This is a genomic window from Pseudaminobacter soli (ex Li et al. 2025), from assembly GCF_003012705.1.
GTDB classification, from domain to species: domain Bacteria; phylum Pseudomonadota; class Alphaproteobacteria; order Rhizobiales; family Rhizobiaceae; genus Pseudaminobacter; species Pseudaminobacter soli.
This window is the reverse complement of sequence record NZ_PXYL01000015.1, coordinates 1-57,671: the sequence shown is the minus strand read 5'-3', so window position 1 is coordinate 57,671 and position 57,671 is coordinate 1. Positions and strand designations below refer to the sequence as shown.

Annotated in this window: 46 protein-coding genes and 6 pseudogenes; 24 read left to right on the top strand and 28 right to left on the bottom strand. The window is 62.2% G+C overall.

Annotated elements, in window-relative coordinates:
- Nucleotides 1–75: 75 nt before the first annotated feature.
- Nucleotides 76–180: pseudogene (locus C7I85_RS23005) on the top strand (SDR family oxidoreductase); the annotation flags it as partial.
- Nucleotides 181–191: 11 nt separating this feature from the next.
- Nucleotides 192–1,031: a fumarylacetoacetate hydrolase family protein gene (locus C7I85_RS23000; RefSeq protein ID WP_106726360.1), complete on the top strand. Its 840-nt coding sequence runs from the start codon at nucleotides 192–194 to the stop codon at nucleotides 1,029–1,031.
- Nucleotides 1,032–1,254: 223 nt separating this feature from the next.
- On the opposite strand, the pseudogene C7I85_RS22995 reads toward C7I85_RS23000, so the two are convergent.
- The 4 genes and pseudogenes from C7I85_RS22995 to C7I85_RS22980 form a co-directional block, all read right to left on the bottom strand.
- A pseudogene (locus tag C7I85_RS22995) lies at nucleotides 1,255–1,733 on the bottom strand (IS6 family transposase); the annotation flags it as partial.
- 258 nt (nucleotides 1,734–1,991) lie between these two features.
- Nucleotides 1,992–3,701 carry a flotillin family protein gene (locus C7I85_RS22990; protein WP_106726359.1) on the bottom strand — a complete coding sequence of 570 codons (1,710 nt, stop codon included), beginning with the start codon at nucleotides 3,699–3,701 and terminating at the stop codon, nucleotides 1,992–1,994.
- A gap of 54 nt (nucleotides 3,702–3,755) precedes the next feature.
- On the bottom strand, nucleotides 3,756–4,370 hold the full coding sequence (locus C7I85_RS22985; protein WP_106726358.1) for an OB-fold-containig protein: 615 nt from the start codon (nucleotides 4,368–4,370) through the stop codon (nucleotides 3,756–3,758).
- A gap of 3 nt (nucleotides 4,371–4,373) precedes the next feature.
- Entirely contained in the window at nucleotides 4,374–5,483 is a 1,110-nt protein-coding gene (locus tag C7I85_RS22980) for a PspA/IM30 family protein (RefSeq protein WP_106726357.1), read from the bottom strand.
- A gap of 669 nt (nucleotides 5,484–6,152) precedes the next feature.
- On the opposite strand from C7I85_RS22980, the gene C7I85_RS22975 reads away from it, so the two are divergent.
- Nucleotides 6,153–11,138, top strand: coding sequence for a putative Ig domain-containing protein (locus C7I85_RS22975; RefSeq protein ID WP_146148926.1), 4,986 nt, complete (start codon nucleotides 6,153–6,155; stop codon nucleotides 11,136–11,138).
- A gap of 113 nt (nucleotides 11,139–11,251) precedes the next feature.
- On the opposite strand, the gene C7I85_RS22970 is transcribed toward C7I85_RS22975, so the two are convergent.
- On the bottom strand, nucleotides 11,252–11,545 hold the full coding sequence (locus C7I85_RS22970) for a hypothetical protein (RefSeq protein ID WP_181257295.1): 294 nt from the start codon (nucleotides 11,543–11,545) through the stop codon (nucleotides 11,252–11,254).
- A 326-nt stretch (nucleotides 11,546–11,871) separates the two neighbouring features.
- On the opposite strand from C7I85_RS22970, the gene C7I85_RS22965 reads away from it, so the two are divergent.
- From C7I85_RS22965 to C7I85_RS22950, 4 genes are all read left to right on the top strand, one after another.
- Nucleotides 11,872–12,459: a TetR/AcrR family transcriptional regulator gene (locus tag C7I85_RS22965; RefSeq protein WP_106726355.1), complete on the top strand. Its 588-nt coding sequence runs from the start codon at nucleotides 11,872–11,874 to the stop codon at nucleotides 12,457–12,459.
- Between the two features lie 82 nt (nucleotides 12,460–12,541).
- Nucleotides 12,542–13,756 carry an efflux RND transporter periplasmic adaptor subunit gene (locus C7I85_RS22960; protein WP_106726354.1) on the top strand — a complete coding sequence of 405 codons (1,215 nt, stop codon included), beginning with the start codon at nucleotides 12,542–12,544 and terminating at the stop codon, nucleotides 13,754–13,756.
- Nucleotides 13,757–13,767: 11 nt separating this feature from the next.
- Nucleotides 13,768–16,914 (top strand): efflux RND transporter permease subunit, encoded by a 3,147-nt coding sequence (locus C7I85_RS22955; protein ID WP_106726353.1) that lies wholly within the window; start codon nucleotides 13,768–13,770, stop codon nucleotides 16,912–16,914.
- Nucleotides 16,911–17,348 (top strand): TetR/AcrR family transcriptional regulator, encoded by a 438-nt coding sequence (locus C7I85_RS22950; RefSeq protein WP_106726352.1) that lies wholly within the window; start codon nucleotides 16,911–16,913, stop codon nucleotides 17,346–17,348. The genes C7I85_RS22955 and C7I85_RS22950 overlap by 4 nt, the downstream gene beginning before the upstream one ends.
- Nucleotides 17,349–17,486: 138 nt before the next feature.
- Here the strand turns inward: C7I85_RS22950 and C7I85_RS22945 are convergent.
- From C7I85_RS22945 to C7I85_RS22935, 4 genes and pseudogenes are all read right to left on the bottom strand, one after another.
- Nucleotides 17,487–17,585 (bottom strand): annotated as a pseudogene (locus C7I85_RS22945) (IS6 family transposase); the annotation flags it as partial.
- A gap of 96 nt (nucleotides 17,586–17,681) precedes the next feature.
- A pseudogene (locus C7I85_RS32165) lies at nucleotides 17,682–18,203 on the bottom strand (HipA domain-containing protein); the annotation flags it as partial.
- A 156-nt stretch (nucleotides 18,204–18,359) separates the two neighbouring features.
- Nucleotides 18,360–18,923, bottom strand: a complete 564-nt coding sequence (locus tag C7I85_RS32160; RefSeq protein ID WP_342587316.1) for a HipA N-terminal domain-containing protein — start codon at nucleotides 18,921–18,923, stop codon at nucleotides 18,360–18,362.
- A gap of 8 nt (nucleotides 18,924–18,931) precedes the next feature.
- Nucleotides 18,932–19,159: a helix-turn-helix domain-containing protein gene (locus C7I85_RS22935; protein WP_181257293.1), complete on the bottom strand. Its 228-nt coding sequence runs from the start codon at nucleotides 19,157–19,159 to the stop codon at nucleotides 18,932–18,934.
- 725 nt (nucleotides 19,160–19,884) lie between these two features.
- Here C7I85_RS22935 and C7I85_RS22930 point away from each other — a divergent pair.
- On the top strand, nucleotides 19,885–21,003 hold the full coding sequence (locus tag C7I85_RS22930) for a redoxin domain-containing protein (protein WP_245445058.1): 1,119 nt from the start codon (nucleotides 19,885–19,887) through the stop codon (nucleotides 21,001–21,003).
- Between the two features lie 153 nt (nucleotides 21,004–21,156).
- Here C7I85_RS22930 and C7I85_RS22925 read toward each other — a convergent pair.
- The 4 genes and pseudogenes from C7I85_RS22925 to C7I85_RS22910 all read right to left on the bottom strand — a co-directional run.
- Nucleotides 21,157–21,387: pseudogene (locus C7I85_RS22925) on the bottom strand (hypothetical protein); the annotation flags it as partial.
- Nucleotides 21,388–21,594: 207 nt separating this feature from the next.
- Complete coding sequence (locus tag C7I85_RS22920) at nucleotides 21,595–23,151, bottom strand: DHA2 family efflux MFS transporter permease subunit (RefSeq protein ID WP_106726349.1); 1,557 nt, start codon at nucleotides 23,149–23,151, stop codon at nucleotides 21,595–21,597.
- A 190-nt stretch (nucleotides 23,152–23,341) separates the two neighbouring features.
- Nucleotides 23,342–24,079 carry a methyltransferase domain-containing protein gene (locus C7I85_RS22915; protein ID WP_106726348.1) on the bottom strand — a complete coding sequence of 246 codons (738 nt, stop codon included), beginning with the start codon at nucleotides 24,077–24,079 and terminating at the stop codon, nucleotides 23,342–23,344.
- Between the two features lie 4 nt (nucleotides 24,080–24,083).
- Nucleotides 24,084–25,154 carry a type III polyketide synthase gene (locus tag C7I85_RS22910; protein WP_106726347.1) on the bottom strand — a complete coding sequence of 357 codons (1,071 nt, stop codon included), beginning with the start codon at nucleotides 25,152–25,154 and terminating at the stop codon, nucleotides 24,084–24,086.
- 418 nt (nucleotides 25,155–25,572) lie between these two features.
- Here C7I85_RS22910 and C7I85_RS22905 point away from each other — a divergent pair, with 418 nt between their 5' ends.
- Nucleotides 25,573–25,968, top strand: coding sequence for a PRC-barrel domain-containing protein (locus tag C7I85_RS22905; RefSeq protein WP_106726410.1), 396 nt, complete (start codon nucleotides 25,573–25,575; stop codon nucleotides 25,966–25,968).
- A 519-nt stretch (nucleotides 25,969–26,487) separates the two neighbouring features.
- The gene (locus tag C7I85_RS30610; protein ID WP_146148925.1) at nucleotides 26,488–27,024 is read left to right on the top strand and encodes a hypothetical protein; all 537 of its coding nucleotides are present in this window, start codon (nucleotides 26,488–26,490) and stop codon (nucleotides 27,022–27,024) included.
- A gap of 550 nt (nucleotides 27,025–27,574) precedes the next feature.
- Here C7I85_RS30610 and C7I85_RS22895 read toward each other — a convergent pair.
- The 9 genes from C7I85_RS22895 to C7I85_RS22855 all read right to left on the bottom strand — a co-directional run bounded on the left by C7I85_RS22895 (nucleotide 27,575) and on the right by C7I85_RS22855 (nucleotide 36,776).
- Complete coding sequence (locus C7I85_RS22895) at nucleotides 27,575–28,069, bottom strand: transposase (protein ID WP_146148924.1); 495 nt, start codon at nucleotides 28,067–28,069, stop codon at nucleotides 27,575–27,577.
- 648 nt (nucleotides 28,070–28,717) lie between these two features.
- Complete coding sequence (locus C7I85_RS22890; RefSeq protein ID WP_106726344.1) at nucleotides 28,718–29,770, bottom strand: ABC transporter ATP-binding protein; 1,053 nt, start codon at nucleotides 29,768–29,770, stop codon at nucleotides 28,718–28,720.
- A 16-nt stretch (nucleotides 29,771–29,786) separates the two neighbouring features.
- Nucleotides 29,787–30,608: a carbohydrate ABC transporter permease gene (locus tag C7I85_RS22885; RefSeq protein ID WP_106726343.1), complete on the bottom strand. Its 822-nt coding sequence runs from the start codon at nucleotides 30,606–30,608 to the stop codon at nucleotides 29,787–29,789.
- Entirely contained in the window at nucleotides 30,605–31,492 is an 888-nt protein-coding gene (locus C7I85_RS22880; protein ID WP_106726342.1) for a carbohydrate ABC transporter permease, read from the bottom strand. Before C7I85_RS22880 ends, C7I85_RS22885 begins: the two co-directional genes overlap by 4 nt.
- Nucleotides 31,493–31,730: 238 nt before the next feature.
- The gene (locus C7I85_RS22875) at nucleotides 31,731–33,059 is read right to left on the bottom strand and encodes an ABC transporter substrate-binding protein (RefSeq protein ID WP_106726341.1); all 1,329 of its coding nucleotides are present in this window, start codon (nucleotides 33,057–33,059) and stop codon (nucleotides 31,731–31,733) included.
- Between the two features lie 19 nt (nucleotides 33,060–33,078).
- On the bottom strand, nucleotides 33,079–33,933 hold the full coding sequence (locus C7I85_RS31725; protein ID WP_106726340.1) for an ROK family protein: 855 nt from the start codon (nucleotides 33,931–33,933) through the stop codon (nucleotides 33,079–33,081).
- Nucleotides 33,934–33,938: 5 nt separating this feature from the next.
- Complete coding sequence (locus tag C7I85_RS31720) at nucleotides 33,939–34,625, bottom strand: N-acetylmannosamine-6-phosphate 2-epimerase (RefSeq protein ID WP_245445056.1); 687 nt, start codon at nucleotides 34,623–34,625, stop codon at nucleotides 33,939–33,941.
- Nucleotides 34,626–34,695: 70 nt separating this feature from the next.
- On the bottom strand, nucleotides 34,696–35,442 hold the full coding sequence (locus tag C7I85_RS22860) for a GntR family transcriptional regulator (protein WP_106726339.1): 747 nt from the start codon (nucleotides 35,440–35,442) through the stop codon (nucleotides 34,696–34,698).
- A 494-nt stretch (nucleotides 35,443–35,936) separates the two neighbouring features.
- On the bottom strand, nucleotides 35,937–36,776 hold the full coding sequence (locus C7I85_RS22855; RefSeq protein ID WP_106726338.1) for a 3-keto-5-aminohexanoate cleavage protein: 840 nt from the start codon (nucleotides 36,774–36,776) through the stop codon (nucleotides 35,937–35,939).
- Nucleotides 36,777–36,871: 95 nt separating this feature from the next.
- Between C7I85_RS22855 and C7I85_RS22850 the strand changes: the two genes are divergently transcribed.
- From C7I85_RS22850 to C7I85_RS22835, 4 genes are all read left to right on the top strand, one after another.
- The gene (locus tag C7I85_RS22850) at nucleotides 36,872–37,762 is read left to right on the top strand and encodes a MurR/RpiR family transcriptional regulator (RefSeq protein ID WP_106726337.1); all 891 of its coding nucleotides are present in this window, start codon (nucleotides 36,872–36,874) and stop codon (nucleotides 37,760–37,762) included.
- Entirely contained in the window at nucleotides 37,759–39,090 is a 1,332-nt protein-coding gene (locus C7I85_RS22845; protein WP_106726336.1) for an aspartate aminotransferase family protein, read from the top strand. The genes C7I85_RS22850 and C7I85_RS22845 overlap by 4 nt, the downstream gene beginning before the upstream one ends.
- Nucleotides 39,091–39,169: 79 nt before the next feature.
- On the top strand, nucleotides 39,170–40,135 hold the full coding sequence (locus C7I85_RS22840) for a TAXI family TRAP transporter solute-binding subunit (RefSeq protein WP_106726335.1): 966 nt from the start codon (nucleotides 39,170–39,172) through the stop codon (nucleotides 40,133–40,135).
- Between the two features lie 78 nt (nucleotides 40,136–40,213).
- Nucleotides 40,214–42,841 carry a TRAP transporter permease gene (locus C7I85_RS22835; protein WP_106726334.1) on the top strand — a complete coding sequence of 876 codons (2,628 nt, stop codon included), beginning with the start codon at nucleotides 40,214–40,216 and terminating at the stop codon, nucleotides 42,839–42,841.
- Nucleotides 42,842–42,954: 113 nt separating this feature from the next.
- Here the strand turns inward: C7I85_RS22835 and C7I85_RS22830 are convergent, their stop codons facing one another.
- The 3 genes from C7I85_RS22830 to C7I85_RS22820 are packed head-to-tail and all read right to left on the bottom strand — an operon-like array spanning nucleotide 42,955 to nucleotide 47,526.
- Nucleotides 42,955–43,869, bottom strand: a complete 915-nt coding sequence (locus C7I85_RS22830) for a DMT family transporter (RefSeq protein ID WP_106726333.1) — start codon at nucleotides 43,867–43,869, stop codon at nucleotides 42,955–42,957.
- A 7-nt stretch (nucleotides 43,870–43,876) separates the two neighbouring features.
- Nucleotides 43,877–46,282, bottom strand: a complete 2,406-nt coding sequence (locus tag C7I85_RS22825; RefSeq protein WP_106726332.1) for a PIG-L family deacetylase — start codon at nucleotides 46,280–46,282, stop codon at nucleotides 43,877–43,879.
- Nucleotides 46,283–46,293: 11 nt separating this feature from the next.
- Entirely contained in the window at nucleotides 46,294–47,526 is a 1,233-nt protein-coding gene (locus C7I85_RS22820) for an ROK family transcriptional regulator (RefSeq protein ID WP_106726331.1), read from the bottom strand.
- Between the two features lie 262 nt (nucleotides 47,527–47,788).
- Between C7I85_RS22820 and C7I85_RS22815 the strand changes: the two genes are divergently transcribed.
- From C7I85_RS22815 to C7I85_RS31090, 8 genes are all read left to right on the top strand, one after another.
- Nucleotides 47,789–49,039 carry an extracellular solute-binding protein gene (locus tag C7I85_RS22815; RefSeq protein WP_181257291.1) on the top strand — a complete coding sequence of 417 codons (1,251 nt, stop codon included), beginning with the start codon at nucleotides 47,789–47,791 and terminating at the stop codon, nucleotides 49,037–49,039.
- Nucleotides 49,040–49,051: 12 nt separating this feature from the next.
- Complete coding sequence (locus tag C7I85_RS22810) at nucleotides 49,052–49,996, top strand: carbohydrate ABC transporter permease (protein ID WP_106726329.1); 945 nt, start codon at nucleotides 49,052–49,054, stop codon at nucleotides 49,994–49,996.
- Nucleotides 49,993–50,853, top strand: a complete 861-nt coding sequence (locus C7I85_RS22805) for a carbohydrate ABC transporter permease (RefSeq protein ID WP_106726328.1) — start codon at nucleotides 49,993–49,995, stop codon at nucleotides 50,851–50,853. The genes C7I85_RS22810 and C7I85_RS22805 overlap by 4 nt, the downstream gene beginning before the upstream one ends.
- A gap of 6 nt (nucleotides 50,854–50,859) precedes the next feature.
- Nucleotides 50,860–52,374: an argininosuccinate lyase gene (gene argH / locus C7I85_RS22800; RefSeq protein WP_106726327.1), complete on the top strand. Its 1,515-nt coding sequence runs from the start codon at nucleotides 50,860–50,862 to the stop codon at nucleotides 52,372–52,374.
- Complete coding sequence (locus tag C7I85_RS22795; RefSeq protein ID WP_106726326.1) at nucleotides 52,374–53,417, top strand: ABC transporter ATP-binding protein; 1,044 nt, start codon at nucleotides 52,374–52,376, stop codon at nucleotides 53,415–53,417. Before argH ends, C7I85_RS22795 begins: the two co-directional genes overlap by 1 nt.
- Before the next feature lie 222 nt (nucleotides 53,418–53,639).
- Entirely contained in the window at nucleotides 53,640–54,068 is a 429-nt protein-coding gene (locus C7I85_RS22790; RefSeq protein WP_106726325.1) for an antitoxin Xre-like helix-turn-helix domain-containing protein, read from the top strand.
- Nucleotides 54,069–54,761 (top strand): RES family NAD+ phosphorylase, encoded by a 693-nt coding sequence (locus tag C7I85_RS22785; RefSeq protein ID WP_106726324.1) that lies wholly within the window; start codon nucleotides 54,069–54,071, stop codon nucleotides 54,759–54,761.
- A gap of 128 nt (nucleotides 54,762–54,889) precedes the next feature.
- The gene (locus C7I85_RS31090) at nucleotides 54,890–55,030 is read left to right on the top strand and encodes a hypothetical protein (RefSeq protein WP_181257290.1); all 141 of its coding nucleotides are present in this window, start codon (nucleotides 54,890–54,892) and stop codon (nucleotides 55,028–55,030) included.
- Nucleotides 55,031–55,089: 59 nt separating this feature from the next.
- On the opposite strand, the gene C7I85_RS22780 is transcribed toward C7I85_RS31090, so the two are convergent.
- A complete protein-coding gene (locus C7I85_RS22780) occupies nucleotides 55,090–55,542 on the bottom strand; it encodes a TA system VapC family ribonuclease toxin (RefSeq protein WP_106726323.1) in 453 nt (150 codons plus the stop codon).
- Nucleotides 55,539–55,766, bottom strand: a complete 228-nt coding sequence (locus C7I85_RS22775) for a CopG family transcriptional regulator (RefSeq protein ID WP_106726408.1) — start codon at nucleotides 55,764–55,766, stop codon at nucleotides 55,539–55,541. Before C7I85_RS22775 ends, C7I85_RS22780 begins: the two co-directional genes overlap by 4 nt.
- Before the next feature lie 647 nt (nucleotides 55,767–56,413).
- Here C7I85_RS22775 and C7I85_RS22770 point away from each other — a divergent pair.
- Together C7I85_RS22770 and C7I85_RS32315 are read left to right on the top strand one after the other, a co-directional pair.
- Nucleotides 56,414–57,025 carry a GyrI-like domain-containing protein gene (locus C7I85_RS22770; protein WP_106726322.1) on the top strand — a complete coding sequence of 204 codons (612 nt, stop codon included), beginning with the start codon at nucleotides 56,414–56,416 and terminating at the stop codon, nucleotides 57,023–57,025.
- A 155-nt stretch (nucleotides 57,026–57,180) separates the two neighbouring features.
- Nucleotides 57,181–57,547 (top strand): annotated as a pseudogene (locus C7I85_RS32315) (IS5 family transposase); the annotation flags it as partial.
- On the opposite strand, the gene C7I85_RS31360 reads toward C7I85_RS32315, so the two are convergent.
- Nucleotides 57,473–57,671: hypothetical protein (locus tag C7I85_RS31360; protein WP_210203066.1), on the bottom strand; the 199-nt coding region annotated here is incomplete at its 5' end. The pseudogene C7I85_RS32315 and the gene C7I85_RS31360 sit on opposite strands and share 75 nt — an antisense overlap.

Here is a 57,671-nt window from a genome sequence, read left to right as displayed (position 1 = left end):
CTATTTTGACGGAAACCAGCTGCAATGGAAGCAGAATGCGATGACTGACCTCGATCGAAAGGTCGTTCTTGTTACCGCCGCGGGCACGCCAGAGAAATTGCCGATCTCGCCGTCTATGTGGCCGGCGCCACCTACACCACCGGCCAAGCCGTCAGCATCGACGGCGGCTGGTCGATCTGAGAGGAAATTCCATGAAATTCGTGCGTTACGGCAAGGCAGGCGCCGAGAAGCCCGGCCTCATCGGTCCTGACGGCAAGATCCGCGACCTCTCGGGCCATGTGGCCGACCTTTCCGGCGCGGTGCTGACCACTTCCTCACTGCAGGAACTCGGCAAATTGCCCGACCTGCCGACGGTCAAGGGCAATCCGCGCCTTGGCCCCTGCGTCGCCGGCACCGGCAAGTTCATCTGTATCGGCCTGAACTATTCGGACCATGCCGAAGAGACCGGCGCGACAGTGCCGCCGGAGCCGATCGCCTTCATGAAGGCGACCTCGGCCATCGTCGGTCCGAATGACGACGTCCTGATCCCCCGCGACTCGCAGAAGACCGACTGGGAAGTCGAGCTCGGGATCGTCATCGGCAAGAAGGCGAAATATGTCCCGGAAGCTGAGGCTCTCGACTATGTCGCTGGCTGGTGCGTCTGCCATGACGTCTCCGAACGCGCCTTTCAGACCGAGCGCTCCGGCCAGTGGACGAAGGGCAAGAGTTGCGACACCTTCGGCCCAACGGGTCCGTGGCTGGTGACCAAGGATGAGATCAAGGACGTGCTGAGCCTGAAGATGTGGCTATCGGTCAACGGCCAGACCATGCAGGATGGCACCACCGCCACCATGGTCTTCAAGCCGGCCTTCCTGGTCTCCTACTTGTCCCAGTTCATGACCCTGCATCCTGGCGACATCATCTCCACCGGCACGCCACCCGGCGTCGGCATGGGGATGAAGCCGCCGCGCTTCCTGAAGGATGGCGATGTTGTCGAACTCGGAATCGAGGGGCTCGGCCAGCAGAAGCAGACGTTCAGGCAGGACGCATGACTGCTGACTCCCGGTTGGTCGCTGACATCGGGCAAGACCAAACCCACTACCCGCTGCTGAGGCGGACAACGGTTAGTGCTGCTGGCGAAAGGACCGCTTCCAGTTCTAGAACGGCGCGGTGGCGCCGATATCGTTCTCTATTGCGTCAAGGGCGGCGGCTCGGTTACGAGGTTGGCGTCGCGTTAACTGGTCGCAGTCGTGCCGAGCATTTTTGTACCGAGTTTCAGGCAGCTATCGACCAAGCGATTTCGCGCCAGGTAGTGATGGCATGAGCTCGAAGCTGGCGGTGATCAGCGGTGGCGAGATGTCTGCGATGAAGGTCGAAAAGATTGGCGATCTGACCGTGGGCGGAAACGAAACGTTGGCATTGCCGCGCCGATTTGAACCGCATCATGCGCCGTTCTCGACGGCTCAGAGGAAGTTGAGAGTTCTCGGCGCGGTTGTTGAGCCCCTTATGCGAGCGATGCTCAACGCCCGGCATCAACTCAGCTTTTGCAGCCGAGTAAGACCGCAGCATGTCCGTGACCATGACGCTCGGCGCGGCACCTCGGCCCTTGAGCAGCTTGCGCATCAGCCGAAGAGCCGCCTTCCTATCTCTGCGGCCTTGCAGCAGACTATCGAGAACGGGCCGTCGGCATCGACAGAGCGCCACAGCCAATATTTCCTGCCTCTGATCGACACGAACATCTCATCGAGGTGCCATTATTTCGGCGGCCTCAATACATCCATAGAATCCGGTTTACGGTGCCTAGTAATCGCAGCGGTAAATGCCCCGTTCATCTGATAGCTACGTCCAGGATATGTGTACGATGGAGCAAAGAATGACTATCAGAACCAGCCACAGTTCCTCCGGGAATGTAAGGGTAGCTTGACTGATTTCCCCAATACGCAGGGACTGCATGGAGCATATGAAACGGGCGCGGCTGGTCACCGCACCCGTGAAAATTGCGGCGAACCGGGTCAGTTTGGCTTCGAAGGTTCGGCCGAGGGCTGCGACTGCAAAGCCAGTTGCTCCACGTCGGGGGCTTCTTCCTCTTCATCGATTTCCTCGGCGATCACCTCCTCGGGCCTTGCGGTAACAAGGTCCTTCAGGGAACCGCCGGCACCGGCGATGCCCGCCTCAGCCAAAAGCGCGTCGATGAGCGGCTTGTTGCCGGTGAAACGCAGCAACTGGTCGGCCAGGTCGCCGGGGCCCGAGCGGCCACCCGCGTCTGCCGAGCGGCCGCCGGTGAAGCCGGCCGTGTCGAAGACGCGGATGCTGTCGATGCGGCTGGCGGGCTCCATCAGGGCTTTCAGCGCCTCCGGCAGCATGGTGATGCGGGCCTGGGTGAGCTCCAGCTGGATCATCTTGTCCGACAGCGTGTTGCGTGCCTCGTTGCGGGCGCGGATGTTGGCGGCATCGGCCTCGCCCTCGGCGACCAGGCCCTCGGCGCGGACCTTCATGGCTTCGGCATGTGCACGCGCCTCGACCAGTACGGCCGCGGCGCGATCTTCCGCCGCTGCCTTTTCGGCACTGGCGCCAACGGTGACCGAAACCGCCTCGGACTCGGCCGCCTCCTGAGCCTGTAGAACCGCAATCTGGCGATTACGGTCGGCGATTTCGCGGTCGCGGGCGGTCTGCACCTTTTCCTGCGCGGCCACGCTCAGCGCCTCGGCCTCGCGGGCCTTCGCCTCGGCGCGGGACGTCTCCTCGCTCTTCTTGGCAATCGCGACCGCCATGTTCTGGCGGCTCAGCTCCACGTCGCGCTCGGAGTTGATACGGGCCTCTTCCTTGGCGCGGGACGCCTCGGCGGCGTGCTCGGCGATCTCCCGCTCGCGCTCGATCTGCGCCGACTGCTCGGCCAGCTTGGCGGTTTCCTCGGCCTTGGCCATCTCGGATCGGGTCGCGGCCTGCTTGGAGGCGATGTCGCGTTCCTGCTCGAGACGAGCCTCCTCCTCCTGACGCTTGAGCGCGAATTTCTCGCGCGAGGCGTTGAGGTCCTGCTCGGCAATCGCGACCTCGGTCAGCCGCGTGATCTCGTTGCGCTCCTTGCGGCGCTGCTCGGTGATGCTGGTGAGCTTGGCGAGGCCCACGGCGTCGAAGGCATTGGTCTCATTGAAGAACTCGCGCGGCGTCTGGTCGAGCCCGGTGAGGCTGACCGATTCCAGTTCCAAACCGTTGGAGCGCAGGTCCGTCTCGACGGCATCCTGCACCGCCTTGACGAAGTCCGAGCGGTTCTCGTGCAACTGGTCGAGCGTGTTGCGCGCGGCGACCGAGCGCAGCGCGTCGACCAGCTTGGCCTCGACGAGATCCTGAATCGCCTTGGGGTCGTTGACCCGGTCGCCAAGGGTTTGCGCGGCAAGGCCGATACCATCATCCGTGCCGTCGACACGGACGTAGAATTCGGCGCGAATGTCGACGCGCATGCGGTCGGACGTGATGAACGCGTCCTCGCGCCGGCGGTCCACCACGAGCTTGACGGTGTTGAGCTTCACCTTGGCCAGCGCGTGGACGATGGGGAGGATGATGGCGCCCCCATCCTTGACGACGCGGCGGCCACCAACGCCGGTGCGCACGAAGGCCTCGTCGCGCTCGGCGCGTTGGTAGAGCCGGCCAAAGATGAAGCCGATGACGGCGATCGTGAAGATGACGATGCCCGCCCAGATCAGAAATTGTATAATGCTGTCCATGTCCCACTCCTTGTTTCGAATGATTTGGGTCGTCGGTGCGGGGTCCTCCCCGACCTAGCCCTCCTCTTCGAATGGCATGACGAGATAGATGCGGCCCGGCTGAGGAGCTGCCTCGACGACCACCACCTCGGCGCCCTTGTCGATCCGCCCACCGGCGTCCGCCGGCCGCGCCCGGATGGTGTGCAGTTCACCGTGTTCGTCACGGACTCGCACGCTGCCGGGCGGTCCGTCGTCCAGCGGCCCGAGCGTGACAACGCCGCGCCGGCCGATGAGCTGTTCGTGGTTGACGGCGTAGCTCTCATCTTGCGGCAGCACACGCGCGATCCAGCCGCCGACATATTGGGTGACCAGCACGCTCGCCGGCGCCGCTGCAATCGCATAGCTCCAGATCGGAAGGCTAGGCAGGAGCTGGAACAGCGCGATGCCGGCCGCGCCGAAGACCACCAGCAGCAGCATGGCGAGGACGGAGAACGGCACGCGGCCGAAGTTCAGCCAGTCAAAGACCTCGCCGAGATGCGAGCCTTCGAACATGTCGGCCACGCCGCCGCCCGCGCCGTGCCCCACCTGGGCCGCGCCGACGATGAAGAGGACGATCTGCAGAACGCCCAGCAGCAGGCCTGCCAACAACGGATAGAGGTAGAGAGCCGGGGCACCGAGAAAGCCCGTCATCCATCACTCCTTGCCCTTGAGTTCATTGCGCAGGGCCGCCAGCCGGTCTTCGATGCGCCGGCGGCGGCCGAACTCCTCGAGTTCGGCGAGATGGGTCTCGCGCGCCTTGCCGGCAGGCAGGTCCGTGAGACGTTCGACACTGGCCAGGGCGGCAGCGATCCGGTCTTCCGGCGCCGGGTGGCGAATGGCCAGCCCCTCCTGGCCGGCCTTATTCTCGCGAGCCCGGCGAGCGATTTTCACCCGCTCCTCGGCATCGCGCCGGGCGGCGGCGGCCGCGCTCAGCGCGCCGCGCGCCTCGTCGATGCGCACATCGACGTCATGGATGAGCTTGTCGATCGAGGCGACCTGCGCGTCGATGTCATCCTGCCGGCCAATGCCGGCACGGGCTAGGTCCTCGCGGTCTTCCTGCAGGGCGATGCGGATATTCTGATCGAGCCCGTCGCGTTCGGCGGTGAGATCGTTCCTCTGTAGCGTATAGCGCTTGCGCTCTGCCATCAGCGCGGCGAGACCGGATTTCAGCTCGTCCGCCGCCCTGTCGATCTCGCGGATCGCCTGTTCGGCCACGGCCTCTGGCGCCTTGCGCTCCAGCCCGTCGATGACGGTCGTGACCAGCCCGGCGGCGAGGCGCGAAACGCGCCCGGAAATGGATTCGCTCTGCATGCCTTTGATCTCCCTCTGCTGCATGTCCCGCGACAGCGGGACGGTGAGTGAATAACTGCCGTTCTCCCGAATGAGGTAGGACAGCTGGCGTTTCTCGTGGCTCTCGCTGTAACCGGTGGCCAGGAAGCCGGCGAACACGCGCCCCTCGATCGTGGCGACGGACACCTTGTCCACGCCCTTGAACGACATGAGCTTGTCGTCCAGCGGAAGCCGGTCGGCGGACCACGTGCCCGCCGCGTATTCACGGATACCATTGGTGACCAGCCTGGCAGGTAAGCCGGTCCCGCCGCGGATCGGCTCGTAGGCCAGCCGCTGAAGTTCGAAGGTGTTGGTCCGCTTCTCTGTCTTCGTCCGATCGAGGATCGCGTGCATCTCTGCATAGGCGGCGAAAGTGGCCGCGATGTCGCGCCGGCCTACATCGTCCAAGATCAGTTTGTAGTGCGCAGTCTTCACGCAAATTCCTCTACGCAATCACTTAATCGGTGATTTAAGTATTTTCAAGCCCAATCACTCTCATGGTGATTGTGGATTTCTTGGAGTTACTGGTGCGCCCGAAGTGGTTCGAATGGCTGTAAGTCTGTAGGCGCGTTGCGAGCAAGTAAACCGGGGAAATTTGGAGCGATCTCGTATCAAACTGCTATCCAACCGGAAGATCGGCCTATTCGCGGCTCGCTTCGGGCCCGCAGGGAGGGCTCAGTTTTGCGCAGAATGTTACCTATTTTGCAGGCAGAGCAACTTTTCACGCCGTTGTTTCAGGAAACTGTGATTTTCGGCACGCCCGTTGATAGTGGGGACTTGGACGCCTCGCACCGGCCAAGATATGGAGAGCTATGCGCGGAAGTTATTGTCGGCGTAAAGGGTTGGGACGGCGTATTGTCAACAACGCCGGCCGGGGGGCTAAAGTGAAAACAGTAGATGATTGGGCTTAGCATAGGCTCGGGTGCGAGCGAGACATTCGGCCGTCTTGACGCTGTTTCTCTCTACCGCTCTGACCTCATGTCACCGCTCCTTTCCGTGGCAGGCATGCCGATTAGAAATGAATAACGATACACGACGTCATTGACGTATCGGGGAGTCGGCTGGTTAGAGCAGCCATAGTGTGGGCATAGGGACACATTCACATTGTTGTTGCTTGTGGCGGGAATTCTTCGCCGGTTTGCGGGTAAGCATACCAAATATCGTGCGGTCGGGACTGAGTGCGCCTGTTCGTGTTGGCGCGAAGTCACCTGCCGCCTCATGCGGCTTGGCCTTCTCGTCGGCGGCTTGCTGTTCGGTATGGCCGCCGCGGCGAACGCTGCTTGTGACGCGACCGCCACATCAGGCTTCTTTGGAACGGTTACGTTCACCAGTGTCGGCGATACGATCAGGCTTTGTGTGACCGACAAAGCTGTCCAGTGGGGGCTTTACGGCGTGCAGGGGGCTAACACGCTGAGCCTTCCAATGTCCGGCCAGTCTATGGTCGTAACCGACTCTTACCTAGCGCAGACGTCGAAGGCCGCCTACACGATCACGCCGATACCGAACGACGGCCCCGTGCTCGAAGGGTTCCCGGAATACGACATCAAGCTTCTCTCGATGCCGTCGGCGTCAGCATCCGATACGATCCAGCTCTGGTACTCGTTGGGTTGCTCGGTTGGCAATGGTTGCAATGGCTCACCGGCAAACACCGCCTTCACCATCACCGTTAATCTGCCTGTGCCGACGGTGACGTCGATCTCGCCGACTTCCGGGCCAGCGACGGGCGGGACGGTGGTGACGATCACCGGCACGAATTTCACGGGCGCCACTGCCGTGAAATTCGGCGCGACGAATGCCACCAGCTATACCGTCAATTCGTCGACCCAGATCACGGCGACTGCGCCGGCGGGCAGCGTGGGCACGGTGGACGTTACCGTCACTACTGCCGGTGGCACATCGGCGACTTCGGCTTGGGATCGGTTCAGTTATCTCGTCGCGCCGGTTGTGACCTCCATTTCGCCGCAAGCGGGACCGGCCGAGGGCGGGACCTCGGTGATAATCACCGGCACGAATTTCACGAGCGCCACAACCGTGAAATTCGGCACGACGAATGCCGCCGGCTATGCCTTCAATTCGTCGACCCAGATCACGGCGACTGCGCCGGCTGGCACCGGGACGATTGACGTCACCGTCACCACCGCCGGTGGCACATCGGCGACCTCGGCAGCGGATCAGTTCACCTATATCGCTAACCCGACCGCGACGACGGCAATCGCCGCCACGTCGCTCACGCAGGGACGCGCCGTTACCGCGTTCATGCCTGTCACGGGGTCGGGCGGCATCGCACCCCTTAGCTACAGCGTCGCGCCAAGTTTGCCAGCCGGCCTGAGCATGGGGGGCACTGGTGTCATCACGGGAACACCGACTGTTGCCCAGACAGCGTCCAGTTTCACCGTGACCGTGACCGATGCCAATAGCGCCACTGCGACCGCGAATTTCAGCCTGACGGTCAATCCGGCGGTCACGGCTGCGCAAGCCATCGCTTCGGTCACGCTGACGCAGAACAAGGCGGTGTCGTCGTTCGCGCCGGTCATCGGTGGCGGCGGCACTGCTGCATTGGCCTATTCCATCTCACCGTCGCTACCGGCTGGCTTGAGCTTAGATACGGGCAATGGAACGGTTTCGGGCACGCCGACCGCAGCCAGCGTCGCGGCGGCTTACACTGTCACGGTAACCGATACGAACGGCGCGACTGCGAGCAACACCTTCAGCTTGGCGGTCAACCCCGCCGTGAGAGCCACGCAAGCCATCGCCTCGGTCGCATTGACACAGAACAAGGCGGCGACCTCGTTCACGCCTGTGACTGGCGGTGGCGGAACCGCGCCGCTTTCATACAGCGTGTCGCCGTCGCTGCCGACTGGCTTGAGCTTCGACACGGTCAACGGAACCGTTTCTGGTACTCCAAGTGCCGCCTCCGACGCGGCGATCTACACGGTCACGGCGACCGACACCAACAGTGCGACGGCGACAGCCACGTTCAGCCTAACGGTTAACGCCGCCGTCACGGCGACCCAATCCGTGTCGTCGGCAACCCTGACAGCCAACCACACGACGTCGGCATTTACGCCGGTGACAGGTTCAGGCGGCACAGGTGCGCTGTCCTACGTGGTGTCGCCCTCGCTACCTGCTGGCTTGAGCTTCAATGTGAGCAATGGAACGGTCTCGGGTAGGCCGATCGCGAGTGTTGGTGCGAGCGTCTTCACCGTGACCATTTCCGACACCAACGGCGCCAGCGCCACAGCGACCTTCAATCTTGCGGTCAACGGCCCTCTTGCCGCGACGCAGACCATGGCTTCGACGATGTTGACAGCCGACCACGCGGCGACACCGTTTACCCCGGTCACCGGCGGCGGCGGAACCGCGCCGCTTTCATACAGCGTGTCGCCGTCGCTACCCGCCGGGATGAGCTTCGATGCGGTCAGCGGTGTTGTTTCAGGTGTTCCGAGTGGGGCCTCCGTCGCGGCGATCCACACGGTCACGGTGACCGACGCCAACAGCGCGACGGCGACAGCCACGTTCAGCCTGACGGTGAACGCCGCCGTCACCGTGACCACGATGGTTTCGGCGACGACGTTGACCGCCAACCATGCCGCAACCGCCTTCACGCCGGTCAAGGGCTCGGGCGGCACAGGAATACTGTCATACACGGTGTCGCCATCGCTGCCGGCTGGGCTGTCGTTCGATACGTCGACCGGCCAAGTCACTGGTACGCCGACCGTCACGCTAACAGGAACGACCTTTACCGTAACGGTAACCGACGGTAATGGTGCCACTGCCAGCACGAGTTTCGCCCTGGTAGTGAACGGAGCGCTGAGCGCAACCCAGAGCGTGGCTTCCACGACGTTGACGGCCGACCACGCCGCCGCGGCATTCACTCCGGTTACAGGTGGAGGCGGGACCGGAACGCTCTCTTACGGCATCGCACCGTCGCTGCCTGCGGGACTGTCTTTCAATGCGAGCACGGGCGAAGTCTCCGGCTTGCCGACAGCGACGCTGCCAGCCACTGACTTCACGGTTACGGTAACGGACATCAACGACGCCACAGCGAGCGCAACCTTCAGCCTGACGGTCAATGGGGCGGTAACCGCTACGCAAACCGCCTCTTCGACCACACTGACGCTCGGCCATGCCGCAACCGCCTTCACGCCGGTCACCGGTTCCGGTGGCAGGGGACCCTTGACCTACAATATCTCGCCGTCGCTTCCCGCCGGGCTATCGTTCAGTACCTCGACCGGCCAGATCACTGGTGTGCCGACCGCCACGCTGACGGAAACGACCTTCACCGTGACGATAATCGACGTCAATAACGCCAGCGCGAGCAACAGCTTCATGCTGACGGTTGATCTGCCAACGCTGACCTTCATGCCGGCAAGCCTTCCCAACGCCATCGTGGGCAACACCTATAGTCAGATGATTGTCGCAGCGGAGGGAACCGCGCCCTACAGCTACGCCGTCACCGGAGGGGCGCTTCCGGATGGGCTGTCTTTCGACGGGTCGACCGGCAAGCTCAGCGGCACGCCGAATGGGGCGGGATCGAGCAATTTTACGATCACCGCCACAGACGCTAATTCCGCGACAGGTTCGATCACCTACAGCCTGACCGTTTCCGGTCCGGGGATCACGGTCGTCTCCACCACCGGCACCGTCGTTACCGGCACCTCGGCAACAGTCGATCTGACACAAGGTGCCACAGGTGGTCCGTTCACCGGCGCTCGGCTGATATCGCTTTCGCCGTCTTCCGCCGGAACTGCGACTATTACTCTAGGCGATACGGCTGCAGTCTCTGAGATGGTCGTCGCCGAAATAGTTGAGGCGGGGCATTACAAGCTGAAATTCACCGCCGCCCCCGATTTTACAGGTACTGCGGTCGCCACATTCACGCTTAGCAATTCCTACGGCTCCTCACCAGCTGGAACGGTGACGTTCATTGTGACGCCGCGCAAGGACCCTTCCAAGGACGCGGACGTGACCGGGTTGGTGAATGCCCAGACAGAGGCCGCCAAGCGGTTCGCCGCGACGCAGATGTCCAACTTCAACGACCACCTGGAACAGCTTCACGGCGGAGACTGCCTGCAAAACCAATGGGGATTGGCGATCAGCGACAGCCGACACGCGTCCCAAGACCGGCAGGACGACACTGCGGGCCAGATTTCCGCCGTTGCAAGCGAGAATCCGCAGGCGCGTAAGGGTAAAGCCAAGTCGGACCAAACAGCCAGAGCCGGTGACAGCAGCTCTGACCGGTGCTCACCGTTTGGGGACGGCGCCGCTGCCGTCTGGACAGGGGGCTTCGTCAATTTCGGATCAATGGACTTCGGAGCATCGGGTCAAAAGTTCGACTACACCACGGTCGGCGTCAGCGCGGGCATTGACTATCGTTTCAGCCAGTCCTTCACCGCCGGCATTGGCTTCGGCTATGGTAGCGATCGGGGCCGGATAGGCGATAGTGGAACGCAGACCGATGCCAGTGCATACAGCGTCGCACTTTACGGCAGCTACCACCCAACGCCACAGATTTTCGTCGATGGCTTGGTCGGATACGGTGAACTGAACTTCGATTCCCGACGGTTTGCGACCGACGTCGAAAGCTTCGCCTATGGATCGCGTGACGGTCATCAGTATTTCGGCTCGCTGACAGCCGGTTATGAATACATCAACGATGGCTTGCTGATCTCGCCTTACGGGCGCTTCACTGCCTCCCGATCGGTGCTGGATCCTTTCACGGAGAATGGAGCGGGTTGGGCTGATCTGCGCTATGGATCGCAATCGATCGACACGTTTACGGGGTTCCTCGGTCTAAGGCTCGCCTATAAGATCGACACGGACTGGGGCAGCCTGGAGCCTCACGCCCGAGTTGAATACGGTCACGATTTTGCTGGGAACAGTGCGGTGACTCTGGGCTACGCGGACATACCTTCGACAAGCTACGACCTGAAGACTCTTGGCACCGGAAGTGATTTTGCAACTTTCAGCCTGGGGACGGACATCAAAGTTGGCCCAGATCTTACGGTAGGGGCCGAATATGGGACGTCAGTCGGGCAAAACGGGATGCAGCCGCATCAAATCCGTCTCAGGATTAGCGAACGTTTCTAAGGGGCAGAGTTTGATGCCGGAGAGTGAACAGGGCGGCGCAAAGGTCGGAGTTGGGCCAGCTTCTGAGCTTACCTGAATGTTGCGCTGTTTCGGGCGAAGCTTGGAGCTATCCGTCATTGAACTGCGATCTGGAGCAAATGTCGGTATCGGTGGTTGCGAGCCCCCGCACCCATCTTTACTTGCGACCCCGTAGCGCCCGCTGCGGGGTTTTTGCGTTTCGCCGAAATCATGAGGATTCCAGCGCGATCGCCCCGAACGTCGATCTCGACCTCACCGTCGACCGGCGTCAGCACGATGTCCTCAACCAAGGAGCGGATGACGTCGGCGGCCTCCATCCGGGCGCCCTCTGCAGCGCTCTGTAGCTTCTTGTAGAGCTGTTGGATGCGGAAGCGATAGGGTTGCGCCATGGCCGGGTGCAGGAGGGGAGGCGACTCTTCTGATGCCGCAAGGAATGTACTGAGTTTGCATCGGGCTCTTCCAGTTCGGGCCAGTGCGCGCCCACGATTTTCGGGTTTGCGACAGAACCTGGTCATATCGTGCCGCACAAGCAGGCCAGAGACATTATTGCACTGCACCGCAAAACTCCGTCAGCACGCAAGATCACAGCCAAGCGGACGCCATACAGGCACGACGTCACCCTACACCGAACACGATTTGGTGAATTGACCATTCTGCCGCGCTTATAATAACCAACCGGTCGGAAATTAATTAAAGGCAGTGCAGGCGTTAAGATATGGCGCGTCCAAGGGTAATTGAGCAGGGCGACATTTTAGATGCGGCGGAGCGCGTGGTTGTCCGCGACGGCGCCGCGCATCTGACACTTGATGCAGTCGCGGTCGAGGCCGGGATCAGCAAAGCGAGCGTTATCTACGACTACAAATCCAAGCAACAACTCATCAATGCCTTTATCCGGCGGCGTATGGAAAACGAAGAAGCGCGGATCCAGGCGATGACAGCGCCATTTGGTTCGGCTCCGAGCGCTGCAATAAACGGCCTCATTTCAGCAGCAGCCGAACGGCATCGCGACGATGTGCGCGCCGTTGCAGTCAATATGGTCGCCGCTCTTGCCCAGGATGCCGAGGCGCGAAGCATCGTCGAAGCGGTCTATACACGGATGATCGCCTCGGTCACGGAAACGGCGGAAAACCCTCGCGGTGCCATTCTCGCGTTTCTGGCTCTCGAGGGGATCAAGAGACTCGAACTGCACAATTTGCATCCCTGGTCGGATGCCGAACGCGCGGACATTTTGCGCGACATCCGCTGGCTGGTCGACGCTGAGCATTTGCACTCCCAAGCCGTCGACGCCCCGACTGGCGCTTGATCAACCGCAGCCGCCGTCAGACCACATCGCTACGGTCATCGCTCGCCGTTCCGGCAATCGTCAACTTTTCCTGGATTTTTGCATGCGTATTCTTTCCTTGCTGCTGAGGCTCACAGCGGCCATCGGCCTCCTCGCCCTTCTCTCCGCTTGCAGCGACGCCAAAAGTTCAGCTGATGCACCGCCAGCCTCTCCCCCGCCATCGGCAGTGAGCGTGATCGAGGTGGTTCCGGAAGCCCTCCCCATTCTGAACGAGTTGCCAGGGCGCATTACCCCAACCCGCATTGCCGAGGTGCGGCCGCGGGTCTCGGGCATCGTGCTGGAACGGGTGTTCGAACAGGGAAGTATGGTGATGGAAGGCGACGTTCTCTACCGTATCGACCCGGCGCTGTTTCAGGCACAGGTAGCGAGCGCCGAGGCAACGCTGCAGCGGGCGCAGGCCGTACAGCTTCAGGCGCGCCAGCAGGCCGGGCGCCAAAGCGAACTGCGCGAACGTAACGTTTCCAGCGGCCAGCAACTCGACAACGCGGTTGCGGCGCTCGCACAGGCAGACGCCGATGTGGCGATTGCGACCGCGGGCCTTGCGACGGCGCAACTCAATCTGGGCTACGCTGAGATCAAGGCGCCCATCTCCGGGCGCATCGGCCGCGCCAATGTCACGGAGGGCGCGCTCGTCAGCGCCAATGGTCCCGAAAGCCTTGCCACCATACAGCAGATCGATCCGGTCTATGCCGATTTCACGCAGTCTGCGAACGAGCTTCTCCAGCTTCGGCGCGCGCTCGAAAACGGCGCATTGACGAATGCCGGGGCGGGTGCCGCTCGCGTGATGCTTCGGCTGGATGACGGTAGCGAGTATAAGCATCCCGGCAAACTCCTGTTCCTAGAGTCGGCGGTGGACGCCACCACCGGACAGGTGACACTTCGTGGCGAGTTTCCCAATCCCGAAGGGGATTTGCTGCCGGGGATGTTTGTCCGCGTGCTTATCGAGCAGGGTATCCAGAAAGATGCCATCGCGATCCCGCAACAGGCGATCCAGCGTGATGCGGGCGGACGTTCGCAAGTCTATGTGGTCAACGACAAGAAACTGGCCGAACTCCGCACGGTTCAGGTCGGACGCGTGGCCGGTGACCGTTGGGTCGTCGAAGACGGCCTCAAAGCAGGCGACAAGGTCATCGTTGAGGGCTTCCAGAAGGTCCGGCCGGGTGCTGCGGTGGCCGCCCAGCTATGGAAGCCCCAGGATAGGCCAGCGGCTGGCGGAGCCGGCTCGGAGGAGCCTGGAAGCAAGCCCACGGCCGGCTAAGGATAATCAAGATGCCCCAGTTTTTCATCGACCGGCCCATTTTCGCTTGGGTCGTCGCGATCTTCATCATGCTCGCCGGCATCATCGCGATTCCGTTCCTGCCGGTCGCGCAATATCCGAACGTGGCACCACCCCAGGTCTCCATCAACGCGACTTATGCCGGTGCCGCACCTGAAGACATCTATCAAAGCGTCACCCGGCCGATCGAAGAAGAGCTGAACGGCGTCGCCGGGCTCCTCTATTTCGAATCGACGTCCGATTCCTCCGGCATGGCCACCATCACGGCGACCTTTGCCCCAGGGACCGACAGCGGTCAGGCTTCCATCGACGTGCAGAATGCAGTCCGCCGCGTCGAGCCACGCTTGCCGCAGGTCGTCAAGCAGGTGGGTATTCGGGTTGAGGAGGCCAGAAGCGGCTTCCTGATGATGGTGGCGCTCACGTCGACCGACGGCTCACTCGACGTCGTCGGTCTTGGCGACTATCTGAACCGTAACGTGCTCAGTGAAATCCGGCGTATCGACGGTGTCGGCCGTGCACAGCTGTTCGCGACGCCTCGCGCCATGCGCATCTGGATCGACCCTGACAAGATGGTCGGCCTGAACCTCACGTCGGACGATATTACCAATGCGATCCGGTCGCAGAACGCGCAGGTTGCAGCTGGCCGCATCGGGGCGGATCCCAACCCGATCACGCAGCAGATCTCGGCCACCGTGCTTGTGAAGGGGCAGCTTACATCGGCCGAAGAATTCGGATCGATCGTGCTGCGCGCCAATCCCGATGGCTCGTCGGTCCGTTTGTCGGACGTGGCGCGCATTGAGGCCGGCGCCGAAAATTACAACTTCTCCACCAGACTGAACGGGAAGCCGAGCGCAGCGATCGCGGTGCAGCTGTCGCCCACGGGCAACGCATTGGCGACATCCGAAGCTGTCCGAGCGCAGATGGAGGAACTGTCCCGCTTCTTCCCCGACGGTCTGGAATACGCCATCCCCTATGACACGTCGCCGTTCGTAAAGGTGTCGATCGAGAAGGTCATCCACACGCTTCTTGAGGCGATGGTGCTCGTTTTTGCCGTGATGTTCCTGTTCCTGCAGAACTTCCGCTACACGGTGATCCCGACACTGGTCGTTCCGGTGGCGCTTCTTGGTACCTGCGCCGTCATGCTGACCACGGGGTTCTCGATCAACGTCCTGACGATGTTTGCAATGGTGCTGGCGATCGGCATTCTGGTCGACGATGCCATTGTCGTGGTCGAGAATGTTGAGCGCATCATGGCGGAAGAAGGCTTGTCGCCAAGGGAAGCGACGCGCAAGGCGATGAAGCAGATCGCTGGCGCGATCATCGGCATCACGCTGGTTCTGACGGCAGTCTTTGTGCCCATGGCGTTCTTCCCGGGGGCCGTTGGGGTCATCTACCGGCAGTTCAGCCTGACGATGGTCGTGTCGATCCTGTTCTCCGGCTTCCTGGCGCTGTCGCTGACACCCGCGCTCTGTGCCAGCTTCCTGAAGCCGATCGGCAAGGGCCACCACGAGAAGAAGGGTTTCTTTGGCTGGTTCAACCGCGGCTTCGACCGGACAACTCGAAGCTATACGTCCAGCGTTGGCTGGGTCGTCAAACGTGCGGGCCGCTTCATGGTCATCTACCTGGCGCTGCTGGTCGGCCTTGGCTGGTGCTTTCTCCAACTCCCCACGTCCTTCCTGCCCAATGAGGACCAGGGCTACCTGATCGTCGATATTCAGGGGCCGCCGGAATCGAGCAGCAACCGCACGCGGACGATTGCCGAGAATGTCGAGACGATCTTCATGGGCGAGGAGGCGGTTGACCGCATGATCGTCATCAACGGGTTCAGCTTCTCGGGCGCGGGCCAAAATGCCGGCCTGGCCTTCATTACGCTGGACGACTGGAGCAAGCGCGATAAGCAGAACTCGGCAGCTGCCATAGCCAGCCGGGCCAATGGCGCGCTGTCCCGAATGAAGGATGCGATTTCCTTCGCGCTGTCGCCACCGCCGATCCAGGGCCTTGGCACGTCCAACGGCTTTAACTTCCGCCTCCAGGACAGGTCGGGCCGGGGGCAGGTAGCCCTTGCTGCCGCGCGTGACCAGTTGGTCGCGGCTGCCACCAAGAGCAAGGTCATCACCGGCGTGCGCGTCGAAGGCATGCCCGACGCTGCCCAGGTCAATCTCGTGATCGATCGCGAAAAGGCGAACACGTTCGGTGTTACCTTCGCCGACATCAATTCGACGATCTCGACCAATTTGGGCTCTGCCTATGTCAACGACTTCCCGAATGCCGGCAGGATGCAGCGCGTGACGGTGCAATCCGATACGGGGCGTCGCATGCAGACCGAAGACCTCTTGAACCTCAACGTGCGAAACGCCCATGGCGGCATGGTTCCGTTGTCCTCCTTCGCCAGCGTCGAGTGGCAAAAGGGGGCCGCACAGGTCGTCGGCTACAACGGCTATCCCGCTGCACGCGTCACCGGCCAGGCGGCGCCCGGTTACTCATCGGGAGCTGCGATCGAGGAGATGGAGCGCCTGGCGGATGAATTGCCAGCCGGCTTTGGCTATGAATGGACGGGCCAATCACTTCAGGAAATCCAGTCGGGCTCGCAGGCTCCCGCGCTTATCGTGCTCAGCATCTTGTTCGTGTTTCTGCTCCTTGCGGCGCTCTACGAGAGCTGGTCGATCCCGGTGTCCGTGATCCTCGTCGTGCCACTAGGAGTGCTGGGCTCGGTGCTCGCTGTAATGTTCATGGGGATGCCGAATGACGTCTACTTCAAGGTTGGGCTGATCGCCATTATCGGGCTCTCCGCCAAGAACGCGATCCTGATCATCGAGTTCGCCAAGGACCTGCGCAAGGAGGGGATGTCCCTCATCGATGCAACGGTCGAGGCGGCCAAGCTCCGCTTCCGGCCGATCATCATGACGTCGCTGGCCTTCAGCCTGGGAGTTGTGCCGTTGGCGATCGCCACCGGTGCAAGTGCCGCCAGCCAGAACGCCATTGGCACCGGCGTGCTGGGCGGGATGATCTCGGCGACCATTCTTGCCATCTTCTTTGTACCGGTCTTCTTCGTCTTCATCGCGTCGCTGTTCGGGCGCGGAAAGCCGGACCTGCACGCAGGCGAGGATACGCCCGAGACAGTTGGGGCACCCGCGGAATGATTGATCCCGGCCGGCCGACGATCGCGCAGACTGCCGCGGCGCGACGTCGCGAACTCAAGGAGCGCCTGTTCGACGCGGCCATTTGGGTTGCGTTGGAAAATGGCTTCGGCAAAGTCACCCTGGATGCCATTGCCCGACAGGCCGGCATCAGTAAGGGTGGGTTGCTCCATCACTTCGCGACCAAGAAGGACCTGATCCGGGCGATGCTGAAGCACTTCGCCGACGCTGCAAGTGATCCGCATCTCGCGGGCATCGAAGTCGATCCCCTCGCCGTCGCCGCACTTATTGCGGCCGCAGAGGATACATTGCTGCTTGAGACGATCAGCACAAAGCTCGACATTCAGAGATCCGATCTTGCCGGCCCGGAGCAGCGGACGGCACAGCTGGCTTTGGCGAGCGGCCTTGCCTGCCGGATTAGTCTGCGCGATACCTGAGGGCCGGGATGGCTGGGGAAAGCTCTGTCGCAGACTCGAAGTCGAGAGGCAGAAAGAGCTGATTGTTCCGGCTAGGGTTTCAAATGTTTTTGTTGTAACGGCTGACTGGAAGCGCAAAGCGACCCGTTCCGAGGTCAATTATGCGGCAAGAATCTCGAGCTGCTTGGCCAGGGACGGATTCGGATTGAAGGCATATCTCGCCTGTCGCCGGCGCAGCATGTGAACCATACTTCGCCCCAGGTGAAGTCGCCCAGGAGCTCCCACGCGTCCTTCCTGTCCAATATGGCAGAGAGCCTCGGGTGGCCCTTTATCATGAGTTGTCACGTCTCCGGTTCAAACGCATATCCGTAGCAAATGCGTTGCACGCGTCTCGATTACGGCGCGTATCGCTTTGAGGATGTCGTGCGAGATGCCCTCCGCTTCCAGCTCGGCGGCCAGCTTATCCGCTCGCGCTCCGATCTGCCCGGCGGGTTCTGCCATGTCCTTCACAAGCAGGCGCTGCGCGCCTCTGGTCTCCGGGACGAGCGTTAGCCATTGCTTTAGTTGGATCGTGTCGGGAACGGACCGTCCGCCGATCGCCATGGCGAGTTTCTTGGCTAGGCGAGGGTAAGCCGCCGCGCACACGACATCGTATAGCGGCGCGAGGTCGGGTACTCTGTCGCGGTAAAGCAGTGCGTAGTTTTTACCGTGCGCGTCAGCATTGCCGACGAGGTAGTGGAATATCAGCATGCGGGTGAAGCTTAGCCGGTCGGCCGCCGGACGTGCGGTGGCGCGGTCAATCAGAGCCAGGCAGGATTGAATTCCCGGTCCGCCTTCATCTTCGTATTTCAGTTCGGGCGGAACGCTAAGGGCTTGGCAGAAATCTTCCTAGTGCAGCCGCGTAATCGAACCGTCTCTGTGCAAATGGCGGTCGTGGCGCTCCACGAGTAGGAACGATACGGCCCCGGCCCGGCGCATTTCCACAGCCGGTACCGGGAGCTTGAGGCGCGCCGCAAGGCGCAAGCAGAACAGCTAGTTCTCGACAGTGCCTTCAAGTGCCTGAATAAAGGGCTTGAGGATATGGGTGGTCGGGCGGCCGCCCTTGGCGAGCCCGATAGTCTCACCCTCGACGCAGACCGCGATCTTGTCCTGCGCCCCGGCGAGAGAAAGGCGCACGCCCTCCTCGCCGCCGAGCAGGGGACGGTCGCGCAGCCTGCCGATGATTTCTTCGAGCCGTTCTTTGCCGAGACTTTCAACGCCGTCATCGTTCGGAGCCGGCGGTGTCTGCCCTGCCGGATAGAGCGACAACGCGCCTGAGCATTCGCCGCCGATGACTTCAAGCAGACCGAAGGTGTTGCCGGATGAAATTCCGAGCGCGCCTGCAAGACGCTGCCGCGCACCTTCGTCGGGCAGAAGGCCGGAAAAGAACGGGCGGACAACCCGGTCTGTTTGGGGTTCCTCCTGCAACGGCATGGAGAACGAGATCGCACGCGGCTCTTTGCGCACGAGGTAATCGCGATTATAGGAAAAGCTGAGTGTGCCCCCGTCGTCCTGACTGAGCGTGCCGGCCTTCGCTTCGTCAAACCAGACGTCCAGAAAATGGGTTATGGCGCGCGCTCCCTCCGGCTCCGGACGGAGACGATCAGCCCTGACGAGGAGGCTATATGTAGAGCCCGGCCCACCTGGCAGCTTTCCTTTCCGGCTTCGAGTTCGCGCACAAATCGCACGCCCACTCCGGTCAGCCCCGCGAGCTGTTCCTGGGTTAGCTTCTGGGCCTTGCGCTCATTGCGAATGAGAAGGCCGAGGCTTTTGGCCTCTATGATCGTCTGCATGAATCGTCCCTATCGGGATGATTATTGCAGTGTGTCGGTCAATAATCCACAAAAAGAACCGATCGGGACGATTTCGGGATAATGTCATGCGCAAGTATCTCTCCCGCCGCCCTGAACGAGGTGGCCCTCACTACCCCGAAGAACTGGACAAACTCGACGACCTGGTCCAGCGCGAATAAAGGCGTTGCATATCGTTGACGCGGACGAGCGGAATGAGGTCGCAGCAAGGATCCTGTCGCTCTACTCGATGGGCGACCGCAGCCTGGACGATTCTGGAGATTGCGGTTCGCCTCCACAGGAACGGCCTTACGCCCGGCGGCCGGGCATCCGCCCCGCTGACGCCGAAGCGGAACCGGGCACCAGCGTAGGAAGCTCGCGAGGTCATTGGCCGGAAGCGCTCGCTCATGAAGCCCCTCGCCCGGGCGCAATCTAATGTCATGCAGGCCTGTCGTCTCAACCGAGGCGGCGGGCCTCATTGTTTTCGCCAGCCGTCTGGCTTCGGTCGCGGAACAATCGCACCGCCGCTGCGTTGGGCTGGGCATGAAGCTATCGGGCTCCATGTTTGCTGGCGACGCGGTTCGCCCGAGCGGTTTATCACCCAAGTTTGGCACAAGCATCGCCGTTAGAACGCATTCGTTGGTGGTCCTTCGCTTAGCTGCATGATCCTCGATGCTCAATCCTTCATCGAGAGGTGCGGCGGCACCGATGGCAGAAGGAGTTCCTCCATGGAGACGAACAATCTCTTGCTGATCACAATGCTGATCATCGCGACCGAGGCGCCGATGGCAGGCTTTGCAGCCGACACCAAAGCGCCTCAAGAGCTGCCAGCCCCAAGGTTACGGATCCCGTTCCTGCACGGGATATTCAACGGTCAGACCGCTGGTCAGTCCGAAATGGTTTCATTGGAAAGAGCGAATGCGTGGATCAACTCTTCGGCCCTCACCGCGTCGGATCTGCGCGGGAAAGTCGTGCTGATCGATTTCTGGACCTTCACCTGCATCAACTGGCGCCGGACGCTGCCCTATGTCCGCGCGTGGGCCGACAAATATAGGGACAAGGGGCTGGTGGTCATTGGCGTCCATGCACCGGAATTCTCTTTCGAGAAGAACGTCGACAATGTCCGCGCCGCCGTCAAGGAAATGCGGATCGACTATCCAATCGCGGTGGATAGCGAGCACGTCATATGGCGCGCCTTCGACAACCAGTACTGGCCGGCGCTTTACTTCATCGATGCCCAGGGCCGCCTCAGGCATCACTATTTCGGTGAGGGTTCATACGAGCAGTCCGAAATGGTCATTCAGCAACTGCTGACCGAGGCGGGAGCCACCGGGATCGACCGTTATCCGGTGTCGGTAGATCCGAAGGGCCTGGAGGTGGCTGCCGATTGGCGCAACCTGATGTCTCCGGAAAATTATGTTGGCTACGAGAAAGCCGAGAATTTCGTCCTCCCCGATGAAATGGTCAGGGACAAGCCGCGCGTCTACGATCCGCCCGCGAAGCTGCCGCTGAACGGTTGGGGCCTATCCGGCGACTGGACGGTGACGAAGGATGCCGGTCTGTTGAACAAGCCCAATGGAAAGATCGTCTACCGCTTTCACGCCCGCGATCTTAACCTTGTGATGGGCCCGGCGGTGCCGGGAACCTCCGCCAGGTTCCGGGTGCTGATCGACGGAAACCCACCGGGGACGGCACACGGAACAGATGTTGACCAACAAGGCGCCGGCACGGCGAGAGAGAAACGTCTGTACCAGCTGATCCGCCAGCCGAACCCGATCGCCGATCGCGAATTCGAGATCGAGTTTCTCGATCCGGGTGTAGAGGTGTTCGCCTTTACCTTCGGCTGATCAGCTTCGCCAGCATGTCATCCCCGCAGATAGGTCTTCACACTATTCCGGTCTCAGAATATTCCGACGTCATCTTACGCCGACTTCGCCTTTGGCTTCTTGCCCTTCGGCCGCGAAAGGCCTTCCACTTCCAGGCTCTTGCGCCGTTACATCTCAGTTGTAGTTCTTCGGGTTGATATCCGCGCGGTAGCCCGGCTCATCACTGTCCCGTGGCTTTTCCACGTTGCCGCTCTTGTTCGATGCTTTCGACGGCTTTGGGAGATCATAATTTACATCGAAGCCTGCCGCTGAGGCCTCGCTGCTAATGGCGTCAATCAAATCCTCGTCCGAAATATCCAGGTCGGGGAAAACTTTGCGCACCGCGCCAAGCGCCTCCGAAATCGCATCGCGCGATGGCTGCGCCCGTGGTTTCCCACTCATCAAGATGTGCGGTCAGCTTCTTGCGAAGTTCCGCTTCAGCCGTTTGGCTTTTCTCGACATCATAAACGAGAAAACGTGCAGCAGTAGTTTCCCTAGTAACATCACGATCTGGGTGTAGTCCGCGCACTTCCGCAAGAAGGCGCTCGATCATGTCCATGTCGACCGAGGCCATCAGTCCAGGCTGATCGCCGCTGCTGATGCCCGGCTCCAGGCTAATGGCACAAGCACTACGCCCACCAAAGCGAACGCTGCCAACATCGCCCATGCGTCATTGACGCTCCAGACGAAGGCGGCTTTTTCGATCAATGGCCGCACATAGGATTCCGCGCTGGGCGTTATGGGACCGGACAGTCCGCTGGCCAACAATTCCGGGTCCAAGCCAATCGCCTCGGCGGTGGCCTTATCTCCGGCCAAGAGGCGAGATTGAAGCGCGTCGGCGTGCACGCCGGTGCGGCCGTAGAGAACCGTGTCGATCAGCGCAATGCCAATCGCGCCACCCAGGTTCCGCATCAGATTGAAGAGCCCGCTGGCACCGGGCACGTCCGTCTCGAACCGCGCTCCCAACGCCAAGCGAGTCGGCGGCAACAGGCAAAACATGATGGCCACACCGCGAAAGATCTGCGGCCAGAACATCTCGTTGAAGTCGGTGTCGTGCGTCTCGAACGTGCTGAGTCCCAATCCAAGCGCAAACAAGCCAAAGCCAAAAGCGGTCAGTAATCGTGGATCCAGACGTCGCTCCAGCGCCACGGCGACAGGTGAGGTCGCAAGTTGGGCAGCGCCAGTCACCAACATGGTCAAGCCGATCTCCAAGGCATCGCGCCCCCGGACGAATGCCAGAAACACCGGGATGAGGTACACCGAGCCATACAGGCAGATACCCAGGCAGAAACTCAGCACGCATCCGATCGCAAACGAGCGGTCCCTGAATAGCGCCAGCTCCACAATCGGACGGACGGCCCGCAACGTCCTCCAGACAAAGAAACCGCCGCTGAGGGCGCAAAGGGCAAACAAGCCAATGCAGATCGAAGAAAGCCATCCATCGTGGGGCGATTGCTTCAGGCCGATCATGAGACTCGCCAGCGCAAGGGCCATTAGCATCAATGACAAGCCATCCAATGTCTTGCCATTGCCGAAATTCGTTCTCTGCCGAGGCAACAGGAACGGCGTGAACACGCAGGCAATCAGCCCCGGGGCGACGTTGATCAGAAACAGCCAGTGCCAGGAATAGGTTTGCGTGATCCAGCCGCCAACGACGGGGCCGACCGTGGGAGCAAGCACGGCCATGATTCCGGCCAATGTCGTTGCAATTCCTTGCTCGCGCGGCGAGAACAGGATGAAGACCGCGGCGAACACTGCCGGGATCAGCGTTCCACCCGCAAACCCCTGCATTACGCGAAACGACACCAGCGTCGAGAAACTGTTGCTTGCGGCACATCCGATGGAGGCCACAGTGAAAAGGAAGATGGCGGCGGTGAACAGCCAGCGCATCGACAATGTACGCGTCAGCCAGCCCGTCAGTGGAATCGCGATGATCTCGGCGATCAGATATGCGGTTTGGATCCAGCTCATCAGCTCGGGATCAATTGCCAGAGCGTTCTGGATTGCCGGCAGGGAGGTCGCCACGACTTGGATGTCGAGGATAGCCATGAACATGCCAAGACACATCAGGCCGAAGCCGATCCATGTCCTGGCAGTTGTGAAGGGCAGTTCGGCAGGCATGATCGTCATCGCCTTCGACACTCTGTCGTGAGTACGCCGCGCTTTTCCTGTCGACGTGAGGAGGACCCTGGTCGACCCCGGACATATGCCTTCCCGGTCGGGACTGTCGGCGGCGCGGATCAGCCGGGTTCGACCGGCAATTGTCCCGGCCATGCTCGGCGCGCAGGCCCACCACCGATCGTGACGGTCTCGGCCCGGTTCATCGCACCCGTCCGATGGCGAAGCGGAACAGGAACCACCGCAAATCGACCCCGTCGCGCGCGATGTTGGCCTCGTCCATGCGCGCAAGCCATTCGCTGCGCGTCAGCGAACGCGTTACGGAAATGAGGCCATCGTCAATCGCAATCGGATGCAGCCGCGTCAGCTTGCCCACGAGACCGATGAAATGGAACGGCACGGGATGGCGTTGGAGATCGTAGATCAGCCAGCCTTTGCGCGTCGTCAGTTCCATCCACCGCAGAAATTTCACGATCTGGGCGTCCGACATATGGTGGGTGAGCAGGCTGCTGACGACGAAGTCGATGGGAATGGGCGGTTTGAAATCGAAGATGTCCATCACGCGATAGTCGATCTCGTCGGCCTCATCGCTCGCGAGTTCGGCGATGCGAATGATCTCGGGGCTGCGATCAAGCCCGATCAGCCTGATCGTCAGGCCGCGTTTGCGTGCCCAGCGCCGGATCGCCCGCAGCAGATCGCCGTTGCCGCAGCCGACATCGAGGAGGGTCAGAGGCGTTTCCTTCGTCGCGTCCCGGGCGGCGCGACGCAACCAGGCAATTACCGGCCAGTGCCCGAGCATCGCCCGGTTGAAGCTGGCGATATCGCGTATCACCACCGCCATTTCCTCGGGGCTTGGATCGGCGCGATCGAGCCATTCGGATTCGGCGCTGCGCTGCGACAGGTCGCGTCGAGCTCCTTGCACGGCGACGGGTATGTTCATGGCATCAGGCCGTGTGGAACAGCATGGTTTCGGCGATCAGTCCGGGTCCGAACGACATCGCGCAACCGGTGCGACCGCGCGCACCTGAACGCAGCAGCCGATCGATCACAAACATGACGGTCGCTGACGACATGTTGCCGTAGCGTCTCAGGATCTCGCGCGACGCCATCAGCGCCGTCGATCCGAGTTCGAAAGCGCGCTCAACCGCGTCGAGCACGGTGCGGCCGCCGGGATGCACCGCCCAAAGATCGATCGATGCGGCGGATGCTCCAGCAAGAATTTCGCTGCCGTGTTCCTGCAAGCCATCGTGGATTGCGCCGGGAACGCGTCCCGACAGCGTCATATCGAAACCCGATTGCCGGATATTCCAGGTGATCAACTCGCGGGTGGAGGGCACCAGCAGCGCGTGGAAGCCGTCGAGGGCGATACCGACCGGCTCAGCGCTCACGACACATGCAGCACAGCCATCTCCGAACAGCAGAAACAAGAGCATTTGCTCAAGGTCGGTCGTGTCCTTCAGATGCAGGGTGCAAAGCTCAAGGTTGACGACAAGCACTCGCGCGGACGCTTCCGAGCGAACGATGTGATGCGCCAACTTCAGCGCGTTGATGGCCGCATAGCAGCCCATGAAGCCGACAATCGTGCGTTCGACGGTGCTCGGAAGTCCACAGCGCTCGACGAGTTCGAGATCAAGGCCTGGCGCCGAAAAGCCGGTACAGCAAGTCACCACGAGATGGCTGATGCGGTCACGTTCGGCGCCGAGCTGCAACCTGTCGACGGCCTCTTGCGCCAGCGGCGGCGCGTACTGCTCGAACTTCTGCATTCGCGCTGCCGTGTCGGGAAAGTCGCCGCGCGGGTAAAAGCCTTCGGCATCGACGCAGTCGCCTTCCGGCAGATTGCTCGGCGCGAGACACGAGTAGCGGTGCTCGATTCCCGACTTGTCGGCCATGCGTTGGAACAGCAGCGAATTGCGCCGGTCATCAAGAAGCATCGACTGCGCGAAGCGGCGAAAGGCATCGTGCACGTCGTAGGGCGGCACGGCTGTCGCGACACGATTGATATAGGCAGTTTGCATGGCAAAGCTCTCCGGCCATGCTCGCGACGCCGCCCCCCGCGAGCGTGGGGTTCCTCACAGAGGAACGCCAGCCGGGCACAGATTATTGCGGCCACGCAGTGAAATCAGGGTCAACACTCCGTGAAGGCTCGCGTCGCCGCGATGGACGCGCGTGCCAGTCGGAAAAATGTCCGCCCTGCGAGAGGCGCTCCGGGCGGTGAAATGCAGCGCCGCCTCGTCCCTCAAGGCAACATGGGACGTCCCTCGATGCGATGATCGTGACGAGTTTTCAGTAGCTTGTGTGAAGGTCGCGGCCGTGCTGCCGGACGCGAGAACAATCGACCCTTCAAGCGGTAGCCGCCTAGGCGATTTGGAACAACAATTGGACGTCCGGGTTAACGCTGGCATTTGGCAAACAAAAGAAGAAAGGACGAAGGTCATGCGCAGGCTCGTGATCGCATTCGCCACGACAGTTCCTTTGATCTGCGCGGCTCACGCGCAAAATGCTGAAAGCACCAGCACTCACACGTTCGTTGTCGCAAAGCCGACAGATGTTCTCAGCTACAACCTCATTAAGCTGAAAATCAAAAACGGTGCAAATGAAGAGGTTGGCGAGATCAAGGATCTGGTCCTCTCCCAAAACACCCTTGCAGGCTATGTTGTCTCCGTTGGCGGCTTCCTCGGATTGGGAGAGCATTACGTTGTTGTCAGCCCCGAGGCGGTGAAGATCACCTACGACGAGAACGACAAGCGGTGGACAGCGACCATGGACGCAACCAAGGACCAACTCAAGGCTGCCCCAGAGTTCAAGTACGAAGGCCGCTGGAAGCGGTAGATCGATTCATCTCCCACAGCAGTGGGCGGCCGGCGCGACAAGTGCCCCATGCACGCCGGCCAGGCGGCAGACTGCCAGCCTATATCTGACTGCGTTGTAGACATACGTGACTAGAGCCGGGGAGGCAACTTCTGACGGCCGATTGGATTTCGACTTCTTGCCCGTCGGCGGAACAACAGCCCGGCCCGAGCGCGTTGCGCCGTTGCGCTCGTTTTTGAAGGCCCTCGCGGGCGCAAAGCGTCAAACAGGCCCGTCGTCTCACCCCAGGCAGCGGGCTTGCTGTACAAGTCCCCAAAGAAGCGGCGCGGCTCGGAGTCGGCGCCGCCGACAGGGCATCCGCCACTCCGGGGAATGGACTACACCTCCATGTGATCCTGGCCCGGGGAATTTTCTTGTTCGCGATGCGTTTGTCCAGGAGGTCCGATAGAGGCCCAACCCCGACGATCAGCGCATCGAGGTCAATCCCCTGCGATCATTCCGGGCACTGGGCTCCACGGACAATTTCCCTTGGAGAAGACAATGAAACGCTATCTTTCAACACTCGCGTGCTCGGGATTGCTGGGCATTGGAGCGCTCATCGGCACTTCTGCCTTTGCCGACAGTATCTCCAACTCACCTTCCGCAATGCCCGCAACAGACGGCCAGACGTGGAATACGCGCTGCGCCACGGCTGCCTGCCAGGGTAAATCTGAGCCAGCCGTTCTGGTCCGCCAGTCCGCCGACAGCGTGGGCAGCGGCCTGCAGTTTGTCCACGGCGGTGGTGGCGGCGGAGGCGGCTTTGGCGGCGGCGGCGGTCACGGCGGCAGCGGCTTTGGTGGCGGTGGACACGGCTTTGGTGGCATGGGCGGCGGTCACAGCTTCGGTGGCATGGGTGGATTCCATGGCATGGGAGGCTTCCACGACGAAGGCTCCCGTGGCTTCCACGGCTTCCGCGGTGAACGCCATGACGGCCGCTTCCACCATAATCGGCACTTCTTCAATCAGGGAGGCGGCGACGTCTACTACTGCGGCCCCTATGGCTACGGCCCCTATGGCGCCTGCTATCAGGGATATTGATCGGACACGCCAATTCAGCCTGGAGTTTCGGCGGCATCTGCCCCTGTGACCAAGCCTGCCCGGAGAACCAGTGGCTCATGCGGAACAACAGCACTGCCGCCACGTTGGGCTGGTTGCACTTGCAATCAATCTCCCGAGTGCATCGTAGCTGCCCGCCGTCTTGCCTGCGGCGGGCTTCTCTTTTGGGGCGGGAACTGTCAAGCGCAAGAAAGTACCCCGGATAGCAAGCTCCAGGCTCTAACGATGAGCACAAAGGATCGTGTCAGCAATTCAGGTGCTGCCGCGTGGTGCTTGTGAGCTCCCGCCAGGGGTCTTGCTTCTCTCCGAAGTCGGCACCGGGCCGCTTCATGATCGGGTCGGACGGAGAGGCATCTCAATCTTTTTTGCGAACTGACCAGAAACCTGGCGTTCAAGCCCGCCTCGAGATTGCCTACCCACCCGTCCCTGCACGGGACCTCTATCCGCGCGGCACGCGGAATTCTAATCCAAACTCAGGCCGCTTTGGCCTCCCAGCGGTATGGCGTGTTGTCCATCCACATTCGATGCAGGATCACGGCCAGCCGCCGTGCCCCGCCACAACGGCTTTCGTCATCCCTCGGCGTTTGGCGATTTCCAGCCCCCATTCCCGGAGAGGGGACGACTTCTTCGAGAGCCGCAGGATGGTGCCGGCCGCCTCGACGAGCACCCAGCGGATGCTCGGATCGCCACACTTCGAGATGCCCTTTTCCTGGTCGATCTCTCCCGATTGATATCGCGTCGGCGTCAAACCGAAGTGAGCAGGGACTGATCGTGATCGCCCAAACCGGCCCGGCTCATCGACCCCAGCGCGAAAGCTCAAGGCCACCATCGATCCGACACCCGGCGCGGTCATGAGGAGTTGGCAGACGTCGTCGGCCTCCGCCATTCGCTCCATAGCCTTGTGCAAGCGCTGATACTGTTCCCGCAGAACCCGGCGAACTTCCAGGAGAGGGTCAATGACCTGTCGCAGATGAGGAGATCGCTCCAACAGCTCAAGAATGCGCGGCTCGAACTTGAGGCGGGACACCACCCCAACCTTGAGGCCGAAGTTGCTGTCACCCCCGCAGCGGGAGCGCCACGGGAGCCCCAATCATCCGATCTTCATTTTGCGCAACTATCTTGCGTTCTGCGGAAATCAGTCCAGTTCGCGTTGCCACCGGGTGCACCGCGATCGTTCAAGCGCTGCCAAGACGCTGCCAAAATACTCCGCCGCGGAGCGCAGAAGAGTGCACGGCGCATCTGAACTCACCCCCAGCACCGGCAGCGTAGGTCAGAGTACGAAAAAGCACATTCTCGTTGCCGAAGGGCGAACGACGATGACGCAAGATTCCGCCAAACACGCCCGATTAGGAAGGCGAGATAGAAAGCCGCGAGGTGTGACGTCGGGCGATTGTGTTGTTTCTATAGGTTATGGCCTCGCGCGAGATCCAGGATTTCCGCGCACCTCGCGGCGATGCCGGTTTCTCTGCGATTTCCGGGCTTTGATGCGATGTGCGGAGTCTCGGCCATGAGCGCCGGGGACGACTTCCGCAACCGGCCCGGCCGCATTCGTTCCACCAGCGCGCGGCGCGCCAGACCGTTTATTGCGCAGGCGCTGGCTACCGCGCGCAGAAGGCAAGTGCGCGATCCCCCGGACGCAAAACGTTCGGTCGCCAGCATAGTATCAGCCGGGGTACTAGGCGGTACTCATGCCATCGGCGTCGAACAGCGATGCATGATTGACATTTATCGCGATGCCGACCGTTTCGCCAATTCTAACCGTCATGTCCGCCGGTGCGCTGACATTGATCAGCCCAAGCCTGTCGTTGCGGACAAAGATGTTGGTGTTGCCGCCGAGATATTCGGCAACCTCGACCGTGCCGCGGCAGTTGCCGGCTTCCGGCGCGACGAGCGTGAGGTGCTCGGGGCGCGCGCCGAGTTGGGTCGGTGCGCCGGAGAAGGCAAGTGCGAGCGTGCCCTGGCCGCAAAGGTCGAGGTTGCCGTCGCCGGTGGGACTGCAGGCGAGAACGTTCATCTTGGGGCTGCCGATGAACTGGGCGACGAACAGGTTGGCGGGACGCTCGTAAAGCTCGTGCGGGCTGCCGTGTTGCATGACGCGGCCCTCCTTGAGCACGACGATGCGGTCGGCCAGTGTCATCGCCTCGACCTGGTCGTGGGTGACGTAGATCGTGGTGGCGCCGAGCGAGCGGTGCAGCTTTGCGATCTCGAGCCGCATGTCCACGCGGAGCGCTGCATCGAGGTTGGACAGCGGCTCATCGAACAGGAAGGCGACCGGCTGGCGCACGATGGCGCGGCCTATGGCGACGCGCTGGCGCTGACCGCCCGACAGCTGACGAGGGTAGCGGTCGAGCAGGTGCGTGAGCTTCAGTGTCTCCGCCGCCTGGTCGACCTTGGCCCGGATTGCGCCGGAAGGCAGTTTGGCGAGCTTGAGGCCGAAACCCATGTTCTGGCGCACGGTCATGTGCGGATAGAGCGCGTAGGACTGGAACACCATGGCGAGCTGGCGCTCGACCGGCGGTGCCTTGGTGACGTCCTTGCCGTCGATGAGGATCTGTCCAGAAGTCGTTTCCTCAAGCCCGGCGATCATGCGGAGCAGCGTGGACTTGCCGCAACCGGAGGGGCCGACGATGACGACGAACTCGCCGTCGGCGATCTCCAGGTCGAGATCCCTGATGATCTTAGTGGCGCCGTATTGCTTGCCTGCCTTGCGCAGCGAAATCGTACCCATAGGTTCCTCCGAAAGCTCAGCCTTTGACCGCGCCGGCAGTCATGGAGCCGCTGATCTGGCGATACATGATGAGGCCGAGCAGAACCGGCGGCAGCGCGCCGACGACCATCACGGCGGACGCAACGCCCCACTGCACGCCGCCGCCGCTGGCAGCGAAGAAGAAGGACGCGCCGACGGTGATCGGCACCGCCTTGGACGTGGTCAGCATTAGGCCGAACAGAAACTCGTTCCAGGCGGTGATGAAGCCGAAGATCAGGCTGGTGACGATGGCCGGCCGGCACACGGGGGCGATCACGCTGATCAGGATCTGCTTGCGGCCGGCGCCGTCCATCAGGGCGGCTTCATCGATCTCACCGGGCAGGTCGCGAATGGCGTTGACGAGGATGACGAGCGCCAGCGGCAGATTGACAATGGTGAGGATCAGGCCAAGGCCGAGGCGGGTGTCGAGCAGGCCGAGCCACTGGAACATCATGTAGAGAGGGATGGCGAAGATGATCAGCGGCACAGCGCGCAGATTGACGATGAAGGGCAGCAGCATGCGCTCGCCGACTTTGCCGCGCGCAATTGAATAGGCCGCGGGCAGGGCGAGCGCCACTGCCAGGCCGGTGCCGAGTAGGGCGACGACGATGCTGTTGAACAGGTAGAGGAAGATGTTCAGCCGGTCAGAGACGGTGAAGACGGCGGAGTAGTTTTCTAGCGTCGGCGCATTGACCCAGAGGCCGGGATTGGTCGACAGCTCGCGCGCGCTCTTGAAGGAGGTGGCGAGCGTCACCAGAATCGGAAAGTTCATCGCGAAGGCAGCGACGCCGAAGACGAGCCAGCGGAGCGCGGTGATCATCTGATAGCTCCCTTGCGGCGGTTGGCGAGATAGTTGAGGCCGTAGAGCACGGCGAAGGACACCACGAACAGGATGACGGAAGCCGCGACCGCCTTTCCGATGGCACCCTGTTTGAAGAAGGCCTCGTAGATATAGATCGACAGTGAGGCGGTGGAGCCGCCCGGGCCGCTGCCGGTTAGCACATAGACGTTGTCGAAGACACGGAAGCCGTCGATGAAGCGGATGAGCAGGGCAACGACGATGGTCGGCGCCATCAGCGGCAGCTCGATGTACCAAAGCCGGTGGCGATAGCGGGCGCCGTCCATGGCGGAGGCCTCGACGATCTCCTTGGGGATCGCTTGATAGGCCATGTAGAACAGCAGCAGCGCGAATGGCGTCCACTGCAGAGTCTCGACCACGATCAGCGTCCAGAAGGCGGAAGCCGGGCCGAGGAAGGAGAAGCTGGCCCCGAACCAGGTCCAGAGATAGTAGGGCACCGGGCCGACGAACTCGTGCAGGACGAGGCGATACATCAGGCCGACAAGTGCGGGCGCCACCATCAGCGGTAGCATCAGGATCGCCATCAGCCAGCTGCGCCTTTCGATGAGCGGCGACAGGAAGATGGCCAGGAACAGCCCGAGCGCGCATTCGAGGAGGGCGGTGAGCAGGCCGAAGCGCAGCGAGAACCAACTCGCCTGCCAGAATGAGGCATCGTTCCAGACGGAGGCAAAGTTGGCGAAGCCTGATACCTGGGGATGCCGCAGATTCTCGAAGGTGACGTCGGAGACTGAATAGACGAGGTTGACGATTGCCGGGAAGCCGAGAAACACCAACAGGAATAGCACCAGCGGCGTCGCCAGCTGCTTGAATTCGGAAAAAGGGGCGCGTTGCGTCAGCGTTGTCATCAATCGATCTAAGGCTGGCTTCCCGATGGAAGCAACAGTGGCTGGTTGGGCTGAAGCTGGGAAGGCCTCGCGGCCCCGCCCTTCCTCACGCTCAGCACTTGGCACCTCTGACGCGCATAGCTGGCGCGAACAGACCGCTCCAACATCGCCGCAACACGTAAGTGGGAGAGGTGCCGAGTCCTGAACCTGTGAGGAGGTGGGCCGATGGCGGCGGGGCCGTCGCCATCGGCCGGCTTGCTTACTTGAGCAGTTCGGCCATGCCCTTCTCGGTATTCTTCAGCGTGTCGTCGAGCGACTGCTGGCCCGACCAGTAGCCGGTGAATTCCTTGGCCTGGAGCTCGTAGACCGATAGTGCCTTGGCCGAGGTGCCGCCATTCATGACGTAGCCATACTTCGAAGCGAACTCGCCGAGCTGGACCAGGTCGGGACGCTCGGCGGCGACTTCCTTGACGACTTCAGCCGTCAACGCAGGGGCCCCGCTGTTCTTGGCGTAGATCAGCGCGGCTTCCTTGGACGACAGCCACTTGATGAACGCCTTGGCGCCCTCCTTGTTCTCGGCGTTCTTGTTGAGACCGAAACCGAGGCCGTGGATGTGGGTGAAGCGTCCTTCCGGACCGCCAGGCGGCGCCATGGTCGCAGTGGTCTCGGCGACGGCCGGCGACTTCTCTTTCGAGGTCAGGTCGGAGGCAGCGGCGTTCCACTGCACCATCGCGGCGACCTGGCCGGAAGCGTAGGCGGCATTGGCCTCGGCGAACTCGTAGGACAGCGAGTCTCGCGGCGTGGCGCCAGCATCGTAGAGCAGCTTGTACGTCTCGAGGCCTTTGCGGTAGGCGTCGGAGCTGACCGTGATCTTGCCGTCGGCGTCCATCCAGTTGCCGCCATAGGCGCGCGGCAGCGACTGGAACACCATCATGTTGAACAGTAGGTTCTTGAGTTGCAGCACGGTGCCGTAGCGGGTCGGGCTGTCCGGGTTAACGGCTTGCGTGAAGTAGAGCGCGGTCGCGGCGTAGTCATCCCAGGTCCACTCGTCCGGGTTTTTCGGCTCGAGCTTCTTGCCAAGATGCTTCTCGGAGATCTCCGCGAACTTGGCCTTGGCGGCATCGTCCTTGAGTAGCGCGTCGATCAGATCCTTGCGGTAGTACATGAAGTGCAGCGACAGGTCCGTCGGCACGCCGTACTGCTTGCCCTCGTACTGCATCGTGGTGAGCACCGAGTCGCCATAGACGTCCTTGGCCTCTTCCGACAGTTCGACCGGCTCCATGAAAGGCGCGTAGCGGCCGATGGAGTAGGTGGCGAGCAGGTTCGCGTCGAAGGCCTTGGAGCCGGCGGCGAGGTCGGCCTGCAGCTTGTCCCAGAAGCCGTCGCGGTTGAAGAACAGCAGCTCGACCTTGTTCTCCGCAGACACGTCGGCCTTGGCGTTGTAGGCGTCGGCGGCGGCGCGCAGGGCGGTTTCCTCGGGGCCGCCGGGCCAGCCGAGCACGGTCACCTTGGCGAATGCGGGGCCTGCCAGCAGGCTGGCGATTGCGACGGCAAGCAGGCCGCCTTTCCTCATCTTGGCAAATATCATTTTCAGTTCTCCCTCCAAGTTAGTTCAGGCGTTTAGCGAGGTCCGCAACGCCCACGACGCCGGCGCTCTCTCCGAGTGCGGCGGCGTGAAGCTGCGGGGTGAGCCGCGGCGGCAGGCTTCCCAGCGCCTGCCGGACGGATTCGAGATAGCCCGGCGCGAGACCGATGCCGCCGCCGATGACCATGCGTGCGGGGTCGAGCATGAGCTTGATGTTGCGGCACAGGAGCGCTGTCTGGCGTACCGAGGCTGCGACGATGGTTTTGGCCCAGTCGTGGCCGGCCGAGGCGGTCGCGAAGACGTCGCGGGCGGTTGCGCCGGGCTGGTGGGGCGCGGCCTGCGCGGCGATCCAGTTTCCAGAGACGTTGTCCTCGAGCACGCCCGCATCTTCGTCGAGGCTGCGGAGCAGGCCGAAATGACCGGCGAGCCCGCCGAGCAGGCGGCCGTTGACGACGATGCCGCCGCCGATGCCGGTGGAAATGGTCAAGAACACCAGGTCCTGGCCCTGGCCGGCGCCGAAGAAATACTCACCCCAAGCCGCGGCCTGGGCGTCGTTGGCGGCGAGCACGGCATCGCAGCCCGACAGTCGAGCAACCGTCTTGACCAGCGGAAAGCGGTCCGGGATGTCGAGTGTCTTGCGGTTGAGCGGCGACCAGCAGCCGTCGTCGATGATGCCGGTGACGGCGACGCCGACCTTATCGTAGCGGCCCTTCCAGCGGGCAATTGCGTCAAACAGGGCAACGAGCCATTGCTCGGGGTCGCCACTGCGCGGCGTCGGCATCTTCTGGGTTTCGAGAACCGCATCCCCGTCCACCAGCGCGGCGAGCATCTTGGTACCGCCGATGTCGAGTGCGAGAATGGTGTTAGAGCGTTCCATGCCAATCAGGCTCCCGCCCTGGCGATGGTTTCGTCAAGCGCGGCACGGAACCACTGGGTGACATGCTCGGGCCGGGTGATGGCCGAGCCGACGACGACCATCGCCGCGCCCGCGGCAAGCGCTTCCTGGGCCAGGGCGGGCGTGCGCACATTGCCCTCGGCCACGACATGCGGCGTGAGCTTGCGCATAGCCGAGATGAGTTCGAGATCGGGCTCGGTGGGTTCGACCGGGCCGGTGTAGCCGGCGAGCGTCGAGCCGACGATCTCGGCACCCTCGGCCAGCGCCTGCTCGGCGTCCTTAATGATCGAGCAGTCTGCCATGGCGACACGACCATGGGCATGGATGCGTTCGACGAGCGCCTTGGTGGGCACCGGGCGGGTGCGCTGGGTGGCGTCATAGGCGATGATGTCGGCACCAGCGGCGGCGAGCGCGTCGACATCGTCCAGCCACGGCGTGATGCGGACCGGGCTGTCGTCGAGGTCGCGCTTGACCAGGCCGATGATCGGCTTGTCGGTGGCGGCACGCGCGGCGGCAACATAGTCGGCCGATTCGATGCGCAAGCCAGCGGCGCCCCCGTCGATTGCCGCCAGCGCGAAGCCGACGACCATCGCCGCATTGTCCATCGCACCGCCCTTCACCGGTTGGCAGGACACGATGAGGCCATTCTTCAGGGTTTCGGTATCAAGCGGCACGCCGGGCATCTCCTGTGAGGCCCTGACGGTAGCAACCTAAGACCAGATTGCAACAGGCTTTGAACTGGTATTATCGCATCAACTCGATGACGAAGTCGTAGACATCGCCGCGATATTTGGTCTGGGTGAACTCGACGATCTGGCCGTCGGCGAGGAAGCAGCGGCGCTCCATGACCAGAAGCGAGATGTCCCCCGTCGTTGCGAGGAGCATACGCTCTTCCTCGGTCGCGGGCTTGGACTGCATGCGCTGCAGCGCCCGCACCGGCAAGGCACCGGTAGCTTCGAGATATTCGTAGAGCGATTCCTTGACCTCCTGCGGGTCGGGCACGAAGCGGGCCGGAAGGGTCGCGATCTCGATGGCGATCGGCGTGCCATCGGCCGTGCGCAGGCGCCTTAGTCGCACTACCTTCTCACTGCCGGAGATGCCCAAAGCCATCATTTCGGCCGGTGAAGGCCGTGAAGTTTCGCGCGAAATCCAAACGCAACCGGGTTCCAGGCCGCGTGAGCGCATGTCCTCGGAGAAGCTTGTCATGGTCGCCAGCGACTTTTCGAAGCGTGACGAAACCACCGTCTTGGCGCCTTGGCGGCGGTCGAGAAGTCCGTCCGATACGAGGCCGTCGATCGCCTTGCGGACCGTGACGCGCGAGATGCCGAGCGCCTCGCTTAGCGCCCGCTCACTGGGAATGACGGCGCCGCGTTTGATATGCGAGGAGGCGACTGCCTGCTTCATGGCGTGTTCCAACCGTCGGTAGAGCGGCTCGTCGCTCTGACCTGAAAGCTGGCTGCCGAGGAAGTCGAGGATCGGCTGATCGGTCATGGGAAACGCCCTCCATGGGCACAATCCTTACCAATTTCTTTTCTGATATTAAACTGGTATTGTTTCTATTCGGTACATTTCCACAAACGGAACGCATATCCACCCTTCGATCGAACGCGCAATCAGAATCAGTCTTGAGTTCGTTTCTGGCGGCTACGAAGTGCTCTTGTTTTTTTGGCCATTCTGGGCTGCGCGATAGCCGAGCCACGCAAATGCCACAGGGACGCTGGCGGAATGGGTCGGCACAGCAGCAACATGCCCTCTCGGGTGCATCCACAGAGCGAGGTCGCTACGGTTGCTGATTTCCACGGCTTCCACGTTTTCCCCTGGTTCGTTTTGGCAGAGGTCTTATAGCGATCTTGCCCAACGATGCGGTCCACAAAGGAGTGGCTCGGCGAATAATCAAGGCAACCTGTTGGAAAGCCTACATGGGCAGTCGGCACCTTACCCACGGTCCATTCTATCCCTTTTCAGCCGGCTCTTCGTGAGATGCTTTAGAACAGAAGCTCGATAAGCGTCTCGCGCAGGCCTAGTCCGTCTTGGAAATCGCGGCCAAGGCTACCAAGAGTCTGCGCCACGGCGGCGACGAGATCGGCGTTGCTTCCGGCTGTTTCGCCGCCAGGCAGATAAAGGTTGTTTTCGAACCCGACGCGGATATGGCCACCGAGAAGCGCGGCTGCCGTCACGCAGGCGGCTTCATGCCGACCGAAGGCGCAAACGCTCCAATGCGCAAAACTTGGACGGTCAGGCGCGAGGAATGGCAACAGATCCTCTGGCACCGATGTCTGCTCTTGTGTGTAGCGCCCGAGCACAAACAGGACCGGGACATTTGTCCACGGGATTATCCCCCTGCGCTGCATCTCCGCCAGGCGCTCAGCCTCCGCGGGATCGTAGAGGATGATTTGCGGAAACACATTTTCCATCCTCATCCAAAGTAGAAGATTGGCGAACTCAGCCTCGCTGGTGGCATCGGGAATGAGTTCCCTCAAGGCAAGGGAAACGGCCTCCGGTTTCACTTCTTTAATGACGGCTATCTGCTCGGGGGGGGAATAAATGCCGAGCGCCTCGCTGGTGATCTGGATGACAAGCCGATCCCCCACTTTCGACCGGATGGAAGCGATCGCCTCACGATAAGCGCCCGCATCGAGCAGATGACCGCCATTCCGGTCCCGCACATGGACGTGGATCATCGCTGCGCCGGCATCCAGGCAGGATGCAGCAGTTTCTGCGAGCTCAGGGGCTGTTAATGGAATAGCCGGGTGATCGGCCTTCGTCCGCCGTCCGCCATTGGGCGCCACGGCAATCGCGATTCGCTGCGTTTGGTTCGCCTTCATTCAAGCCAGCCTTCGGTATGGATTCATTTGAATCATCTATTGATGAAATGAAACATGTGTTGCATACATTTAGCCGAGACGCCCTGAGGATTGCAATGGAACACGGTCCCCTCGCTGGACAGATCGTAGAGGCTTATGACGGCATGTCGGCCCAGCTCCAGGCCGCGGCCCGCTATGTGCTCGACCGGCCTCGCGACGTCGCACTGCTATCGATGCGCGAACAGGCCCGGCAGGCGGGCGTCCAGCCGGCGACGATGACCCGCCTTGCCAAGAATCTGGGCCTGGACGGTTATGACGCGATCCGGGACGCATATGCCTCTGCGCTGCGCGCCGGCGATATCGGCTTTGCGGGCAAGGCCGGTGCCCAGGCTCTGACCCAGAAACTGAAAGGCGATCATGCGCTCGCCGGCGAGGTGCTTGCGTCGATGAGCCGCCAGATTGCCGGATTGATGGAAGAGGCGCCGCTCAACCGGATCGTCGCTGCCGCAAAGCGGCTGGCGTCGGCCCGCCGCGTCTATTGTCTCGGCTTGCGCTCGAGCCACTCGGCGGCCTGGCACTTTCACTACATCCTCTCCCTTATCGGCGAAAAGTCCACCATCCTCGACGGGATCGGCGGGACCGGCTCCGACATGATAGGCCGGGCGACAGAGCAGGATGTGCTGTTCGTTGTCAGCGTGCTTCCCTACACGCGCGCCACTATCGAAATCGCCGAGTACGCGCATTCGCGTGGCATCCCGGTCATCGCCATTACCGATAGCGAGGTCGCGCCGCTGGCCAAGCTCTCGGAGGCGGCCGTCATCATCCCGACCGACAGCCCGTCCTTCTTCCACACCATGGCGCCTGCCTTTGCGGTGGCCGAGGTCCTCGCCACCCTGGTCGCGGGCCATGGCGGCGACGAGGCGCTCGAAGCCTTGCGGCGCTTCGATGACCAACTCGGCGCCTTCAATGTGCATCTGACCACCCGCGCCATCAAGAGACAGCCATGACACATATTCTGCATCGAACGATTCATACCAAGATGCCGGTGGCCGTCGGCGGCAAGGGGATCGAGCTCATCGACGCCGAGGGCAAGACCTATATCGACGCCTCTGGCGGGGCCGCTGTCTCCTGCCTCGGCCACGGTCATCCGGAAGTGCTGGCAGTGCTTCATGAACAGCTCGACCGGCTCGCCTATGCCCACACCTCGTTCTTCACCACCGAGGTCACCGAGAAACTTGCCGATCGCCTCGTCGCCGATGCTCCCGAAGGCCTGAACCACGTCTATTTCCTGACTGGCGGCTCCGAAGCGGTGGAGGCCGCGCTCAAGATGGCGCGGCAATATTTCGTCGAGAAGGGCGAACCGCAACGGCGCCACATCATCGCGCGCCGTCAGAGCTATCATGGCAACACGCTGGGCGCGCTGGCGACGGGTGGCAATGAATGGCGGCGCGCGCAGTTCAGGCCGCTGCTGGTCGAGACCCACCACATCGACCCCTGTTTCGCCTACCGCTTCCAGGAGACCGGCGAGAGCGACGAAGCCTATGCCGCCCGCGCGGCCGACCAACTCGAACAGAAGATACTGGAGCTCGGCCCCGACCAGGTCATGGCGTTTGTGGCTGAAACGGTCGTGGGCGCCACTGCAGGCGCGGTGCCGGCCGTGGCCGACTACTTCAAGAGAATACGCGCCATCTGCGACAAATATGGCGTGCTGCTGATCCTCGACGAGGTAATGTGCGGGATGGGGCGCACCGGCACGCTGCATGCTTGCGAGCAGGAGGGGGTGGTTCCCGACCTGATGACCATCGCAAAAGGGCTCGGCGGCGGTTACCAGCCGATCGGCGCGGTGCTCCTGCATGACAGGATCTTCGATGCTTTCGCGCAAGGCTCCGGCTTCTTCCATCACGGCCACACTTACACCGGTCATCCCATGGCTGCGGCAGCGGGGCTGGCCGTGCAGGAGGTCATCCATCGCCACAACCTGCTCAGCAACGTCGTGGACATGGGCGACTATTTTGAAAGCCGGCTAATCGAGCGCTTCGGCAATCACCACAATGTAGGTGACATTCGGGGACGCGGCCTATTTCGAGCGCTCGAGTTCGTCGGTGACCGGACAAGTAAGGCGCCGTTCGAACCGGCGCTGAAACTCAATGCGCGAGTCAAGAAGGAAGCGATGGCGCGCGGGCTGATGGTCTATCCGATGGGAGGCACTGTCGACGGCAGGGCGGGAGACCACGTGCTGCTGGCGCCTCCCTTTATCGTCAACAAGCAGGATGTGGATGCGATCGTCGACCGCCTGGGAGAAGCCGTCGACGCCGCCATCGCATCCACCAGGTAAGAAATTCGGCCATTGGGCCGTGGGGAACCATGATGCCCCGGCAACACCCGGAGCAAACATCAAAAGGGAGGTAGTCAATATGCGTAAACCGGTAACATCGATTGTCGCAGCTGCTGTCTGCGCATTTACGGCCATGCCGTCTTTCGCGGCCGAGCAGCGCTTCATCACTATCGGCACCGGCGGCGTGACCGGTGTTTACTACGCTGTCGGTGGTGCCATCTGCCGCCTCATGAACAAGGATCGCCAGAAGACCGGCATCCGCTGCTCGACCGAGTCGACCGGTGGGTCGGTGTTCAACGTCAATGCCATCCAGACCGGCGACCTGGATTTCGGCCTGACGCAATCCGATGTCCAGTACCAGGCCCTGGAGGGAAGCGGCAATTTCGACGGCAAGCCGTTCAAGGAGTTGCGCTCGGTCTTCTCGGTCCATCCGGAACCGTTCACCGTGCTGGCGCGCGGCGATGCGGGCGTCAGCAACTTCGAGGACTTCAAGGGCAAGCGCTTCAATGTCGGCAATCCCGGCTCCGGCACGCGTTCGTCGATGGAGGAACTGCTGAAGGAGATGAGCTGGACCCTCTCGGACTTCTCGCTGGCAGCCGAGCTGAAGGCGGACGAGCAGGGAAGCGCGCTGTGCGACAACAAGATCGATGGCTTCTTCTACGGCGTCGGCCATCCTTCGGCCGCGATCCAGGATCCGACGACCGCCTGCGGCGCCAAGCTTGTTGGCCTGACCGGCGCTGCCGTCGACGCGCTGGTGAAGGCGCATCCTTACTACTCGGTCGCGACCATTCCCGGCGGCATGTATGCCAACAATCCTGATCCGGTAACGACCTATGGCGTGAGGGCGACTGTGGTGACCGGCGCCAATGCGCCGGATGAAGTGGTCTACGAGCTTGTCAAATCTGTGTTCGAGAACTTCGACGACTTCAAGAAGCTGCATCCGGCCTTCGCCAATCTCGACCCGAAGGACATGGTCCAGGCGGGCCTTTCGGCACCGCTGCATCCGGGTGCCGAGCGCTACTACAAGGAAATGGGCTGGCTGTAAGCCGGCTGCCCTCCGGGGGCGCCTCTCATAGGCGTCCCCAACATCCGACAATGACAAAAACAATCCGGGAGGGGACCCATGGCAGAGCTGCGCCAGCAGGCTGGAGCGCCTGATCATATCGACGTCGACAAGCTGAACGAAATCGTCGCGGAAGCGGACACGGGCGGGCGCAAGCCCGGCAAGGGGACCGCCCGGCTCATCTTCGTCGTCGCGCTTGCCTGGTCGCTCTTCCAGCTCTGGTACGCCTCTCCCATTCCCTTTGCCTTGGGATTCGGTGTGGTAAGCGACAGCATTGCCCGCTCGGTGCACCTGGCGTTCGCGCTTTTTCTGGCGATGCTGACCTTCCCGGCATTCCGCAGTTCGCCGCGTTCGCACGTGCCGGTGGCGGACTGGATTCTGGCCATAGCCGGAGCCGCGTCCGCGCTCTACCTGGTCGTCTTCTACAAGGACATCGCCGCGCGTCCCGGTCTGCCGACGGGAATGGACCTGACGGTTTCCATCATCGGCGTGCTCGTTCTTCTCGAGGCTGCGCGCCGGGCGGTCGGCCCCGCGATCACCATCATCGCGCTGCTGATGCTGGTCTACATTTTCGTCGGGCCCCATATGCCCGGCCTGCTTGCGCATAAGGGCGCTACGCTCTCGCGGGCGTCTTCGCAAATGTGGTTGACCTCAGAGGGCGTGTTCGGCGTTGCGCTCGGGGTATCGACGAATGTCGTCTTCATGTTCGTGCTGTTCGGCACGCTGCTGGAGCGCGCCGGCGCCGGGAGCTATTTCATCCAGTTGGCATTCTCGGTGCTTGGCAAATATCGCGGCGGGCCGGCCAAGGCCGGTGTGGTGGCATCTGGCCTGACCGGTATGATCTGGGGTTCATCCATCGCCAATGTGGTCACGACGGGGACCTTCACTATCCCGCTGATGAAGAAGGTGGGCTATTCCCCCGTCAAGGCCGGCGCGATCGAGTGTGCTGCCGGCGTCAATGGCCAGATCATGCCGCCGGTCATGGGGGCCGCAGCCTTCCTCATAGCCGAATATGTGGGAATTCCCTATTCGGAGGTGGTCAAGCATGCTTTCCTGCCGGCGCTTCTGACCTATGGTTCGCTGTTCTACATCGTCGATATCGAGGCGATGAAAATGGGCCTCAAAGGCCTGCCCTCCCGCTCGATCCATCCGGCATTTCAAACCGCCCTGCGCTCGTTGATGGGTATTTGCGGCTTCATCATTCTGGCCGGCCTCGTCTACTACGGGATCGGCTGGGTGAAGGTGGTGTCCGGCGACGCTGCCATATGGATCGTCGCGGCGGGGCTGACTGCAGCCTATGTCGGGCTCATTGCCTACAAGGCCAGGTTCGCCGACCTGCCGGTTGAACGCCTTCGGGGAGACATTCTCGAAATTCCCCATTTCGGCGAGACAGCACGAACGGGGCTGCATTTCCTGCTTCCGGTCGTGCTGCTCATCTGGTGCCTGATGGTCGAGGAGATGTCGCCGGGGCTCTCCGCTTTCTGGGGTTCGGTGGCCCTCATGGCGCTGTTGGTCACGCAGCGTCCGCTCACCGCATTCTTCCGCAATGACCGCAGGCTGATGGCGCATTGCCGGCAAGGCTTCGAAGAGCTTTTTGACGGCCTTTCGGCGGCTGCGCGCAACATGACCACGGTAGGCGTTGCGACCGCCACAGCCGGCATCATCGTTGGCACCGTTCTCCTGACCGGCGTCGGGCTGGTGATGACGGAGATTGTCGAGTTCATTTCGGGCGGCAGCTTCATTGTCATGCTGGTTTTCACCGCGATCATCTGCCTGATCCTCGGAATGGGCATGCCGACGACTGCCAGCTACGTGGTTGTGGCCACGTTGATGGCGCCGATCATCGTCGACCTCGCGGCCCAGAACGATCTGGCGGTGCCTCTCGTCGCCGTCCATTTGTTCGTCTTCTATTTTGGATTGATGGCCGACGTGACGCCACCGGTCGGGCTTGCCGCCTATGCGGCAGCGGCAATCTCGGGCGCCGATCCGGTCAAGACCGGTTTCCAGGGTTTCAAATATGAAATCCGGACCGCTCTGCTGCCCTTTATCTTCATCTTCAACAACGGACTGCTGATGATCGACCTGCAGGGCCCGATGGACTTCATCCTGGTGATCGCGACAGCGTCTCTGGCGATGATTGCCTTCGTCGGCGCCACGCAGAACTGGGTTCTGGTCCGCAACCGCTGGTTCGAAACAGTTGCGCTTCTGCTGATATGTTTCACCCTGTTCAGGCCAGGTTTCTGGCTCGACATGGTAAGCGCCCCCTATGTCAAGGAACCGGCCTCCGAACTGAACCGTATCGTCGAGGAAATGCCGAAAGGCGAGGCTTTGCGGCTGCGCGTCAGGACCGTCAACGTTGACGGCGACGACATAGACAAGGTGGTCAGGCTGGATCTTGCCGAAGGCAATACGGCTGCCGAGCGTCTTCAGACTGCGGGCCTGAGCGTGACTTCGCTAGGCGACAGCTTGTCGGTCGGCGTGGTGCGGCTGGGCAGCCAGGCAGCCAAGCTGCGGCTGCAGCCCGGCGACGAGATCGAGGAAATCATGGTTCCTGCCGACCGTCCGTCGCGCTACTGGTTTGCCATTCCGGCATTCGTGCTGTTTGCACTGATATTCTGGCAGCAACGCCGCCGCCGTGCCACGGAGGCAACTCCGGCGGGAGCCGGGCTGAGATCATTCGCTTCATGATCGGGCCTGCGCCGCGATATTCTGTCCGGCATCGAGATGATGCAAATGCTGCGCAAACGACAGGCGAGGTACGCCTATAATCCGGCGCCGTAGCTTGCCGAGCAGTTGCAGCCTCACGGCTGTATTTCATCCGCCCGCCCAAGCCGTCTCTTGCCGGCCTGCCGGTCCAAAAATGCCGCGGTCTGGAGCGCAACCAGGACGATCGCCGCGCCGAAGATGACGCGGCCGCCCGGGACCTCGTCGAAGAAGATGTAGCCAGCCAAGGCCGTCACCATGATCGACAGATAGCCAATGGGCGCCAGCACGCTGGCATCGGCCAGCCGGTAGGCGCGCAGGAAGCAATATTGCCCCGCCTGCGCCAAAAGTCCGATGCCGAGCAGCGGAACCCAGTCGGCCGTCTTCACTGGATGCCAGGTATAGATCGCGGGGATGGCGGTGATGACCACGAGGCCCACCGTGTAGAACACCATCATCACGGTGGTGTTCTCCTCGCGCAACATGCGCGTCTGGATGATCGCCAGCGAGCCGAAGATGATGGTTCCGGCAACCGCCAGCAGCCCGATGTTCCACTCGACGCCGCCGGGCGCCAACATGACCAGCACGCCGCAGAAAGCGACACCGGCGCCGATCCAGCGCAGCCGGCTTATTCTCTCGCCGAGGAAGGTGGCGGCCATCGCCATCGTCACCAACGGCCGCGAGAAGCTGAGCGCGTTCACTGTCGCCAGCGGCAGCAGCGTATACGCCAGGAACTGGCTGGTCAGCGCGATCGCGTTGCAGCTTATGCGCGATATGTTGCGCCAGGGATGGCGCGTGTTGCGGATGTGGTCGCGGTGCCGCCAGATCAGCGGCAGGATGAACAGGAGGCCGATCAGCGCGCGGATGAAGACGAGTTGGAACGCCGGATAGACGACGCCCTGCGCCTTGACGAGCGACGTCATCCCGCCCGCCACGAGGACCATGTCGGCCAGCACCCACGCGATCCCCTCGCGGTTTGCCCTTCGTGTTGCCTGTTCCGTCTGCCCGGCCATTTCCCGATCACGCAGGCTGGACGAGATTGGCCATCAGCCGGAACGCGCCCGGCACCAACCGGTCCATCTGGTGGTGCAGCACCAGGCTGGTGTGCGTGTGGCGGCCGGCGCCAATCGTCGCCGAAACCAGCGCGCCGGTGAGGGGCTGTTCGTTGGCGTCGTGCATGGACAATAGCGGCGTATAGGCTTCATCCCAGCGCGACGCGAAATAGAGGCCGCGCTCCTTGTCCCAGCCGGTCCAGTCCTCTGCGTTGATCTTGTTGGGGCTGTTAAGCAGCATGTGGTCCGGCTCCAGCACGGTGACCTCCGCATCGCGATCGGTTACGCGCCAGCGCAGCGAGGGCGTGCCGATCTCGAGACGGCGGGGCGGCGTCGCAAGCGGGTTCCAGCCGTCGCTCGGGCGGTGGTAGAGCGTGATGAGATGGCCGCCATCCTCGACGAACGTGTGCAGCCTCTGCGTGGCCGCCGCGAGATCCTTGCGCAGACCGAAGGCGAAGATGCCGACGACGATCGTAGTGTATTGAGACAGGTCGCCCCCGAGTTCCTGAGCATCGAGCTCGGCGACATCGAGCCCCATTCTGGAGAGCCAGATGCCCACCCGGTCGGCGCCGCCGCCGACATAGCCGATACGTGCACCTTGCGGCAGCTTCAGGTCGAGCGTCAGCACGCGAAGCGCCTCAGGCTGGCGGTAGGTGAGGCGACCGACATGCGCATAAGCGATGGGCGTGAGCCGGAACGCCTCCCTGCCGTCCACATGAGGCGTGACGCTTGTCAGGCCCGGCACCGGAACCTCCGGCGCGCGCAGCAGCGGGCTTTCCGGATTGCCGGCCAGTGTCCAGCCGCCACCGGTGACGAGGGAAACGGCGATGGCGGAACCATTCACGCGCGGGCTGACGGGCCAGACACGGCACGAGCCGTCGATCGGCACGATGAGCGCTTCGGGCTCCATGGAGATCGAATTCGCGGGCTGGACGGCGAAAGGTTCCTCGAGGTCGAAAACTGCATGTGCGGTGTGGTTTCCGAAATCCGCCTCCAGGGCGATATGCGACCCGCCATTGCCGCCGAGAGCCCACCATGCGGCGGGATAGAGCGACGAATAGGGAGCGTCGCCGGAAGCAGTGATCGTGAAGCTATGTTTGCTGCCCGTGTTTGTGACTGTCTCAGCCGCCACGCCGTGCGGCAGGGCGGGCTCGATGCGCACCGTGGGATGTGCGCCGTCATACGCGAGATCGACGGTAAGCGTCGCGGACGCGCCAGGGGCAAGCGTAGCCGGCGATAGTACCGCGCGCTCGAAAATGCCGGCGGCCTCCACGAGTGCCGCGTCGATCTCCTTCGCCTTGCGCTCCAGTCTGTGGCCGTGAAGTGCGGTAAAGGATGCCGATGCCTGGGCGCGCGCCTCGCTTAGGTGGCGAGCAGCCTCGAGAAGATGGCTGATGATTGCGTCCCGCGCCGGGAAGGCGGCATTGGCCTTGCCGATGGCTTCGTCGGCAACGGTCAAGTTCTCAGCCGCCGGCGCGGGAAGCTCGTGGCAGGCTGCCAACGCGCCCAGCGTGGCGGGCAGATCTTCTAGGACTGACGCTTCCGGCCCCGTTTTTCCGTTCGCGATTAGCAGGTGCAGCGGCCAGCGCGACTTGGCGGTTTCGCGCCAATGCCCCATGCCCTGTGAGGCATGGTAGTAGCGCGACCATTCGCCGATGCGGTCATATTCCGCGCCGGTCGCCGGGTCGCGCTCCAAAGCTTCCACCATCACGGTTGTATCCGGCGGCGGAACCTCGTCGTCATAGGTGTCGCCGCCACCCGACCATGCCGGTAGATAATATTTTGCGACTCGCCAGGGCGCGAGCCCTTCGTCAAAATGTTCGGTAAAGGCATTCGGATCGGCCGCCAGCCGAATCGCGCTTTCGGCCGCACGCGTCATCGCGCGATGGTGGCCATGCTGGCCGGGAACGTCGAGGAAGGTCGGCACGACGATGTCCGGCCTTTCGCTGCGATAGGCACGCACCAGCCGCTCCACCACGCGTTGTTCGCCCCAGCGGTCGAAAGTTCGGTCGCCGTCCTTGGAGAAGCCAAAATCGTGCACCGGGTCGTCCGGGCCGTGGCCCAGCCAGACCACGTCGACGTCGAGCGCGCGGGCCGCTTCCTCCATCTCGCGCGTGCGCAGCATGCCGAGCGCGCCGAGGCGCTCGGGCCCGAGCGAGTTCTGTCCGCCTTCGCCGCGCGTCGAGCAGGCGACGATGACGCGCATGCCCAGCCCCAGCCGCAGATAGGCGAGCAGCCCGCTCTGCTCGTCGTCGGGATGCGCGCCTGTGTTCATCATGGTAACGGTGGATTGCAGCCGGCTCAGCGCGCGGTGAAGCCGCAGCAGCGCCGGGTTCGCCTTCTGCCGTTCGATGCGTTCGCGTGCGGTGAGCATGGTCTCCCCCCTCAGCCTTCGAGCTCTGAAAGTGCTGCGGCCGATGTCTCCAGTTTTGGTGTGGTGATTTCGAAAAGCGGCAGCGCGGCAGCCCCTAGTGCTGCTGTATATTGTCCGGTCTGGCCGCGCAGCACGCGCGGCAATGAGCGCGCGCGGCGGCTGGCGACCGAGATGGGCAACTGGCCCATGCGCGCGATGATCTCGTCGATGACGGCATCTGGCAACGTGCCGCCGAGCACGATCGTTTCCGGGTCGATGATGTTCTCGATCATGCCGATCATGGGGGCCAGCCGGGTCGAGGTCTCCTCAATCCATTCCAGCAGGATGGGGTGGCGCTCGGCATGTAGCCGCACAAGGCCGGCAAAGTCGCGGCGCTCCATACCGGCTTCGGTCAGCCGCTCCTGCAACGCATGTAGCGATGCATAGCGCTCCAAGCAGCCCTTCTGGCCGCACGGGCAGACCTTGCCGTGCGGCACGACCACGATATGGCCGATCTCGCCGGCATTGCCGAAGGCGCCGCGATAGGGCGCGCCGTCCTGGATCACGCCCATGCCGACGCCGGCGCCGAAATAGATCATGGCGAAGCTGGAGATGGAGCGTCCCGCGCCGAACAGCCGTTCGCCCACGGCGGCGGCGGTCGCGTCGTTCTCCACGATCACCGCCTCGCCGCAGGCCTCGCCAATGAAGGCTGCAACGTCGATACCGGCCCAGCCGGGCAGGGTTGTGGGACCGACCGATGTCATGCCCTCGATCTCGAAAGGACCGGGCATGACGACACCAAGGCCGAGCAGAGGCGCGGGGAAGGCGGACCTTACAGCCTCCATCTCCGTTCGCAGATGCGCGACGACCTGCCCAGGGCTCGCGTCCCGCACGGCCGTGATCCGCCGCGAGCACGGATGCCCGGCAAGGTCGAGCACGCTCGTGACCATGTGGTCGGATGCGATCTCGACGCCCATGGTGATGGCGCCGTCGGGATTCACCGCGAACTGGATAGGTGGCTGGCCCCGGCCGGAGCGCAGGCGACCTGTTTCCATCAGCAAGTTCTCGCCGACGAGTTCGTCGACGATGTTGGCGATCGCCTGCGCAGTAAGCTGGGTGAGCCGCGCGATCTGCATGCGGCCAAGCGAGCCGTGCTGGCGCACAACGTCCAGAACGACGCGGCGATTGTGATCGCGGGTGCGCTCCGGGTTTTTACCCAGAGTGATCTGATGCGTGCCGCCGGATTGAAACACTGTTCCGGTCATCCTGCCCTGCTCCGCGAGATTGATAACGCGGAAACGACGCCATCCACAACGGATTAATTCAAGTAGATTATCTTATTGACAAAAGGCGTGCAGCAGGGAACCGTAAGCGGAATGTGTGCTGGCATTTGCCGCCAGCCGCGAGGGCATGGTCCGCACAGGCGGACAGGCTGAGAATGGCCGGGTTTTGCATGGGGCATGCCGGGCCGAGGGGATGGATATGCCGGCACGCGGGGGACCCCGGTGAGGCGAGCTGGAGGTTGATATGCGCAAGATTTTGTTTGCCGGTCTGCTGGCGGGATTCAGCGCCCTGGCGCTCAATGCGGCGCAGGCCGTCGAGATCGAATACTGGCAGTATGTGTTCGACACCCGCGTCAAGGCGATGGACAAGCTGATCGAGAACTTCGAGAAGGCCAATCCTGACATCACGGTCAAGCAGACGACCTTCCCTTATGCCGATTACCAGACCCGCGTGATCGCCGCGAAGATGGGCGGTCAGGGTCCGGACGTCATGCAGCTCTTCTACGGCTGGCTCGACAAGTTCGTGGCCGGCGGCATCCTGCAGCCGCTTCCGACAGACGCCTTCCCGCACGACAAGATCGAAAGCGAGTTCTTCCCGATCGTCAGCGCCATGAAGCGCGGCGACGACTATTACGGTCTGCCGACCGCCGTGCGCTCACTCGCCCTGTTCTACAACAAGAAGCTGTTCGCCGAGGCCGGCCTCGACCCAAACAACCCGCCCAAGACCCTGGACGAGTTCGTCGCCGCGGCCGAGAAGATCGCCAAGCATGACGCCAGCGGCAATCTCGTCGTCGCTGGTTCCACGCTAGACATGGGCGGCCAGGACCACCAGTGGTGGCGCGAAGTGCTGATCCGCCAGTTCGGCGGCGAGCCCTATACCGACGGCGACCGCAAGGTGAGCTACAACAACGAGGCCGGCGAAAAGGCGCTCAAGTTCTACACCGACCTGCAGATGGAAAAGAAGATCGGCCAGGCCGGCTTCATGGATGAGGGCCAGGCCGCGTTCCGCGCCGGCATGGCCGGCATGACCATCGACGGCACCTTCCGTCTTGGCGCCTTCAAGTCCATCGAGGGCTTTGAATGGGGCGTGACCGAGCTGCCGGCCAATGCGGAGGGCGTGCGCTCCAACTATGCCAGCTATTTTGCCAACGGCATCAGCGCCAAGACCGAAGGCGAGAAGCTGGAAGCCGCCAAGAAGTTCCTGGCCTACATTTCCTCGCCCGAGGCGATGGACATCTGGCTGAAGGAAGTGGGCGAGCTGCCGGCGCGCCGCGCCGCCGCCATGACTGATGCCAATCTGGCCGACCCGATCTACGGGCCGTTCCTCAAGGGGCTGGAATACGCCCACACCACCATGTTCGTGGATGAACAAGGCCAGCGCCAGAACACCATGGACATGACCAACCGCATCCTGCTGGAAGGCCAGTCGGTGAAGGATTCGCTGGCTCAGGCGGCTGAGGCCGAGCAGACCATCATCGACGCCGCGAAGCCGTAAGGCAGAGCGCCGATGTCGGTGACGACGGCTGAAGGGCGGGCGGCCGCGAGCCGCCCCGGCGGTTCCTTTTGGGACCGCCGCTCCATGCGGACAAAACGGCTGGTATGGGTGTGGAGCTTCCTCGCCCTGCCGATCCTGTTCTATTCGGTGATCCGCTTCTATCCGACGATCGAGGCCTTCTGGCTGTCGCTCACCAACTGGGACCTCCTCAAGCCGCCGCAGTTCATCGGCTTTGCGAACTACAAGAAGCTGTTCGCCGATCCGCAGTTCTGGAAGGTGTTCAAGAACACCTTCGCCTATCTTGTCATTGGCACGCCGATGAGCCTGCTGCTTTCCTTCGTCATCGCGTATCAACTCGATCGCGTGCGGTTCCTGCACGGGCTGATCCGCGGGCTTTATTTCCTGCCCTACCTGACCACGGCCGCGGCCATGGCCTGGGTATGGCGCTGGTTCTACCAGCCCGCGCCAATCGGCGTGATCAACAATGTGCTGGGTACGCTCGGCATCGCGCAACAGCCCTTCATCCGCTCGGTGGACCAGGCACTGCCGTCCATCATGGTCACGGCGATCTGGGCCGGACTCGGCTTCCAGATCATCATCTTCATGGCGGGCCTCCGGGCGATCCCCAACACCTTCTACGAGGCCGCGCGCATTGACGGCCTCGGCGAATGGGCGATCCTGCGCAAGATCACGTTGCCACTGTTGAAGCCCACCACCGTGTTCCTGGTGGTGTTCTCTTCCATCGGCTTCCTGCGCATCTTCGACCAAGTCTACAACATGACCACCAACGATCCCGGCGGGCCGCTGGGCTCGACCAAGCCGCTGGTGTTGATGATCTACCAGACCGCCTTCTCCTCCTACGCGATGGGCTATGCGGCGGCGCAGACGGTAGTGCTGTTCACCATCCTGCTCGTGGTGTCGATGCTGCAGCTTTGGATACTGAGGGAAAAGAAATGAGCGCCGTGGCGCAGACATCCGGCGAGCCGGCGCTCTCGCACGCCAATATCCGCCCCGGCCGTATCCTGGCTTGGACGCTGCTGTTCATCGGCGGCCTCGTCATGGTCACGCCGCTAGCCTTCATGTTCTCGACGTCGCTGAAGACGGCCGGCCAGGTCTACGACTTGCGCCTCATCCCGGCCGCGCCCACGCTCAACAACTACATCACCATCCTCGCCGACGGGCGCTTCGTACGCTGGTTCATGAATTCAATGATCGTGGCGGTCGCCGTCACGGCGTCGAACGTGTTCTTCGACAGCCTCGTTGGCTACACTCTGGCCAAGTTCGAGTTCCGTGGGCGCTACTTCATCTTCCTTGCCATTCTCTCAACGCTGATGATCCCGACCGAGATGCTGGTCATCCCGTGGTATCTCATGTCGAGCAAACTCGGCTGGTTGGACAGCTACTGGGGCATCATGTTCCCCGGCATGATGACGGCTTTCGGCACCTTCCTGATGAAGCAGTTCTTCGAGGGCGTGCCCAACGACTTCCTCGAGGCCGCGCGCGTCGACGGCCTAAACGAATTCCAGATCTGGTGGAAGGTGGCGCTGCCGCTGGTCACGCCGGCGCTGTCAGCGCTCGCCATCTTCACCTTCCTGGGCAACTGGACCGCCTTCTTCTGGCCGCTCATCGTCACCACTAGCCGCGAACTCTACACGCTGCCGGTCGGTCTCTCGAGCTTCGCCGTGGAGCAGTCCATTCAGTGGGAGATGATCATGACGGGCGCGGCCATCGCCACCCTGCCGACGCTCATCGTCTTCATCGTCCTCCAGCGCTATATCGTCCGCGGCGTCATGCTGGCGGGCCTCAAAGGCTAACCGGAAATGTCAGAACCCAATCCAAGGCTCGCAGACCGCAGCGTCTTTCCCGATCCGGTCTACAAGGAAACTGTGCTCAGGCCACTGTTCGACGGCGCGAAAAGCCATCATGTCGAGGGCTTCCGCAGCATCGACCGCGCGCATCTGGTGATGCTGGTCGAAACCGGCATTCTCGACGCCAAACAGGCTGCGGCAATAGCCTCCGCGCTGGAAGCCATCGATCGCGAGGTCGACCCCTCCACGCTGGTCTACACCGGCGAAGTCGAGGACTATTTCTTCCTAATCGAGAAGGAACTGAAAGCGCGTCTCGGACCCGATGTGGCCGGTCGCCTGCACACGGCGCGCTCGCGCAACGACATCGACCACACGCTGTTCAAGCTGGGCCTGAAGCATCGCATTGACGGGCTGATGGCCAAGGCGCGGCATCTGCTCGCAGCCCTGATCGACGCCGCCGAGTGCGAGAAGGAGACGCTGGTGGTGGCCTACACGCACGGCCAGCCGGCGCAGCCCACCACTTTCGGTCACTATCTTTCCGCCGCGATCGAGGTGCTGATCCGCGACATCGCGCGCTTCGCAGAAGCGCGCGAGATCGTAAACCTGTCGCCCATGGGAGCGGCCGCCATCACCACATCTGGATTCCCAATCGACCGCCAGCGCGTCGCGCATCTGCTCGGCTTCGACGCGCCGCTGCGCAATTCCTATAGCTGCATCGCGGCGGTGGACTACGTCACTTCGACCTACTCGGCCATCGAGCTGATGTTCGTGCACCTCGGCCGTCTCATTCAGGACTTCCAGTTCTGGACTGCCTTCGAGGTAGGCCAGATCTATGTGCCGAACGCCTTCGTGCAGATCTCCTCGATCATGCCGCAGAAGCGCAATCCGGTGCCCATCGAGCACATGCGGCTGCTGGCCAGCCAGACAACGGGTCGCGCCCGTACCGTGCTTGGCGTCATGCACAACACGCCCTTCACCGACATGAACGACAGCGAGGGCGAGACACAGGCGATGGGCTACGAGGCCTTCGCCGCCGCTGGCCGCGTGCTCGACCTTCTGGCCGCCTTCGTCGCCGCGATCCGCATCGACCAGGCGCGCGTGGCGGAGAACATCCGCCGTTCCTGCATCACCATCACCGAGCTTGCGGATTCGCTGGTGCGGCGCGAGGGCCTTTCCTTCCGCGAGGCGCATGAGATTGGCGCGACCGTCGCCACGGCCGTCGTCGCCGCGGGCGGCGGGCTGGAGAAGGACGGCTACGAGCCCTTCCTCGCCGCCTTCAGGCAGTCGACGGGCCGCGAGCCCTCTTTCGGTCGCGACACTTTCGAAGAGATCGTCTCGCCGGCGCATTTCGTTGCCGTGCGCGACCGCTTCGGCGGCCCCGCGTCCGCGCCGATGGCCGAGGCACTTGTCGCCTATCGCGACAAGGCATCCTCCTTCGACAAAGCGGCAAAGGACAACGCCGCACGCGAGGCGGCGGCCGCGCGCGACCTCAATGAGAAATTCAAGGCCCTGGCAGAGGCGTCCTGATGGCAACCATCGAACTTGAGAAACTGGTCAAGCGCTATGGCAAAGTCGAGGCGGTGCGCGGCATCGACCTCGCAATCGCCGATGGCGAATTCGTCGTTTTCGTGGGGCCGTCCGGGTGCGGAAAATCCACAACGCTGCGCATGATCGCGGGTCTGGAGGACATTTCCGGCGGCACACTGAAGATTGGCGGCGACGTGGTGAACGAGCGCGAGCCCAAGCAGCGCAACATCGCCATGGTGTTCCAGAACTATGCGATCTATCCGCATATGACGGTGCGCCAGAACATCGGCTTCGGTCTCTTCACCTCGAAACTCGCCAAGGCGGAGAAGAATGCCCGCATCGACGAGGTGGCGCGCATCCTCGGCCTGGAAGCCTATCTGGAGCGCCGGCCGGCGGCCCTTTCCGGCGGCCAGCGCCAGCGCGTTGCCATCGGCCGCGCCATGGTGCGCAACCCCTCAGCCTTCCTGTTCGACGAGCCGCTTTCCAACCTCGACGCCCAGCTGCGCGCGCAGATGCGCATCGAGATCAAGCGCCTGCACCAGCGGCTGAAGACCACGACAGTTTACGTCACCCATGACCAAGTCGAGGCCATGACCATGGCCGACCGCATCGTGGTGATGCGCGACGGCAATATCCTGCAGGTCGGCACGCCGACCGAGCTTTACGAAAGCCCCGTGGATGTCTTCACCGCGCGCTTCATCGGCAGCCCGTCGATGAACCTGCTCAAGGGCCGCAGCAACGGCGAGGGCGTCGTGCCCGCCGCCGATGGCGATATGCTGATCGGCATCCGCCCGCACGACCTCGTCACGCAGATGGGTTCCGACAAAATGGCTGACGGCCTGCATCTCGAAGGCACGGTCACGGCCGTCGAGCCGCTCGGACCGGAGACACTGGTGCATCTCGACTTCGCCGGCGCGCAGGTCATCGCGACCGCGCCGGCCAAGCTGATCCCGGCGACCGGCTCCAGCCTTGCCTGCCGCGCCGCGCCCGGCAGCCTCTATCTCTTTGACGCCAAGACCGAGAAGGCGCTCGGCCGGCAGTAATTTCCGGCGACATGGCGCGACCGGGCCGGTCGCGCAACACGCCCGTTGTCGTCTGGCTCAGCCTACTGAGCAGCTTCGTCGGGTGCGGACATGTGTGCAGCATTTTCGCGTCTCGTCGGACAAAAGCTGCTTAGAACCCGTTCGCTCAGCCCCGGTATTGCATCCTGGACAGCTCATCCTCATTTGATGTATAAAGTGACCATCAAATGATGGAGAAGGCGAATGCTGATAGCCGCGATGCCTATTCCCGCCTTGCCGGACAGGCAGGATTTTTCAGCTGAATCCGATCGCGCTAGGCTCTCGAAGGTCGCGCTCAAGGCTTACAAGCGTCTCGCCGAACGCTGGGGGCTTACGGGACAACAGGCCGCTGCACTGCTCGATGTTTCGACAAGCACCTGGGATCGCTTGAGGCAGGAGGGAAAAGACAAGTCCCTCAGCCAGGATCAGCTAACCCGAATTTCCGCAATGGTCGGCATCTATAAGGGACTCCACCTGTTGTTTGCCGACGACATGGCAGATCGCTGGCCCAAGCTCGACAACAAGGGACCTCTCTTTGGACGGATGAGCCCTATCGAATCGATGATGAAGGGTGGAATTCCGCAGATGCTCGAGGTGCGTCGATATGTCGACGCAGTCCGTGGGGGCCTCTGATTGTCGATCGACGGAGTTCCGATCGTCACTGAGGCATTTCCCAAGACCGTCCGTTTGGTGACGACCGCCCGCCTGCGCGCGGCTGTGCTTACCCCGTTAGTGGACGATGAGGACGAACTCCGAGTTTTAGCCGAGATCGAAGGAGCGACCAGTACCCGCCTGATCGCACAGGATCACGGCATTTCGGGACTGGCCGCCAACGAGCTTGTCTATGACGTTCCTCACGCCCGCTTCATCAATGCTGCCTTTGCGTACGCCAAGCCGCAGCTGCCAAATCGATACAGTGGAGCAGATCGCGGTGCTTGGTACGCGGCACTCGATGTTGCTACATGCCTCCGAGAAGTCGGGTATCACCTGACAAATGCACTCGCCGACGCAGGTGACTACAACGCCACAGTCGAATATGCGGAAATGTTCTGTAGCCTCGCCGGTGAATTTCTCGATCTTCGGCAGGTGCCTGATCATCCCTCACTCGATCCTGACAAGGGCAAGGCTTACCCTATCGGTAACGCGCTCGCCGACAGAGCTCGCGCCGCTGGTCTCAACGGCATCATCTATCCTTCAGTTCGACGCGCAGGCGGCACCTGCCTCGTTGCCTTGAGACCGGCGGCAGTGCAGTCGGTGAGGCAGGGGGGCGTCTACCGTATGACCTGGAAGGGTGATCCCACGCCTACCATCGAGGGTCCCTTGTGAGCGCGCGCCTCCTCGCAGGGTCGATCGGTTGCAAAGAGAAGGATGCCAGATGCGATGAACCTGCCGCTGATGGTCCATGGCTGGCTTGTCGGCCACGAAAGGCCCTGCGACAAAAACAGGCTGTGGACGTGACCGAACTGTCGCCATTCCGCGGCGTCGGCACGATCGAGTTCATGCGGTTCGCAGGCGGTTATGGCGTCACTGTGGAATGCGGCCAGCACCTCGCGCCGGACGCTGCGCAGTGCGGCTCAGCCAACGCGGGCTGGTAAAGATAATGGGGCCGGCGAGGAGGGCGCGGGCAACCATGTCGCCCTCGAGGCAGGCTGGCTCAGCTACTTCTATCTTCTCTTCCGACAATCAAGTGCAATGCTGACTTACCACGCTTCACGGCGGCGGGCGAAAGTCTACGATCGAAGGTCGCGAGCTGACCGCCATTGGTAGCTGCCAAAGCAAGCAGGTAGGTATCCGTCACCTGTGCAGAAGTAAGGATCCGGCTTGGGTCGATGTCGGGCGAACCAACGAGGCTCAGGTCGTCCGTCCAGAACGCATGTCCAGGCAGCCCGCGCAGCTTGGCGACAATAGTGGCGACATCGGCGGGGGAGCCGGGCGTATTGGGATACTTTGGGTTTCCGACAATCCGAAGCACCCCATTCTCGGTCATTGGGCAGGTTGCCCAGGACGAATGGCCGACCGCTCCGAACCAGGCATGAGCATCGTCGTGCGCGACATGGCCGGGATCAATCAGCGCGATCAGCACGTTGACGTCGAGCAAAAAGGTCACGGCAGTTCGTCGCGCAAGGCGTTAACGGTTTCAAGCGTAACGGGAGGGGCGTCGGGCCGCGGCGACAACAACGGTATGCCGTTTCGCTCGCCTTGAACCGGCCCCCGGCGTAGCGAGCGGCGCGCCAGATCGGAAATCACCTGGCCGAGGCTCTTATGCTGCTGGTCCGCCATGGCCTTCGCCACCGTAAGGACGTCATCGTCTATCGTCAGCGTTGTGCGCATCTTCATCCAAGTGTGCATCAATCATCAATCATCACGCATCATATGGTGACTTCGTCCCACATTGCAAGTCGCGGCGCATCTATTGCGCGCTTCCGACCGTCTGGAACCTTCGCACTGACTATAGGCAAGACCGCACCGGTTAGGACCGTAGTTGGCAGGACCGCCGCTGACTTGCGGGTCGACTCAGGCGATGCAGCGGGCAGCCAGACGCCGCCGCGATCCGTTCGATGGTTTCTGAAGGATCGGCCCGCACGGGATTCTCGCCGGTAAGTCCTACGGCCGCTTCACGCTGATGCCGGGCGTTCACGGCGCCTTTGCCACTACCCAAAGGCAGACGCCAGTCACGGCAAGCTACGGGTCGAGGTTGCGCCAATAGCGGACATCAAGTCCAAGGCTGCAGGTGAGCGGTCTTCACTTCGCCCCAATCGCCGCAACCATCCTATGGACAGATAAGCGCCCAGGCGACCTAGCCGATCGTTGGCGACCGCGCCGTTCTCGCTGCTACCGTCTATCAGGTCCCATCCGATAAATGCATTGGGCTTAAACGCCATCTACGTCCTGCATTCCTATGATGCTGCTGCTTTCCCTGATAAGGTCAGGCTGGATTTGGCCGCTCAACAGAATTGATAAAATGCTGAGGGGAGCAGATGGAAAAGTTGGATCTGAAAAAGACTAGGAAGGAGCTCTTCACCGCTCCCCTCAATCGTTTCGTACCGATCAATGTGCCGCGGGTTTCCTACCTCATGGTCGACGGTTACGGCGACCCGAACATGGTCCCCGCCTATAAGCTGGCCGTCGAAAGCCTGTACGCGATGGCGTACACGATCAAGTTCTCTTGCAAGGCAAGCGGGAAAGACTTCGTCGTGACGCCGTTGGAGGGACTCTGGTCAGCTCTCGACCATGAAAGCTTCACAGCCCGACGTAAGGAGGAGTGGGATTGGACCCTGATGATCATGGTCCCGGACTATGTGGACGACGACACATTCCTGGCGGCCAAGACTAGGGCGCGCGAGAAGCTAGGCACACTTCCTGGCAGCCTGAGGCTCGAGAGCCTGGAGGAAGGCCTCTGCCTGCAGGCATTGCACATCGGCAGTTACGACGATGAAGGGTCATTGCTCGCGGTTTTGCACGGGGAGATCATGCCTTCGGGCGGCTATGACTTCGCCGGTCGGCATCATGAGGTCTATCTCAGCAACCCGCGCAGGGTGCCGCCGGGAAAGCTCAAGACCGTGCTTCGCCAGCCGGTACGGCAGAACTGAGCGCTCGCTTCTTCTGCGCGTAATAAACGATTGCAATGCGCCTCGATGTCGGCCGCTCATCAGTTCGATCTGACAGGCCGCGCGCTTTCTCATGCGCAAATATCAAGAGGGCGTGAAAGAAGAGGCCGCCCTGGTCGTGTCACCAGGCGGCGTGGGGGATACATCGACGCGCTCTTGGCCGCTCGCGGGGCGGGTTCACGAGTAAACTTCATTGCTTGGCTGACGGCCTCGGGACCAATCGCCTTCCTCCTGACAGGCGGCGAGGCGGCAGATTGCAAGGCGTATGATGCCCTGATCGACCTCCCGAACAGGCACCGAACGCTCTGCTTGCACCGTCATTCCCGGCCGATCAAACCGCTGCGTGAAGATCGAGCATGACCGGGCGCTCCACAAGCAGCGCACGGCCATCTCAAGATCAACCGCGCCATCGACACCCGATACGACCAACTAGCCAATAGCTTCCTCGGCATGGTGCATCTCGCCACCGCAAGATACTGGCTTAAATTTGTCCACGCCGCCTAGCACTACTTTGGCAGATTCGGGCAAGTCTGGTTTGAGATGATTTGTGCTCTCTTTGTTGGGGGTGCATATGACAGATTGGGATACGGAGCTTTCTGCATTTTTACAGCCTTTTCTGGAGAAGCTC

What these genes read in the sequence shown, in the direction of transcription:
- C7I85_RS23000 (WP_106726360.1), top strand. Translation starts at nt 192, where the DNA reads ATGAAATTCGTGCGTTACGGCAAGGCAGGCGCCGAGAAGCCCGGCCTC.
- C7I85_RS22990 (WP_106726359.1), bottom strand. Translation starts at nt 3,701, where the DNA reads ATGGACAGCATTATACAATTTCTGATCTGGGCGGGCATCGTCATCTTC.
- C7I85_RS22985 (WP_106726358.1), bottom strand. Translation starts at nt 4,370, where the DNA reads ATGACGGGCTTTCTCGGTGCCCCGGCTCTCTACCTCTATCCGTTGTTG.
- C7I85_RS22970 (WP_181257295.1), bottom strand. Translation starts at nt 11,545, where the DNA reads ATGGCGCAACCCTATCGCTTCCGCATCCAACAGCTCTACAAGAAGCTA.
- C7I85_RS22965 (WP_106726355.1), top strand. Translation starts at nt 11,872, where the DNA reads ATGGCGCGTCCAAGGGTAATTGAGCAGGGCGACATTTTAGATGCGGCG.
- C7I85_RS22960 (WP_106726354.1), top strand. Translation starts at nt 12,542, where the DNA reads ATGCGTATTCTTTCCTTGCTGCTGAGGCTCACAGCGGCCATCGGCCTC.
- C7I85_RS22955 (WP_106726353.1), top strand. Translation starts at nt 13,768, where the DNA reads ATGCCCCAGTTTTTCATCGACCGGCCCATTTTCGCTTGGGTCGTCGCG.
- C7I85_RS22950 (WP_106726352.1), top strand. Translation starts at nt 16,911, where the DNA reads ATGATTGATCCCGGCCGGCCGACGATCGCGCAGACTGCCGCGGCGCGA.
- C7I85_RS22935 (WP_181257293.1), bottom strand. Translation starts at nt 19,159, where the DNA reads ATGCAGACGATCATAGAGGCCAAAAGCCTCGGCCTTCTCATTCGCAAT.
- C7I85_RS22930 (WP_245445058.1), top strand. Translation starts at nt 19,885, where the DNA reads ATGGAGACGAACAATCTCTTGCTGATCACAATGCTGATCATCGCGACC.
- C7I85_RS22920 (WP_106726349.1), bottom strand. Translation starts at nt 23,151, where the DNA reads ATGACGATCATGCCTGCCGAACTGCCCTTCACAACTGCCAGGACATGG.
- C7I85_RS22915 (WP_106726348.1), bottom strand. Translation starts at nt 24,079, where the DNA reads ATGAACATACCCGTCGCCGTGCAAGGAGCTCGACGCGACCTGTCGCAG.
- C7I85_RS22910 (WP_106726347.1), bottom strand. Translation starts at nt 25,154, where the DNA reads ATGCAAACTGCCTATATCAATCGTGTCGCGACAGCCGTGCCGCCCTAC.
- C7I85_RS22905 (WP_106726410.1), top strand. Translation starts at nt 25,573, where the DNA reads ATGCGCAGGCTCGTGATCGCATTCGCCACGACAGTTCCTTTGATCTGC.
- C7I85_RS30610 (WP_146148925.1), top strand. Translation starts at nt 26,488, where the DNA reads ATGAAACGCTATCTTTCAACACTCGCGTGCTCGGGATTGCTGGGCATT.
- C7I85_RS22890 (WP_106726344.1), bottom strand. Translation starts at nt 29,770, where the DNA reads ATGGGTACGATTTCGCTGCGCAAGGCAGGCAAGCAATACGGCGCCACT.
- C7I85_RS22885 (WP_106726343.1), bottom strand. Translation starts at nt 30,608, where the DNA reads ATGATCACCGCGCTCCGCTGGCTCGTCTTCGGCGTCGCTGCCTTCGCG.
- C7I85_RS22880 (WP_106726342.1), bottom strand. Translation starts at nt 31,492, where the DNA reads ATGACAACGCTGACGCAACGCGCCCCTTTTTCCGAATTCAAGCAGCTG.
- C7I85_RS22875 (WP_106726341.1), bottom strand. Translation starts at nt 33,059, where the DNA reads ATGATATTTGCCAAGATGAGGAAAGGCGGCCTGCTTGCCGTCGCAATC.
- C7I85_RS31725 (WP_106726340.1), bottom strand. Translation starts at nt 33,933, where the DNA reads ATGGAACGCTCTAACACCATTCTCGCACTCGACATCGGCGGTACCAAG.
- C7I85_RS22860 (WP_106726339.1), bottom strand. Translation starts at nt 35,442, where the DNA reads ATGACCGATCAGCCGATCCTCGACTTCCTCGGCAGCCAGCTTTCAGGT.
- C7I85_RS22855 (WP_106726338.1), bottom strand. Translation starts at nt 36,776, where the DNA reads ATGAAGGCGAACCAAACGCAGCGAATCGCGATTGCCGTGGCGCCCAAT.
- C7I85_RS22850 (WP_106726337.1), top strand. Translation starts at nt 36,872, where the DNA reads ATGGAACACGGTCCCCTCGCTGGACAGATCGTAGAGGCTTATGACGGC.
- C7I85_RS22845 (WP_106726336.1), top strand. Translation starts at nt 37,759, where the DNA reads ATGACACATATTCTGCATCGAACGATTCATACCAAGATGCCGGTGGCC.
- C7I85_RS22840 (WP_106726335.1), top strand. Translation starts at nt 39,170, where the DNA reads ATGCGTAAACCGGTAACATCGATTGTCGCAGCTGCTGTCTGCGCATTT.
- C7I85_RS22835 (WP_106726334.1), top strand. Translation starts at nt 40,214, where the DNA reads ATGGCAGAGCTGCGCCAGCAGGCTGGAGCGCCTGATCATATCGACGTC.
- C7I85_RS22830 (WP_106726333.1), bottom strand. Translation starts at nt 43,869, where the DNA reads ATGGCCGGGCAGACGGAACAGGCAACACGAAGGGCAAACCGCGAGGGG.
- C7I85_RS22825 (WP_106726332.1), bottom strand. Translation starts at nt 46,282, where the DNA reads ATGCTCACCGCACGCGAACGCATCGAACGGCAGAAGGCGAACCCGGCG.
- C7I85_RS22820 (WP_106726331.1), bottom strand. Translation starts at nt 47,526, where the DNA reads ATGACCGGAACAGTGTTTCAATCCGGCGGCACGCATCAGATCACTCTG.
- C7I85_RS22815 (WP_181257291.1), top strand. Translation starts at nt 47,789, where the DNA reads ATGCGCAAGATTTTGTTTGCCGGTCTGCTGGCGGGATTCAGCGCCCTG.
- C7I85_RS22810 (WP_106726329.1), top strand. Translation starts at nt 49,052, where the DNA reads ATGTCGGTGACGACGGCTGAAGGGCGGGCGGCCGCGAGCCGCCCCGGC.
- C7I85_RS22805 (WP_106726328.1), top strand. Translation starts at nt 49,993, where the DNA reads ATGAGCGCCGTGGCGCAGACATCCGGCGAGCCGGCGCTCTCGCACGCC.
- argH (WP_106726327.1), top strand. Translation starts at nt 50,860, where the DNA reads ATGTCAGAACCCAATCCAAGGCTCGCAGACCGCAGCGTCTTTCCCGAT.
- C7I85_RS22795 (WP_106726326.1), top strand. Translation starts at nt 52,374, where the DNA reads ATGGCAACCATCGAACTTGAGAAACTGGTCAAGCGCTATGGCAAAGTC.
- C7I85_RS22790 (WP_106726325.1), top strand. Translation starts at nt 53,640, where the DNA reads ATGCTGATAGCCGCGATGCCTATTCCCGCCTTGCCGGACAGGCAGGAT.
- C7I85_RS22775 (WP_106726408.1), bottom strand. Translation starts at nt 55,766, where the DNA reads ATGCGCACAACGCTGACGATAGACGATGACGTCCTTACGGTGGCGAAG.
- C7I85_RS22770 (WP_106726322.1), top strand. Translation starts at nt 56,414, where the DNA reads ATGGAAAAGTTGGATCTGAAAAAGACTAGGAAGGAGCTCTTCACCGCT.